The organism is Burkholderia sp. E168m22, assembly GCF_001319805.1.
Taxonomy (GTDB): domain Bacteria; phylum Pseudomonadota; class Gammaproteobacteria; order Burkholderiales; family Burkholderiaceae; genus Burkholderia; species Burkholderia orbicola.
In genome coordinates this window covers 57,672-109,036 of sequence record NZ_BBSK01000143.1, presented here as the reverse complement: position 1 = coordinate 109,036, position 51,365 = coordinate 57,672, and the positions used below count along the sequence as shown (strand labels likewise).

The 51,365-nt window shown below is 67.1% G+C and carries 50 protein-coding genes and 1 pseudogene (1 of these 51 only partly in view); 25 read left to right on the top strand and 26 right to left on the bottom strand.

Annotation, left to right across the window (positions count from 1 at the left end):
• Nucleotides 1-1,770 (bottom strand): annotated as a pseudogene (locus AP428_RS32060) (beta strand repeat-containing protein); the annotation flags it as partial.
• Nucleotides 1,771-2,506: 736 nt separating this feature from the next.
• Between AP428_RS32060 and AP428_RS32055 the strand changes: the two are divergent.
• Nucleotides 2,507-2,965: a (2Fe-2S)-binding protein gene (locus AP428_RS32055; RefSeq protein ID WP_011549039.1), complete on the top strand. Its 459-nt coding sequence runs from the start codon at nucleotides 2,507-2,509 to the stop codon at nucleotides 2,963-2,965.
• Nucleotides 2,966-2,986: 21 nt separating this feature from the next.
• Entirely contained in the window at nucleotides 2,987-5,479 is a 2,493-nt protein-coding gene (locus tag AP428_RS32050) for a xanthine dehydrogenase family protein molybdopterin-binding subunit (RefSeq protein ID WP_054928648.1), read from the top strand.
• Between the two features lie 100 nt (nucleotides 5,480-5,579).
• Here the strand turns inward: AP428_RS32050 and AP428_RS32045 are convergent, their stop codons facing one another.
• Nucleotides 5,580-6,605 carry an AraC family transcriptional regulator gene (locus AP428_RS32045; protein ID WP_041489513.1) on the bottom strand — a complete coding sequence of 342 codons (1,026 nt, stop codon included), beginning with the start codon at nucleotides 6,603-6,605 and terminating at the stop codon, nucleotides 5,580-5,582.
• A 350-nt stretch (nucleotides 6,606-6,955) separates the two neighbouring features.
• Here AP428_RS32045 and AP428_RS32040 point away from each other — a divergent pair, with 350 nt between their 5' ends.
• The 5 genes from AP428_RS32040 (at nucleotide 6,956) to AP428_RS32020 (ending at nucleotide 11,861) form a co-directional block, all read left to right on the top strand.
• Nucleotides 6,956-8,203: a dienelactone hydrolase family protein gene (locus AP428_RS32040; RefSeq protein WP_011549042.1), complete on the top strand. Its 1,248-nt coding sequence runs from the start codon at nucleotides 6,956-6,958 to the stop codon at nucleotides 8,201-8,203.
• Nucleotides 8,204-8,243: 40 nt separating this feature from the next.
• Nucleotides 8,244-9,032: an SDR family oxidoreductase gene (locus tag AP428_RS32035; RefSeq protein WP_011549043.1), complete on the top strand. Its 789-nt coding sequence runs from the start codon at nucleotides 8,244-8,246 to the stop codon at nucleotides 9,030-9,032.
• Nucleotides 9,033-9,096: 64 nt separating this feature from the next.
• Entirely contained in the window at nucleotides 9,097-10,335 is a 1,239-nt protein-coding gene (locus AP428_RS32030; RefSeq protein WP_006486286.1) for a styrene monooxygenase/indole monooxygenase family protein, read from the top strand.
• A gap of 5 nt (nucleotides 10,336-10,340) precedes the next feature.
• Nucleotides 10,341-10,868 carry a flavin reductase family protein gene (locus AP428_RS32025; RefSeq protein ID WP_011549044.1) on the top strand — a complete coding sequence of 176 codons (528 nt, stop codon included), beginning with the start codon at nucleotides 10,341-10,343 and terminating at the stop codon, nucleotides 10,866-10,868.
• A 36-nt stretch (nucleotides 10,869-10,904) separates the two neighbouring features.
• The gene (locus tag AP428_RS32020) at nucleotides 10,905-11,861 is read left to right on the top strand and encodes a transporter (RefSeq protein WP_011549045.1); all 957 of its coding nucleotides are present in this window, start codon (nucleotides 10,905-10,907) and stop codon (nucleotides 11,859-11,861) included.
• A gap of 279 nt (nucleotides 11,862-12,140) precedes the next feature.
• Here the strand turns inward: AP428_RS32020 and AP428_RS32015 are convergent, their stop codons facing one another.
• From AP428_RS32015 to AP428_RS31945, 15 genes are all read right to left on the bottom strand, one after another.
• Nucleotides 12,141-13,115: a type II secretion system F family protein gene (locus AP428_RS32015; protein ID WP_011549046.1), complete on the bottom strand. Its 975-nt coding sequence runs from the start codon at nucleotides 13,113-13,115 to the stop codon at nucleotides 12,141-12,143.
• 36 nt (nucleotides 13,116-13,151) lie between these two features.
• Nucleotides 13,152-14,129: a type II secretion system F family protein gene (locus AP428_RS32010; protein WP_011695056.1), complete on the bottom strand. Its 978-nt coding sequence runs from the start codon at nucleotides 14,127-14,129 to the stop codon at nucleotides 13,152-13,154.
• Between the two features lie 33 nt (nucleotides 14,130-14,162).
• On the bottom strand, nucleotides 14,163-15,527 hold the full coding sequence (locus tag AP428_RS32005; RefSeq protein WP_011549048.1) for a CpaF family protein: 1,365 nt from the start codon (nucleotides 15,525-15,527) through the stop codon (nucleotides 14,163-14,165).
• An 18-nt stretch (nucleotides 15,528-15,545) separates the two neighbouring features.
• The gene (locus AP428_RS32000) at nucleotides 15,546-16,754 is read right to left on the bottom strand and encodes an AAA family ATPase (RefSeq protein WP_011549049.1); all 1,209 of its coding nucleotides are present in this window, start codon (nucleotides 16,752-16,754) and stop codon (nucleotides 15,546-15,548) included.
• A gap of 22 nt (nucleotides 16,755-16,776) precedes the next feature.
• Nucleotides 16,777-17,220, bottom strand: a complete 444-nt coding sequence (locus AP428_RS31995; RefSeq protein ID WP_011549050.1) for a TadE/TadG family type IV pilus assembly protein — start codon at nucleotides 17,218-17,220, stop codon at nucleotides 16,777-16,779.
• Nucleotides 17,217-17,750 carry a TadE/TadG family type IV pilus assembly protein gene (locus AP428_RS31990; RefSeq protein ID WP_011549051.1) on the bottom strand — a complete coding sequence of 178 codons (534 nt, stop codon included), beginning with the start codon at nucleotides 17,748-17,750 and terminating at the stop codon, nucleotides 17,217-17,219. The genes AP428_RS31995 and AP428_RS31990 overlap by 4 nt, the downstream gene beginning before the upstream one ends.
• Before the next feature lie 13 nt (nucleotides 17,751-17,763).
• On the bottom strand, nucleotides 17,764-19,035 hold the full coding sequence (locus AP428_RS31985) for a pilus assembly protein TadG-related protein (RefSeq protein ID WP_011549052.1): 1,272 nt from the start codon (nucleotides 19,033-19,035) through the stop codon (nucleotides 17,764-17,766).
• A 25-nt stretch (nucleotides 19,036-19,060) separates the two neighbouring features.
• Nucleotides 19,061-19,357, bottom strand: a complete 297-nt coding sequence (locus AP428_RS31980; protein WP_041489514.1) for a hypothetical protein — start codon at nucleotides 19,355-19,357, stop codon at nucleotides 19,061-19,063.
• 20 nt (nucleotides 19,358-19,377) lie between these two features.
• Entirely contained in the window at nucleotides 19,378-21,306 is a 1,929-nt protein-coding gene (locus AP428_RS31975) for a type II and III secretion system protein family protein (RefSeq protein ID WP_011549054.1), read from the bottom strand.
• 104 nt (nucleotides 21,307-21,410) lie between these two features.
• Nucleotides 21,411-22,250, bottom strand: a complete 840-nt coding sequence (gene cpaB, locus AP428_RS31970) for a Flp pilus assembly protein CpaB (RefSeq protein WP_011549055.1) — start codon at nucleotides 22,248-22,250, stop codon at nucleotides 21,411-21,413.
• 35 nt (nucleotides 22,251-22,285) lie between these two features.
• Nucleotides 22,286-23,686 carry an ATP-binding protein gene (locus AP428_RS31965; protein WP_011549056.1) on the bottom strand — a complete coding sequence of 467 codons (1,401 nt, stop codon included), beginning with the start codon at nucleotides 23,684-23,686 and terminating at the stop codon, nucleotides 22,286-22,288.
• A 43-nt stretch (nucleotides 23,687-23,729) separates the two neighbouring features.
• Nucleotides 23,730-24,269, bottom strand: coding sequence for a prepilin peptidase (locus AP428_RS31960; RefSeq protein ID WP_011549057.1), 540 nt, complete (start codon nucleotides 24,267-24,269; stop codon nucleotides 23,730-23,732).
• Nucleotides 24,270-24,297: 28 nt separating this feature from the next.
• Complete coding sequence (locus AP428_RS31955; RefSeq protein ID WP_011549058.1) at nucleotides 24,298-24,504, bottom strand: Flp family type IVb pilin; 207 nt, start codon at nucleotides 24,502-24,504, stop codon at nucleotides 24,298-24,300.
• A gap of 82 nt (nucleotides 24,505-24,586) precedes the next feature.
• Nucleotides 24,587-24,778 (bottom strand): Flp family type IVb pilin, encoded by a 192-nt coding sequence (locus AP428_RS31950; protein ID WP_011549059.1) that lies wholly within the window; start codon nucleotides 24,776-24,778, stop codon nucleotides 24,587-24,589.
• Nucleotides 24,779-24,917: 139 nt separating this feature from the next.
• Nucleotides 24,918-25,109, bottom strand: a complete 192-nt coding sequence (locus tag AP428_RS31945; RefSeq protein WP_011549060.1) for a Flp family type IVb pilin — start codon at nucleotides 25,107-25,109, stop codon at nucleotides 24,918-24,920.
• A 171-nt stretch (nucleotides 25,110-25,280) separates the two neighbouring features.
• Between AP428_RS31945 and AP428_RS37025 the strand changes: the two genes are divergently transcribed.
• The 7 genes from AP428_RS37025 (at nucleotide 25,281) to AP428_RS31915 (ending at nucleotide 31,641) form a co-directional block, all read left to right on the top strand.
• Nucleotides 25,281-25,622, top strand: a complete 342-nt coding sequence (locus tag AP428_RS37025) for a hypothetical protein (RefSeq protein WP_125381216.1) — start codon at nucleotides 25,281-25,283, stop codon at nucleotides 25,620-25,622.
• 536 nt (nucleotides 25,623-26,158) lie between these two features.
• A complete protein-coding gene (locus AP428_RS31940) occupies nucleotides 26,159-27,397 on the top strand; it encodes a glycosyltransferase family 87 protein (RefSeq protein WP_011549062.1) in 1,239 nt (412 codons plus the stop codon).
• A complete protein-coding gene (locus AP428_RS31935; protein WP_011549063.1) occupies nucleotides 27,394-28,773 on the top strand; it encodes a glycosyltransferase family 87 protein in 1,380 nt (459 codons plus the stop codon). Before AP428_RS31940 ends, AP428_RS31935 begins: the two co-directional genes overlap by 4 nt.
• A 24-nt stretch (nucleotides 28,774-28,797) precedes the next feature.
• Complete coding sequence (locus AP428_RS31930; protein ID WP_011549064.1) at nucleotides 28,798-29,841, top strand: glycosyltransferase family 2 protein; 1,044 nt, start codon at nucleotides 28,798-28,800, stop codon at nucleotides 29,839-29,841.
• A 12-nt stretch (nucleotides 29,842-29,853) separates the two neighbouring features.
• Entirely contained in the window at nucleotides 29,854-30,237 is a 384-nt protein-coding gene (locus AP428_RS31925; RefSeq protein ID WP_011549065.1) for a GtrA family protein, read from the top strand.
• Between the two features lie 295 nt (nucleotides 30,238-30,532).
• Nucleotides 30,533-31,036: an inclusion body family protein gene (locus AP428_RS31920; RefSeq protein WP_006483191.1), complete on the top strand. Its 504-nt coding sequence runs from the start codon at nucleotides 30,533-30,535 to the stop codon at nucleotides 31,034-31,036.
• 65 nt (nucleotides 31,037-31,101) lie between these two features.
• Complete coding sequence (locus AP428_RS31915) at nucleotides 31,102-31,641, top strand: AidA/PixA family protein (RefSeq protein ID WP_011549066.1); 540 nt, start codon at nucleotides 31,102-31,104, stop codon at nucleotides 31,639-31,641.
• Between the two features lie 72 nt (nucleotides 31,642-31,713).
• Here AP428_RS31915 and AP428_RS31910 read toward each other — a convergent pair whose 3' ends face one another.
• Together AP428_RS31910 and AP428_RS31905 are read right to left on the bottom strand one after the other, a co-directional pair.
• Nucleotides 31,714-32,655: an ABC transporter substrate-binding protein gene (locus AP428_RS31910; RefSeq protein ID WP_011549067.1), complete on the bottom strand. Its 942-nt coding sequence runs from the start codon at nucleotides 32,653-32,655 to the stop codon at nucleotides 31,714-31,716.
• An 86-nt stretch (nucleotides 32,656-32,741) separates the two neighbouring features.
• Nucleotides 32,742-33,863 (bottom strand): TauD/TfdA family dioxygenase, encoded by a 1,122-nt coding sequence (locus AP428_RS31905; RefSeq protein ID WP_011549068.1) that lies wholly within the window; start codon nucleotides 33,861-33,863, stop codon nucleotides 32,742-32,744.
• Between the two features lie 394 nt (nucleotides 33,864-34,257).
• Here AP428_RS31905 and AP428_RS31900 point away from each other — a divergent pair, with 394 nt between their 5' ends.
• On the top strand, nucleotides 34,258-35,709 hold the full coding sequence (locus AP428_RS31900) for an MFS transporter (protein ID WP_011549069.1): 1,452 nt from the start codon (nucleotides 34,258-34,260) through the stop codon (nucleotides 35,707-35,709).
• Between the two features lie 52 nt (nucleotides 35,710-35,761).
• The gene (locus AP428_RS31895; RefSeq protein ID WP_054928647.1) at nucleotides 35,762-37,030 is read left to right on the top strand and encodes an ATP-grasp domain-containing protein; all 1,269 of its coding nucleotides are present in this window, start codon (nucleotides 35,762-35,764) and stop codon (nucleotides 37,028-37,030) included.
• A gap of 8 nt (nucleotides 37,031-37,038) precedes the next feature.
• On the opposite strand, the gene AP428_RS31890 is transcribed toward AP428_RS31895, so the two are convergent.
• Nucleotides 37,039-37,914, bottom strand: coding sequence for a LysR family transcriptional regulator (locus tag AP428_RS31890; protein ID WP_011549071.1), 876 nt, complete (start codon nucleotides 37,912-37,914; stop codon nucleotides 37,039-37,041).
• A 147-nt stretch (nucleotides 37,915-38,061) separates the two neighbouring features.
• On the opposite strand from AP428_RS31890, the gene AP428_RS31885 reads away from it, so the two are divergent.
• Together AP428_RS31885 and AP428_RS31880 are read left to right on the top strand one after the other, a co-directional pair.
• Complete coding sequence (locus AP428_RS31885; protein ID WP_011549072.1) at nucleotides 38,062-39,006, top strand: hypothetical protein; 945 nt, start codon at nucleotides 38,062-38,064, stop codon at nucleotides 39,004-39,006.
• Nucleotides 39,007-39,043: 37 nt separating this feature from the next.
• On the top strand, nucleotides 39,044-40,255 hold the full coding sequence (locus AP428_RS31880) for an acetyl-CoA carboxylase biotin carboxylase subunit family protein (RefSeq protein ID WP_011549073.1): 1,212 nt from the start codon (nucleotides 39,044-39,046) through the stop codon (nucleotides 40,253-40,255).
• Here the strand turns inward: AP428_RS31880 and AP428_RS31875 are convergent.
• Nucleotides 40,239-41,435, bottom strand: a complete 1,197-nt coding sequence (locus tag AP428_RS31875) for an MFS transporter (protein WP_011549074.1) — start codon at nucleotides 41,433-41,435, stop codon at nucleotides 40,239-40,241. The genes AP428_RS31880 and AP428_RS31875 overlap by 17 nt on opposite strands.
• Nucleotides 41,436-41,530: 95 nt before the next feature.
• Here AP428_RS31875 and AP428_RS31870 point away from each other — a divergent pair, with 95 nt between their 5' ends.
• Entirely contained in the window at nucleotides 41,531-42,424 is an 894-nt protein-coding gene (locus AP428_RS31870) for a LysR substrate-binding domain-containing protein (protein ID WP_054928646.1), read from the top strand.
• A gap of 66 nt (nucleotides 42,425-42,490) precedes the next feature.
• Here AP428_RS31870 and AP428_RS31865 read toward each other — a convergent pair whose 3' ends face one another.
• Nucleotides 42,491-43,105 carry an NIPSNAP family protein gene (locus tag AP428_RS31865; protein WP_011549076.1) on the bottom strand — a complete coding sequence of 205 codons (615 nt, stop codon included), beginning with the start codon at nucleotides 43,103-43,105 and terminating at the stop codon, nucleotides 42,491-42,493.
• 96 nt (nucleotides 43,106-43,201) lie between these two features.
• On the opposite strand from AP428_RS31865, the gene AP428_RS31860 reads away from it, so the two are divergent.
• Entirely contained in the window at nucleotides 43,202-44,122 is a 921-nt protein-coding gene (locus AP428_RS31860) for a LysR family transcriptional regulator (protein WP_011549077.1), read from the top strand.
• Between the two features lie 183 nt (nucleotides 44,123-44,305).
• Here the strand turns inward: AP428_RS31860 and AP428_RS31855 are convergent, their stop codons facing one another.
• The 3 genes from AP428_RS31855 to AP428_RS31845 form a co-directional block, all read right to left on the bottom strand.
• The gene (locus AP428_RS31855) at nucleotides 44,306-44,530 is read right to left on the bottom strand and encodes a hypothetical protein (protein ID WP_011549078.1); all 225 of its coding nucleotides are present in this window, start codon (nucleotides 44,528-44,530) and stop codon (nucleotides 44,306-44,308) included.
• Between the two features lie 275 nt (nucleotides 44,531-44,805).
• Complete coding sequence (locus AP428_RS31850; RefSeq protein WP_011549079.1) at nucleotides 44,806-45,009, bottom strand: cold-shock protein; 204 nt, start codon at nucleotides 45,007-45,009, stop codon at nucleotides 44,806-44,808.
• Nucleotides 45,010-45,316: 307 nt separating this feature from the next.
• Nucleotides 45,317-46,420 carry an alpha/beta fold hydrolase gene (locus AP428_RS31845; RefSeq protein WP_011549080.1) on the bottom strand — a complete coding sequence of 368 codons (1,104 nt, stop codon included), beginning with the start codon at nucleotides 46,418-46,420 and terminating at the stop codon, nucleotides 45,317-45,319.
• A 207-nt stretch (nucleotides 46,421-46,627) separates the two neighbouring features.
• On the opposite strand from AP428_RS31845, the gene AP428_RS31840 reads away from it, so the two are divergent.
• Entirely contained in the window at nucleotides 46,628-47,257 is a 630-nt protein-coding gene (locus AP428_RS31840) for a TetR/AcrR family transcriptional regulator (protein ID WP_011549081.1), read from the top strand.
• A gap of 355 nt (nucleotides 47,258-47,612) precedes the next feature.
• Here AP428_RS31840 and AP428_RS31835 read toward each other — a convergent pair whose 3' ends face one another.
• Nucleotides 47,613-48,533, bottom strand: a complete 921-nt coding sequence (locus AP428_RS31835) for a LysR family transcriptional regulator (protein WP_011549082.1) — start codon at nucleotides 48,531-48,533, stop codon at nucleotides 47,613-47,615.
• An 81-nt stretch (nucleotides 48,534-48,614) separates the two neighbouring features.
• On the opposite strand from AP428_RS31835, the gene AP428_RS31830 reads away from it, so the two are divergent.
• The 4 genes in view from AP428_RS31830 to AP428_RS31815 are tightly spaced (at most 2 nt apart) and all read left to right on the top strand, a layout consistent with a single transcriptional unit that may run on beyond the window.
• Nucleotides 48,615-49,565 carry a ketopantoate reductase family protein gene (locus tag AP428_RS31830; RefSeq protein WP_054928645.1) on the top strand — a complete coding sequence of 317 codons (951 nt, stop codon included), beginning with the start codon at nucleotides 48,615-48,617 and terminating at the stop codon, nucleotides 49,563-49,565.
• Entirely contained in the window at nucleotides 49,562-49,954 is a 393-nt protein-coding gene (locus tag AP428_RS31825; protein ID WP_011549084.1) for a VOC family protein, read from the top strand. The genes AP428_RS31830 and AP428_RS31825 overlap by 4 nt, the downstream gene beginning before the upstream one ends.
• A gap of 2 nt (nucleotides 49,955-49,956) precedes the next feature.
• Nucleotides 49,957-50,415, top strand: coding sequence for a MaoC family dehydratase (locus AP428_RS31820; protein ID WP_011549085.1), 459 nt, complete (start codon nucleotides 49,957-49,959; stop codon nucleotides 50,413-50,415).
• Nucleotides 50,415-51,365, top strand: the 5' portion of a protein-coding gene (locus tag AP428_RS31815) for a CaiB/BaiF CoA-transferase family protein (protein ID WP_011549086.1). It continues 270 nt past the right edge of the window; only the first 951 of its 1,221 coding nucleotides appear in the window; its start codon is at nucleotides 50,415-50,417; the stop codon falls past the right edge of the window. The genes AP428_RS31820 and AP428_RS31815 overlap by 1 nt, the downstream gene beginning before the upstream one ends.

Genomic DNA, 51,365 nt, shown 5'->3' with positions numbered 1-51,365 from the left:
CGAGCGCCGCGCCGTTGCCGGCGATCAACCCGCCGCCGCTCAGTGCCGTGCCGCCCGAAAACGTGTTCACGCCGAGCAGCGTCGTCGTGCCCGTGCCGCTTTGCGCGAGGCCGCCGTTACCGGCGATCGTGCCGCCGAGGCTCAGGCCGGCCGCGCCGTTCAGGCCCAGCGTGGCGCCTGCATCGAGATTCACCGCATTGCCGAGCAGCGTGCCGCCGACGTTGGTCGCCAGCGAGCCGCCCGCACCGGTCACATGCAGCGCGCCGGTGCCGAGCGCCGCGCCGGTGCCGGCGATCAGCCCGCCGCCGCTCAGCGCCGTGCCGCCCGAGAACGTGTTCGCGCCGAGCAGCGTCGTCGTCCCGCGCCGGTTTGCGCAAGACCGCCATTGCCGGCGATCGTGCCGCTCAGGCCGAGGTTGGCCGAACCGTTCAGGCCCAGCGTCACGCCGGTGTCGATATTCACGGCATTGCCGAGCAACGTGCCGCCGATGCTGGTGCCGAGCGTGCCGCCCGCGCTGCTCACGTTCAGCGCGCCCGCGCCGAGCGCCGTGCCGGTGCCGACGACGAGCCCCCCGCCGCCCGTCAGATTCGTTCCGCCCGTGAACGAATTGGCGCCGTTCAGCGTCAGCGTGCCGGTGCCGCTCGCGTTCAGCGCACCGCCGCCGCCGATCGTGCCCGACAACGCGAGCCCGTTCGCGCCGTCGACCGTCAGGCTCGTGCCGAGCGCCACGTTGTTGAGGAGGTTCACGCCGGCCGCGCCGGCCTCGAGCGTGCCGCCGCCGGCGACGATCGTGCCGGTGCCCAGGGCCCCGGCGCCGTGGACGATCGCGGTGCCGCCGGTCAGCGACGCGTTCGTCGCGGTCGATGCGCCGGTGAGGTCCCACGTGCCGCCCTGCACGCCGAGGTTGTTGAAATTGCCGTACGTATCGACTGCAATGGTGCCGTTCGCCGGGCTACCGACAGCCGTGTTCAGTTGCAGGTTGAGCGTGTTGTTGCCGCCCAGGCCGGCATCGACGCCGAGCCCGACCGACGACCCGGTCTGCGCATTGAACGTGTTCGACGTGCCGAGGGCCGCGCCCAGCGACACGTTGCCGGTGACGGTGCCGGCGTTGGTGAACGTGTTCCCCGCGCCCGGCGTCCCGCTGGGCGCGAGCACCACCGAACCGTTGATCGCGCCGCCGCTCGCGTTGGTGAAGTTGACCTGTGCGCCGCCCGACGTGGTCACGACCTGCGCGGTCGGGCCGGCGCTGAAGCCCAGCAAGCCGGTCGTACCGATCGTGCCGGCATTCGTGATGTTCGTCGTGCCGCCCGTGCCGTTGTATACCGTCAGCGCCGGCCCGTTGAGCAGCGAGCTCGTCGACCCCATCATCACGCCCGAGCTGGTGTTCGTGACGTTGACGGTGCTCGCCGACCCGACATTGCCGACCACCGTGCCGTTCGACACGAGGCTCAACCCGGACAACGCGGGGTCGATCCTGCCGTTGTTGGTCAGCGTGACGCCGCTGCCGGTCAGCGACAGCGCGGTGCCGCCGAGCAACGGCACCACGGATACGGTCGCGAGCGGCGCAACGGTCAGGTTGAGATTGTTGGTGCCGTTCGAATAGGACGTGGTGGCTCCGGTACAACTGACGATCGTCGTTCCGGTGCAGGCGGCCAGCGCGTCGACGGGGACGATCCCGGCACCGACCAGCGCGACCAGCATGCCGGTCGGGACGAGGAGTTTCGGACGTGCTTCCGCGCGCTTTTTGTTCGAGCCCATGCGCATACGCATAATCACACCTTCCCATAAGAGAATCGACGACACCGGGTATTGCCTCGACGCATTTAAAATGCCGAAGACAAATACTGGAATTCGCTATTCGATGTTTTTTAGAAAAACACCGCCCCGTCACCAATCCGAAGTGGTTGGCTGGATTAAAAACAAATAAGAATGAATCGATGAGAATTATTGAATCGGCATATTTTACTTTTAAGCCCCCTTCGTCACCCGGTAAGTTTTTCGCTAATCAGAAACAGTTGTTTTCATATAGCCGGAAGCACTGCCCGGGGGAGCACAGTCGAACCCCGTCCGTCCCTGCAGGCCAACACCGCCTCGCCGCCGAAATCCCGTATGTACGGAGCCTTCCGCCCGACAATCAAACGCCGGACCTGCCCGGTCGGACAACCGTACCGCCGTCGCCCCGCCTACCCGTTCGTCAGTACCTGCCGTCCGATTCTCATGTCTCCAGGCGTGATCGCGAGACAAATATAGGCTCGACTCGCAAACGTTTTCCATGGGCCGGATATTTTTTTGGCAAAACTCAACATTCTTTCATCCCGATTAACTCATTTACGCCCGAGATGAAAATGATTCTCTTTAAGTAAATCACGCAAATCATTAAGAAAGGCAAAAAAATCAAATTCCCGGATGCCGAATTTTTAGCGGATCTGCTTTAATTGATTCAGATCCGCCGCATTGCCTTTCCGATTCGCGGGCGATAACGAGGTGTCCAAGGGAGAACTTCACGATGGTGACGTTGAACATCAACAACCGGCCGGCCGAGATCGATGCCGATCCGTCGACGCCGGTGCTCTGGGTGCTGCGCGACAACCTCGGGCTGACCGGCACCAAGTTCGGCTGCGGCACCGGCGACTGCGGCGCCTGCACCGTTCATGTCGACGGCCGGGCGGCCCGAAGCTGCACGCTGGCGCTGTCGGCGGTCGGCAGTGCGCGCATCACGACGTCCGAACATCTCGCCGACGATGCGCTCGGCAAGGCCGTCCTCGACGCGTGGCTCCGGCACGACGTCGCGCAATGCGGCTACTGCCAGAGCGGTCAGATGATGAGCGCGGCCGCCCTGCTGCGCGGCAACAAGGCGCCGACCGACGCCGACATCGATCGCGCGATGGCCGGCAACCTGTGCCGCTGTGCGACCTACCAGCGCATCCGCGCCGCGATTCACGATGCGGCCAGCGCGCTTGCCTGAGCCTGCCGGGAGACTTTGACCATGCGTATTCGCACTGCCGGGCGCCCGGCGAGCACCGACGCCCCCCACCCCGACGCTTCGCCGGTCGCCGGAACAGGTTCTCCGTCGCTCGGCCGGCGCGGCTTCCTGAAACTCACGATGGCGGCGAGCGGCTGCCTTGCACTGGGCATCGCGCCGACCCGGGCCACGGCCGAAGCCGGCAAAGCCCTTCCGTCTTCGCCACCGCAAGCATTCCTGATCATCGCGCCGGACAACACGGTGACGATCGCCGTCAACCGGACGGAATCCGGCCAGGGCGTCAGCACCGCGCTGCCGATGGCGCTGGCCGACGAACTGGATGCCGACTGGCGCAACGTACGCACCGTGCTCGCACCGGCCGGCGAGCCGTACAAGGACCCGGTGACGGGCATCCAGATGACCGGCGGCGCGACGTCGGTCAATCACTCGTTCGCGCAATACCGCGAACTCGGCGCGTCCGCGCGCGCGATGCTCGTCGCCGCGGCCGCGCGGCGCTGGAACGTCGATCCCGCCGCGTGCCGCACCGCGAACGGTGTCGTGACGGCCGGCAACCGCAGCGCGACCTACGGCGAACTGGCGCCCGACGCGATGGAGATGCCGGTGCCGCAGCGGGTGCCGTTGAAATCGCCGGACCAGTTCCGCATCATCGGCAAGCCGACACCGCGCATCGACGCACGCGCGATGCTCGACGGCACGCTCAAGTACGGGATGGATTGGCGCCTGCCGGACATGAAGGTGGCCGTGATCGCGCGCCCGCCACGCTTCGGCGGGCAGGTCGCGAGCTACAACGCGGCCGCGGCCCGGGCGATCAAGGGCGTGGTGGAAGTCGTCGAGATCCCGGTCGACCGCGGCGGCACCGGCGTGGCCGTCATCGCCGATGGGTACTGGCCGGCCAAACTCGGGCGCGATGCGCTGCAGGTCACATGGAAGGACAGCGGGTCGAGCGTGTCGTCAGCGGAACAGATGCGCGCTTACAAGCAGCTCGCCGCCTCGCCCGGCACCGTGGTGCGGACAGCGTCGAGCGGCAGTGCGCCGCCACCGGCAACACGGATTCAGAAGGAATACGAATTTCCGTATCTCGCGCATGCGCCGATGGAGCCGCTCAGCTGTACGGTGGACGTCGGCCCGGCGAGCTGCGCGTGCGGGATCAAGATCTGGGGCGGATCGTCGCTGCAGACGGCCGATCGCGCCGCGGTCGCGAAGGCGCTCGGCGTGGCGCCGGCCAAGGTCCAGATCTTCACGTTGACGTCGGGCGGCGACTACGGCCGGCGTTCGACGCCGACGTCGGACTACGTGGTCGAAGCCGCGCGCGTATCCGCCGCCTATCTGGCGGCCGGCCACCTCGGCCCGGTCAAGACGATCTGGACGCGCGAGGACGATCTGCGCGGCGGCTATTACCGCCCGATGGTGCTGCATCGCGTCGACATCGGCGTGGACGGCAGCGGCACCGTGCGCGACTGGCAGCACGTCGTCGTCGGCCAGTCGGTGCTGAAGGGTTCGCCGCTCGAGCGCACGACGATTCGCAAGGGTGGCGTCGACCCCGCGCTGACCGAAGGCGTCGCCGACAGCCCGTACGGCTTTCCGATGCAGGTGTCGGTCCATCAGACGGACGCGGACGTGCCGGTCCAGTCGTGGCGCTCGGGCGGCCATACGCATACGGCATTCGTGATGGAGACGCTGGTCGACGAGCTCGCGCACGCGGCGCGACAGGACCCGGTCGCGTATCGGATGGCACGGCTGTCCGGTCCCGAGCACGCGCCCCATCGCCAGGCGCTCGCGCTCGCCGTCGACAAATCCGGCTACGGCACGCGCACGCTGCCTGCCGGGCACGCATGGGGCACGGCCATGCATGAATCGGCCGGGACGGTCGTGGCTTACGTGACGGAGGTCTCGATCGAAGCGCAGCAACCGCGCGTGCATCGCGTGACGGCCGGCGTGTATGCGGGCCGCATCGTCAACCCGACTGGCGCGGAAGCGCAGATCCAGGGCGGCGCGCTGTTCGGCCTCGCGACGACGAAGCCGGGCTTCGCGATCGACGTCGACCATGGCGCGGTGCGCAACGCCGGTTTCGCCGACTATCCACCCGTGCGCATGCAGGAAGCGCCGCCGGTGGATGTCTTCTTCGTTCCGTCGGACGCGCATCCGACCGGGTTGAGCGACGCCGGCGTGCCGCCGATCGCACCGGCGGTGGCCAACGGTGCGTTCGTCCTGACCGGCGAGCGGATGCATGCGTTGCCGTTCGCGCCGATGCTGGTCGCGGCAGCCGCCCCGGCGATGCCGGCGGCCCCCGCGGCAGCCGTCGACGACGATCCGTACGGCGACCTGGCGGCCGGCGGCTGCCGGATGCCGCGCAAGGCCAAGCCGGCCGCGTTGAAGCCCAGGACCGGTCAGAGCCAGGCAGGCGTCGGCCAGGCCCCGTCGATGCCGAAATTCCTGCGGCCGAAACGACGCGCCGGCATCCCGTGCATCGACGATCTGAAGAAAGGCACGGTGTGACGTAGACGATCCGGCCAGCGGCTGCGCCCGGCACGCCCGCCGGGCCAGGCGCAGCCGCATGGACCATCGCGACGGCGGGACAGCGCGCCCGCCGTCGCGTTCACCCTCGCACGCGCCGCATCCTGAGCGTCGCCGACGGCGATTCGCCGAACGCGCGCTTGTACTCGATCGCGAAGCGTCCGAGGTGCGCGAAACCCCATTTCAGCGCGATATCGGTGACCGACGCGAGCCCCGGCGTATCGTCGGCCAGCAGTTCGTCGCGCACATGTTGCAGCCGCAACTGCCGCACGAAGCCCATCGGCGTGATCCCGTGGCGATTGCGAAAGCCGGCGAACAGCGTGCTCGGGCTGACGCCGGCGAGATCGGCGAGCCGTTCGATCGTCAGCGGCTCGTCGAGATGCGCGCGAATGTATTCCTCGACGCGCCGCACGTAGAACGGCGCGAGCGCCGTCGGCAGGCGCCGCGTGCCGTCGCGTGCGCTGTTCGGGTGGCCGTGCAGCAGCAGGTTGAGCAGCGTCGATTCGAGCTGCTCGAACGCAAGCGGATGACGCAACGGATGCGCGTCCGTCGCGATCGCGCCGGCGAGCACCGGCAGCAATTGCGCGAGACAGGTGCCCTGCGGCGACGCCAGGCTGAATTCCGGTTCGAATTCGACGCTCGCACGCCGGTCGTCGCCGAAATGCCGCTGCGCGTGGCGCTCCATCACTTCACGCTCGATGCGCAGGATCACCTGCGGGCACGCATCGCCCCAGCGCATCTTCAACGGCAGCGTCGGCGAAAGCAGCGACGCGGTGCCCGGCGACGACACGAAGCGCGTCGCGCCGCATTCGATCTCGGCGTCGCCGCGCAGCGGAATCTGCAGCAGGAAGAAATGCTCGAGCGGCCCCGGCTCGATGCTGACGCCGCCACCGTAATCGAGCAGGTTCAACGACAGGTTGCCCCAGCGCGCATGGTGCATGCAGCTGTGCAGCGCACGCGATTCGCCGGTCGGCGTGAGCCGGTGCGGCTTGAACACATCGGCCACGCGTGCGCGCACCTCGTCGACGTCGTTCGACTGCAGCAGCAGCGTGTCGTGATTGAAACAGGCGGCATCGGCCAGCCAGCCGGTTTCGAAAAATTGCGCCATCGAAGTTCTCCCGTCGTGCTCGATCGCACTCGCGCCGTGCATGCATTCCCGCTATCGGGGAATCCGCCGCACGATCCGGACAGCGCCTGGAGTATCCGGACAGTCCGTCCTACGAAACACGCAAGTCCCGCGCAAGCCACGCAAGAAGCGGACCGTTCGCGCATCGTAGAAAACTGTGCGGGCCTTCCGCATCCGCACATACCCGCACTCGGCCCCGGCCCGCCGGCCTGCGGCAGCCGCTGCCGCAGGTTTCCGGAATTCGCGGATACCGGCCGAAGAAAGCGGATAGAAACGCCCATTTCGGCCGCCAATACTGGGCCGTCACCGAAACCAACCGCATGGAGGGACCCATGAACGGACGTCACATCGAGATTCCAGCGCCGGACGGCGGCGCGTTCCGCGCGTACCTGAGCACGCCGGCCGGCGGCACCGGGCCGGGCATCGTGCTCTGTCACGAGATCTTCGGCGCGAACGCGACGATGCGCGACGTGGCCGACTATTACGCCGAGGAAGGCTATACGGTGCTCGTGCCGGACCTGTTCTGGCGCCAGGCCCCGGGCATCGAGCTCGGTGATACGGCGGCCGATTTCGCGCGCGCGATGGCCCTTTATCGCGAATACGACGAAAACAAGGGCGTCGAGGACATCGGCGCCGCGCTGGCCGAGTTGCGCGAGCGGCCGGAATGCACGGGCGAGGCCGGCGTGCTCGGCTACTGCCTCGGCGGCAAGCTCGCGTATCTCGCCGCGTGCCGGCTGCCGGGCGTGGCCGCGGCGGTCAGTTACTACGGCGTGGGCATCGAGCATGCGCTGGACGAAGCCGCGCACCTGCACGGGCGGCTCGTGCTGCAGATCGCGGAGCTGGACCGCTTCTGCCCGCCCGACGCGCAGCAGCGCATCGCGGCTGCGCTGGCGGGCCGCGGCGGCGTCGAAGTCTACGTCTACCCCGGCGTCGATCATGCATTCGCCCGCGCCGGCGGCGATCATTTCGACAAGGCCGCCGCGGTCATGGCCCACCAGCGCGCGATCGCCGCGTTCCGCGCCGCGCTCGGCCCGCGCTACGACCTGTCCGCGCTGTGGGAAACGCACCTGAAGCACGAGTTCGACACGCGCAACGTCGACGCGACGATGGCCACGATGGTCGCCGAGCCGTACGTCAACCATATTCCGACACTGACGGGCGGCGTCGGCCACGACGAACTGAAGCGCTTCTACACGCATCACTTCGTGCATGCGAACCCGCCCGACACGACGATCACGCCGATCTCGCGCACGATCGCCGCGAGCCAGATCGTCGACGAGCTGCTGTTCCGCTTCACGCACACCACCGAGATCGACTGGATGCTGCCGGGCGTCGCGCCGACCGGCAAGCGTGTCGAGATTCCGCTCGTCGCGATCGTCAAGTTTCGCGGCGACAAGCTCTATCACGAACACATCTACTGGGACCAGGCGAGCGTGCTCGTGCAGATCGGCCTGCTCGATCCGGCCGGCCTGCCGGTCGCGGGCGTCGACACGGCCCGCAAGCTGCTCGACGAAACCGTCCCGTCGAACGGCCTGATGCGCCGCTGGCACGACAGCACGCCATCGACGGATGCGCACTGACGCGGCCCTTCCCTCACCCCACGATTCCCGGAGACACACCATGAATGCCCTTGCTGGCAAAGTCGCGCTCGTCACCGGCGGCGCCACGCTGATCGGCGCCGCGGTCGCGCAGGACCTGAGCCGCGCCGGTGCGTGCGTCGCGATCCTCGATCTCGATGCGGACAACGGCGCACGCGTGGCCGCGTCGCTCGGCGAACGGGCGCTGTTCATCGCGCTCGACATCACCGACGATCGTGCGATCGAGCGCGCGATCGCGACGATCGTCGAGCGGTTCGGCGCGATCGACGTGCTCGTCAATCTCGCGTGCAGCTATGTCGACGACGGCATCCATGCGACCCGGAACGACTGGCTCGCCGCGATGGACGTCAACGTCGTGTCGGCCGCGATGCTCGCGAAGGCCGTGCATCCGCACATGGCCCGGCGCGGCGGCGGCGCGATCGTGAACTTCAGCTCGATCTCCGCACAGTGCGCGCAAACCGGCCGCTGGCTGTATCCGACCTCGAAGGCCGCGATCCGCCAGCTCACGCGCAGCATGGCGATGGATCTCGCGCCCGATCGCATCCGCGTCAACTCGGTATCGCCGGGCTGGACCTGGTCGCGCGTGATGGACGAGATGACGCACGGCGACCGCGCGAAGACCGATCGCGTCGCCGCGCCGTTCCACCTGCTCGGACGCGTCGGCGATCCGTCGGAAGTCGCGCAGGTCGTCACGTTCCTGTGCAGCGACGCGGCGAGCTTCGTGACCGGCGCCGACTACGCGGTGGACGGCGGCTATGCCGCGATGGGCCCCGAACAGGCGGTGCCGGCCATTCCGCGGCTCGCGGAGTGACCGTGCCGCGTCGCCGCTTCCTCCAATCATGACGGCCGCTACGCAACCAACCAAGGACCTTCCCATGAGACGCATCGCTATCGTCGGCGCCGGCCAGTCCGGCCTGCAACTCGCCTTCGCCCTGCTCGACCAGGGCTACCACGTCACGCTCGCGACCAATCGTGACGCGGAGCAGATCCGCACGGGCAAGGTCATGTCGAGCCAGTGCATGTTCCACACGTCGTTGCAGATCGAGCGCGATCTCGGCCTGAATACGTGGGAGGAAGCGTGCCCGGCCGTCGAAGGCATCGGCATCGCGGTGCCGCACCCGGACGGCCACGGCCGCAAGGCGATCGACTGGTCGTCGCGCCTCACCCGCTACGCGCAGTCGGTCGACCAGCGCGTGAAGATGGCCGACTGGCTCGACGGCGTGCGCCGCCGCGGCGCGGACGTGCGCATCGCGGACATCGGCGTGCCCGAACTCGAGGCACTCGCGCGCAGCCACGACCTCGTGCTGCTCGCGGCCGGCAAGGGCGACATCGTCGGCCTGCTCGGCCGCGACGATGCGCGCAGCCCGTTCGACCGCCCGCAGCGCGCACTGGCTCTCACCTACGTGAAAGGGATGACGCCGAGCGAGCCGTATTCGCGCGTACGCTTCAACCTGCTGCCGGGCATCGGCGAGTATTTCGTGTTTCCCGCGCTGACCACCACGGGCCCATGCGAAATCATGGTGTTCGAAGGCATCCCCGGCGGCCCGCTCGACTGCTGGGCCGACGTGAAGACGCCCGAGCAGCATCTGGACCGCAGCCTGTCGTTCCTGCAACAGTACGTGCCATGGGAATTCGAACGCTGCCGCGACGTCGAACTCACCGATCCGAACGGCACGTTGGCCGGACGTTTCGCGCCGACCGTGCGCAAGCCGTTCTTCCGGCTGCCGTCGGGCCGCACCGTGTTCGGGATGGCCGATGCGGTGGTCGTCAACGATCCGATCACCGGCCAGGGCTCGAACAACGCCGCGAAATGCGCGAACGCGTATTTCGACGCGATCGTCGCGCGCGGCGCCGCGCCGTTCGGCGAAGACTGGATGCAGCAGACCTTCGAAGGCTATTGGGCCTATGCGCAGCATGTCGTGCGCTGGACGAACTCGCTGCTCACCCCGCCGCCACCGCACATCCTCGAACTGCTCGGCGCGGCCGGCCAGTCGCCGTCGCTCGCGAAAACGATCGTCGACGGCTTCGACGATCCGCGCCGGTTCGCGCCGTGGTGGTTCGAGCCGTCGGCGTGCGCGGCGCTGATCCGCGAACACAGTGTGCGTGCGGAGTAACCGCCATGGAAACGACCGTTACCGACCGCGCGGCCCTCGACCCGATGCAGTTGCGCGCCGCGTTCGGGCAGTTCCCGACCGGCGTCACCGTGATCACCACGTGCGCGGCCGACGGGCGCAAGGTGGGCCTCACCGCGAATTCGTTCTCGTCGCTGTCGCTCGATCCGCCGCTCGTGCTGTGGAGCCTGCGCAAGGTCGCGCCGAGCCGCCCGGATTTCGTCGCGGCCACGCACTTCGCGATCAACATCCTCGCGCACGACCAGATCGACCTGTCGCGGCGCTTCGCGACGCCCAGCGCCGACAAGTTCGACGGCGTGCCGCACGTGGCATCGGAGAGCGGCGGCGTGCCGTGTCTCGGCGGCGCGAGCGCGCGCTTCGTGTGCCGCAACGTCGGCCACTACGAAGGCGGCGACCACCTGCTCTTCATCGGCGAGATCGAACGGTTCGACGCATTCGGCAAGGCGCCGCTCGTGTTCCATGCCGGCCAGTATCGCGCGATCGCCGATCATCCCGATCTTTTACGTGCCATTTAATTAGTCATACAAACGAATAATCAGGAGGTGGTGAACATGAAACTCGGCTCTCGCCTGCTCGTCGCCGCAGGCTTCGCGATCGCCGGCCTCGCCAGCCACGCGCCGGCCCACGCGGCCGATCTGCCCGCGGTCAACCTCGGCATGACCAGTTTCCTCGACGGGATGCCGCCGGCCGGCGCCGGCTGGTACGGCACGCAGTACCTGCAGTACTACACGGCCGGCCGCGTCAACGACAATGCGGGCAACAAGGTCGGGTTGCCGAAGCAGGACATCGACCTGTTCGCCGGCTTGAGCCAGCTCGTCTATCAGTCGCCGCTGACGTTCGCGGGCATGCATCCGGGCCTCGACGTGATCCTGCCGTGGATTGCGTCCGCGCGCACCGACGACGGCATCGGCAACGTCGCGCTGAATGCGCGCGCCGGCTTCGGCGATCTGCTGATCGGCCCGTTCATCCAGTTCGACCCGGTGATGGGCACGCAGGGCCCGCGCTTCGCGCAGCGCGTCGAATTCCAGTTCATCGTGCCGACCGGCGCGTACGATCCGTCGCGCGCGATCAATCCCGGCAGCCATTTCTGGTCGTTCGATCCGTACTGGGCCGCGACGCTGTGGCTCACGCCGAAATGGACCGTGTCGTGGCGGCTGCACTATCTGTGGAACGCGACCAACCATCAGCCGGCCACGGCACTCGGCCCCGACGTGACGTCGACGCAGGCCGGTCAGGCGCTCCACGTGAACTTCGCGACCGAGTACGAAGTGCGGCCCGGCCTGCGGCTGGGGCTCAACGGCTACTGGCTGCGCCAGACCACCGACATGAAGGCCAACGGGCAGGACGTGCCGGGCGCGCGCGAAGCCGTGTTCGCGATCGGGCCGGGGGCGATGGTCAGCTTCTCGCCGCACGATCACCTGCTGTTCAACGCGTACTTCGAGACTTATGCGCGCAACCGGCCGCAGGGCACGCGGATGGTGCTGCGCTACGTGCATCACTTCCAGTGACGCGCGGCGCGCCGGCTGCCCCGCCACGGGGCACCGCCGCTTCAACGGGTTAGCAGTAGGGGGCAGCCGTGAAGGCGGTGGACTACGGCTTGTTCCATGACCGACCATGGGTCCAGGATGCACTGACGCCGCTATGGTCGACCTGTCTCGCGGCGCCGCCTGGGGAGGGAGCCTCCATGAAGCCTGTTGCCGTGCCGGCCGCCGGATGGCCACCGCGTGGCCGCGGGGCCGGCACATCCGGCCTTTATCGATGCGCGCGAAGCCGCATCCGCGCGCCGCTCACGGCGCGACGCCAACGAACGTCGGCAGCAGCACGCGATACACGTGAATCATCGCCGGGCCGAGCAGCACCATCATCAGCGCGGGAAAGATGCAGAAGATCAGCGGAAACAGCAGCTTCAGCGCGATCTTCGCCGCGCGTTCCTCCGCGCGCATCCGGCGCCGCGTGCGCAGCATGTCCGACAGCACGCGCAGCGATTCGCTGATGCTCGTGCCGAACCGGTCGGCCTGGATCAGCATCGCGCAGAACGATTCGATGTCCTCCACGCCGGTGCGCAGCGCGAGATTGCGCAGCGCCGTCTCCTTCGTGAAGCCGGAGCGCATCTCGAGCAGCAGCAGGTCGAGTTCGCTCGCGACCACCTCGCTGCGAAACCGCAGCTCCTCGCTCACCTTCATCAGCGCCGCGTCGAGCCCGAGGCCGGCTTCGACGCACACCGTCAGCAAGTCGAGCGCGTCCGGAAAATCCTCGAAGATCTTCCGCTGGCGCACCTTGACCCGCTGCGACAGCACGATGTTCGGAATGTAATAGCCGATGCCGGCGAGCGCGACGAGGATCAGCGACAGCAGCGCACGCTCGTCGCCGAGCGACGTGGTGATCAGCGCCAGCAGCGCGGCGCACGGCAGGCCGAGCGCGAGCATCGTCTTCGCGGTGAAGTACACCGCGGCCGCGCTCTGGTTGCGCCAGCCGGCATTCATCAGCCGGATGCGCAACGGCGAATTCTCCCAGCCCTCCTTCGGCACCGACAGCTTCGAGATCGGGCTGGACAGCTCGACCAGCTTCGCGACCCAGCGCGACGCCATGTCGTCGCCGTCGCCCGCGCCGGCGACGCCGCCCGCCCCGGTCCCGCCGGCCTGCTGGAGCCGGCGCTGGATGCCGCGCGGCGCGAACAGCAGCATCGCGACGAGCACGCCGCCGGCCACGAAGATGAACAAGCCGCCCAGCATCACGGCCTGGACCACGCTCAGGTTTTGCATGACAACCTCGCAACGGTTCGTTATTCGGCTCGCGCGTCAGACGCGAATGCGCACGATACGGCGAATCCAGAACAGGCCGAACAGCATCGACACCAGCATCGTGCCGACCATCCGGATCCCCGCCGGGTCCTCCCAGAGCACCGACAGGAATTCGCGGTTCAGCAGCGCCATCACCGCCGCGGTGCCGAACGGCAAGAGCCCGAGAATCCACGCCGACAGCCGCCCTTCCGCCGACAGCACGCGCACCTTGTCGAACAGCTTGAAGCGCTCGCGGATCAGCCCGGCGATGCTCTCGAGCAACTCGGCCAGGTTGCCGCCCGTCTCGCGCTGGATCAGCACCGCGATCACGAAGTAGCGCAGGTCCTGCACCGGCACGCGCGTCGCGAGGTTCGTCAGCGCGTCGTGCAGCGACACGCCGTAGTTGACCTCGTCGAACGTGACGCGGAATTCGCCGCCCATCGGCTCGGAAAACTCGTCGCCGACCATCCCGAGCGTGCTCGTGAACGAATGGCCGGAACGCAGCGCGCGCGCGATCATGTCGCAGATGTCCGGCAACTGCCGCTCGAGCTTGCGCATCCGCTTGGCGCGGCAGCGCAGCACGTACGTCATCGGCAGCCACCCGGCGACCAGCGCGACCGGCACCGCGGCGAGTTGCGGCAAGCGGGCGAAACTCGCCACGAACCACGCGAGGGCCGCGAACGTCGCGCTGAGCGTGATCAGCTTCGGCAGCGTCCAGTCGAGGCCCGACTGCTGGATCACGAGGTCGAGCGCATGCACGCGCGGCAGGCGCAGCAGCAGCCGGTCGAACGGCTTCGACTCGTCGAGCATGCGCTTCTTCAGGATCGACAGCCGCTCCTGCTGGACGTTGCCGCCGGCCGACATCGCGCGAATGCGCGACTCGATCCGGCGCGCGGCGGCGCCGTGCCGCGCGTTCCACCATTGATAGATGCCCTCGATCGACAGCACGACCGCGACGAAGGTAAGAATCACAAAACCGTAAAAGATCGCATTCATGAGGCCTCCCCGGCAGCGCACGGCGCCCTGGCGTCAGTCCGTCTCGTAATGCACGGACGGGTCGTACAGCGAATCCGGCAGGTTGATGCCGAACGCTTGCAGCCGCTCGGCGAACTTCGGCCGCACGCCGGTCGCGCAGAAGTGGCCGCGCACCGCGCCGTCGCGGTCCACGCCCGTGCGCTTGAACGTGAAGATCTCCTGCATGTTGATGATGTCGCCTTCCATCCCGGTCAGCTCCTGGATGCTGACGATCTTGCGCTTGCCATCGGTCAGGCGCGCCGCCTGCACGACCACCGAGATCGCCGACGCGATCTGCTGGCGCATCGTCTTCGGCGGCAGCGTCAGGCCGGACACGCTGACCATGTTCTCGAGGCGCGTCAGCGCGTCGCGCGGCGTATTCGCGTGGATCGTCGCGAGCGAGCCTTCGTGGCCGGTGTTCATCGCGTTGAGCATGTCGAGCGCTTCGGCGCCGCGCACTTCGCCGAGGATGATGCGGTCCGGGCGCATCCGCAGCGCGTTGCGCACCAGCGTGCGCTGCGTGATCTCGCCCTTGCCCTCGATGTTCGGCGGGCGCGTCTCGAGCCGCAGCACGTGCGGCTGCTGCAGTTGCAGCTCGGCGGCGTCCTCGATCGTCACGATCCGCTCGTTGCGCGGAATGAAGCCGGACAGGATGTTGAGCAGCGTCGTCTTGCCGCTGCCGGTGCCGCCCGACACCAGCACGTTCACCTTCGCGCGCGACAGCGCGTCGAGCAGCTCGGCCATCGGCGGCGTCAGGCTGTGGTAGCGCACCAGGTCGTCCATCTTCAGCGGGTTGACCGCGAAGCGCCGGATCGACATCAGCGGCCCGTCGATCGCGGACGGCGGGATGATCGCGTTCACGCGCGAACCGTCCGGCAGCCGGGCGTCGACCATCGGGCTCGATTCGTCGATGCGGCGCCCGACGCGCGACACGATCTTCTCGATCACCTTCATCAGGTGCGCGTCGTCGTAGAACGTCACGTCGGTCAGTTCGAGCTGGCCGCAGCGCTCGACGTAGACCTGCCGGTACGTGTTCACGAGGATGTCGGAAATGCCGGGGTCGCGCAGCAGCGCTTCGAGCGGGCCGAAGCCGAACATCTCGTCGTACACGTCGATCGCGAGCTGGCGCCGCTCGATGTCGTTCGCCGGCAGCCGCTCCTCGTCGAGGATGCGCGCGATCAGCGCGCCGATTTCCATGCGGATCTGATCCTGATGCAGCCGGGACAGGCGCTCGAGCTCGACGCGCTCGAGCACCGCCAGATGAATTTCGCGGCGCAGCTTCTGGTATGCGTCGCGCACCGACGAATGCGCCGGGCCGGCCGCGTCACTGGCCGCCAGCGGCTGGGCCCGGTGCAAGGACATCTGTTCGCGCAATGACATGATGGTTCCCCGAAAGAATTACATCGACTTGAGCTTCGGCGTGGCCTTGCGGCCGAACAGCCGGGACATCAACGGTTCGCTGTGCGTCGCGCCGCGTCCCGCGCGCACTTCGCCGTCGACGAGTTGCTTCGCACAGCCCTGCAACGCCCGTACGACCGCCGAGCCGCGCGCGAGCCGCGACACCGGATGGCCCTGGTTGATCGCTTCGAGCACGGTGTCGGCGTCGTCGGGAATCGTGCAGGCCGCGTGCAGGCCGAGCACTTCCTCGAGCGCGGCGCGGGTCCGCTCGCTCGCGCGGGTCGTGCGGTTCACGATCAGCCGCAACTGGTCGGTCGAGTAGCCGAGCGACACGAGAATTTCCAGCAGCCGGCGGCCGGCGCGCACGTGCGGCATCGCGGGCTGCAGCACGATCTGGATCTGGTCGCTGCGATCGAGCGCGACCATCGACAGCGGGTTGATGCCGACGCCGACGTCGAAGATCACGAAGTCGTAGCGCGGCGCGGCGACGCCGAGAATCCATTCGAGCGCGTCCTCGCGCATCTCGGCGGCCTTGACCGGGTCGCCGGCGCCCGCCAGCACGTGGAAGTTTTCCGTCACGTGCGCGACGCTCGCGTCGAGAAACGCGCCGTCGAGCCGCTCGATCTGCGCGCACAGCTGCGGCAGCGTCGACGGCGGCGTTTCGTCGCTGACGAGGAATGCCGCGTCGGCGAACTGCTGGTTCAGGTCGATCAGCAGCACGCGGCGCTTGAAGCCCTCCGCGATCTCGAACGCGATGTTGCCGGCCGCGAAGCTCGTGCCGACCCCGCCCTTGCACGACATGAACGACACGATCCGCGTGTCGTCGGTATCGCGCCGCGTGCTTTGCGCGGCCGCCCGCCCGAGCGCGTTGCCGAGCGCCTGCGGATCGAGCGGCCACTGCAGCACGTCGCGGGCGCCCGCGCGCATCGCGTCGAGCAGCACGTGCGGCGATGCGTCGGCCGTCACGAGGATGCAGGTCAGGCCCGCATGCGCACGGCAGATGCGCTCGATCGCCGACAGCTCGGACGGCTCCAGCGACGTGCCGTCGATCAGCAGGATGTCGAACGCATCGAGCCCGTCGGTGCGATGCTCGATCTGCGACGGGCGGCCGGTGGCGCGCGTCGTGCGATAGCGTCCGCAGTCGGCCACGAGACGCGCGATCTGCGTGAGCCGCGCGGTATCGTCGGAAGCTACGAGGATGTTGATCATGTCGTGTGCCTCGTCTTTTCGATTAGTTGCAGGCGGAACCGCCCGTCGCGGAATTCAGGCTTTCGCGCGGCAGCGTCGTCGTGAACGGCGGCATCCTGACCGTGACGTTCATGAACGGGATCATGGTCTTGACGGTGACGTTCGTGACGCTCACCGTCACGAACGAGCACGTGTTCACGTCGCAGCTCGACGGCGTGTAGTTGACCGACACGTTCGCGCTCGACAGCAGCGGCAGCAGCGATCGCACGCGTTTCACGACACCCGCGGCGTTCACGTCGCAAACCACCGCGGTGCGCGCGCCGAGGCGCACGGCCTCGCTCGCGGTGTTCCAGTAGAACAGCACGCGGCCGAACTCGAAGATGCCGATCAGCAGCATGATCAGCACCGACGCGATCAGCGCGAATTCGACGATCGCCACGCCGCGCTGCGCGCGCCGGCGTGACAGTGGAAAATGGCGCGCGTTCATGACACCTGCCTCATCACGGTGACGATGTTGCCGAAGGTGATCGACGGCAGCCACGGGTACGCGGGGATCGGCTGGTACTGGTAGCCCGAGATCTTCACTTCGACGACGTTGATCGCGCCCGTGGCCGTGCCGCTCGCCGCGTTGTTGTTCGAATCGTAGGTCGGCAGGTTCGCGAACTGCGACGGGTCGGACGCATCGCTGCAGCCGGTCGTGCGCTGTGCGTCGCAGATCGTGACCATCGACGTCGTGAGCCCGGGCACCAGCTCGGTGCCCGACGAGCCGCACGTCGTGCTGCCGTACACGACGAGACACTGCGCCTGCGACACCGGATACGCGCTGTCGGTCGGCAGCCAGACCGACAGGTAGCGTGCCGCATCGCGCGTGGCCTTGGTCAGCGTCTCGTACTGGTAGATCGCGCGACCGAACTCGGCCACGCCCGTCGCGAGCATGATCATCGGCATCAGCACGAGCGCGAACTCGACGGCGACGACGCCACGGGTGCGCGAACGACGAATCGGCGGCTTCTTCATGATCGTCTCTCCGCTATTGAACGAGCATCGGCACCTGGGTGCCCGACGCACTGCCGCTGCCGGGCAAGCCATGCGTCGCGCACGGGTTGTTGCCCGAGACCGACGAGCCGAGGTATTCGAGGTGCGCGACGACGGCGCCGCTGCCGGCGCTGAACGGGAGCGGATCGAGCATCAGCACGCAATCCCATTGCGTGACGTGCACCTTGCCGCTGCTGCCCTTCAGCGTCGAACAGTCGCCTTCCGGCGCGAGCGCGAGGCGCCGGTCGCTGCCGTACGTCGAGTAGTTGCTCGCCGTCGCCGTGCCGTTGGTGGCGATGCCACTGCCCGACGGCGGCGCGCCGTCGCCCTGGTAAGGCTTGAAGCTCGCACGGTCGGCCACGAACTGCGTGTATGCGTCACCCTTGATGCCCGCCGTTCCGGGCGGCCCGTAGTTCGGCCCGACGTATGCGTAGCCGGTGAAGTCGGGCTGGCCGCTCGAACCGTTCGCGCCGTTCGTATAGATGCCGAAGCGCGTATTCCACGCACGCTGCGACGCCGACTTCATGCCCGTGGTGGCCAGATCGGGCGGACTCGTGATGTTGCAGGTATTGCCCGACAGCTCGCTCGCGAGCGTCGTCTCGTTCGTCGAGCCGTCGAGCGCCGCCCAGCCGAAGTTGCCGGGCCCGTAGGTCGACGACGACCCGGACGGCGACGAGATCCAGTCGCCGACCTTGTAGGCCGGATCGGACGGGCCACGGCACACGAACACGGGAATCGCGCAGGTGGTCTGCCCGCCGCCGACGGTCGCGATCGCGCTCGCCGACACTTCCGCCGCATTCGCGAGCTTCGTGCCCGGCAGCACGTTCAGCACCTCGATGAACCAGTGCGCGATGTTGCTCAGCGTCGCGGTGCACTGCACGTACTTGATGTTCGCCGGCGTCGTGACCGCGTTCTTGGTCAGGAACGGGTTGGTCAGCGAATCGCTGAACGTGACGTTCGCGTTGGTCGACATCTGTACCGACGTCTTCTGGAAAAACACGAAATTCAGATGGCCGGCGGCGATGCCGTCGGCTTCGGCGACCGACAAGCTGATCGCCGACGTCAGGTCGCGCGCGGCGGACAGCGCGCAGGCATCGGCGCTGTTCTGCAGTTCGCTGCGCGTGACGTACAGCTTGCCGAGATCCAGCGCGAGCCCGACGAACCCGATCATCACCGCCAGTGCGAGACCGACGATGATCGCGACGGCACCGCGCTGGCGGTGCAGGCTGCGACGCGTGACTTTCGGATAGCGGGCTGCGCGGTTCATGGCGTTCTCCCTGAGCGTGCCGTCGTTACTGGGTCGACTTGCCGATGCCGATCACGAACGCATTGGTGGGCGGCTGGACCTGCTTGAACGACTTGTCGTAGTTGTCGAGCGCAGACGCGGCGGCGCCGCCGTCGACCCCCGGTGCCGATACCGGACGTTCGCCGGCATGCGGATCGATGATCTGGGCGTGCATCACGGTGCGGACCGAGTCGCCGAAGCGGCTGTCCCACACCGGGGTCGACGACATGCAGCCGGCAAGCGCGAACGCGAGCGGGGCGGCGAGCGCCGCGCGGCGCACGAATACGAGGTAGGCGGATTTCATGAGCTTCCCCTTGGACGGTTTCAACGATCGGTGGACTGGGGTTCCGCGCCGGCGCGCGCAATCTGCGCTTTCGGCGCCGCCGCGCTCCGGTGCTTCGGTCGCGCCGCCGGCTGGGCCGACGGTTCGGGGCCGGCGGCCGCGAGGCGCGCGGCGGCGGCTTCGATGCGCGCGACACGCGCCGCGGTGGCCGCGTCGGACTGCGGGGCGGCGGCCGCGACCGGCGCCGGCGCCTTCGGCGGCTCGGCCGGCACGGGCGGCTGCACGTCGGCGTCTTGCGGCGTGCGCGGTGCGGGCAGCGCGGCCGGCGCGACCGGTGCTTCCGACTTCGGCGCCGGAGCAGGTGCGGGCGCCTGGGCCGGCGTCTGCGGAGCGGCTGCGCCGTTCGCGGGTTGCATCGGCTGCGCGCCTGCCTTGCGCACGCCGCCACGGCCTTCCATGTTGCCGGTCGCAAAGACGTCGACTTCGTTCGGCTTCGAGAAGCTGTCGGTCGGCAGCGCGACGTCCGCGGTCTGCAGCGGCTTCACCAGGTGCGGCGTGATCAGGAAGATCAGCTCGGTGCGATCCTGCTGGAACGACGTGCTGCGGAACAGCGCGCCGAGCACCGGCACTTCGCCGACGCCGGGGATCGCCTTCAGCGCACCGCTCGCGTTGTCCTTGATCAGCCCGCCGATCGCGAACGATTCGCCGTCGCTCATCTGCACCGTCGTCGACGCGCGCCGCGTCGTGATCAGCGGCAGGATCGACGTGCCGCCGATGTTGGACGCGCTCAGCGTGACGCCCGTCTGCGACAGTTCCGACACTTCCGGCGCGACCTTCAGGCTGATCCGGCCGTTGGCCAGCACCGTCGGCGTGAACTTCAGCGCGACGCCGAATTCCTCTTCCTGCAGCGTGATCGACGAGACGCCGTTGCTGCCGCTCTGCGGGATCGGGATGAAGATCTTGCCGCCCGCGAGGAACGTCGCTTCCTGACCGCTGATCGTCACGAGGTTCGGCTCCGCGAGGATCTTGACGAGGTTGTCGGTGTTCTGCGCGTCGGCCGCGATGCTGAACGGCTTGTTGTTCGCCTTGTTGAACACGGCGCCGCTCGCGACGCCCGCGAGCAGGTTGCTGACCAGCGCGCCGCTCCACGAACCGAACCCGCCCTGGATGTTGAACGCGCTGCCCATCTGGTTGATCAGCGTCTTCGACACCTCGGCCACCTTCACCTCGAGCATCACCTGCTGCGGCGACGTGACGTTCAGCATGTTGAGCACGCCGCCGCCCTGCTTGCCGCCTGCCGCATCGCCCGCGCTGTCGCCGTACGCATGGGCGATCTGCACGGCCTGCTGCGCGGCCTGCGAGCTCGACACGGTGCCGGCCAGCACGATCGTGCCGGCCGCGGTCGACACATGGATGTCGCGCTCGTTCGGCATCAGTTGCAACAGCGACGCCTGCAGGCCGCCGGCGTCCGCGCCGACCGCGACGTCGATCACGCGGCATGCGCCGCTCCTGCCCTGCACGATCATGTTGGTCGTGCCGACCGCAAGCCCGAGGATGTACAGCGTCTGCGGCGACACCATCGTCGCCTGCGCGACGGCCGGGTTGCCGATCGTCCGATTGCGGACCGGCTCCGGCATCGGCACCAGCAGCGACTTGCCGAGCGGCACGGCGACGCTGGTCGATTCGCGCACGGCGCCGACGCAGTTCGGCCCGCGCAGCGGCCCCGCCGACGCGGCGGGCGCGGCGGCCGGCACCGGCGCCATGCTGATCGTCATCTGCATCGGCCCCTTGCCGACCGCGGCCGGCGCGCTGGCGCCGCCCTTCGTCAGCACCGCCGACTCGATGCCTTCCTGCGCGAGCGCGCCATACACGGTCAGCCATCCCGAACAGAGGATCGCGGCCATCATCGTGCCCCGTGCGACGCGTGTGCGCAGCGGGCCGGTACCTGTGCGTTGCGGTTTGATCTTCATTTCGTCTGATCCCCCGAGAGACCGGCGCCGTGCCGGTTATCGACTTCCAAGGCCGCCGCGCGATGACGGCGGCCGGTTTGTTGGTCTGGCTGTATGCATTCGTTTCAGAAACATTCGACGCTGCCCTTCACGCCCGTCAGCACGCCGACGCAGTCGCGCCGGACTTCCGGCGCCGCGTGCGACGCGACGTGCACGCGGACCGGCCGCACGTGGACGGGCGCCGGTGCCGCTTCCGGCACGGGTTCCTTGCCGAGCAGCGTCAGCTTGGTCGCGCCGCCGGTGGTCAGCGTCTTCTGGTCGACCTGGTTGCGCAGCACGAGCGACAGCGTGCCGACGCTGCGTGCGAGGTCGAGCCGTTCGGCCTGGTCGGGCGTGACTTCCAGCGTCACCGCGTTGACCACCTTCGGCGCCGTGTCGTCGCGGCTGACCTGCTGCGCGACGGCCAGCACGAGGATGTGCTCGAGCACGATCTTCGAGATGCTCTGCCCGTCGGTCTTGCCCTGCTGTTCCTGCGTGTTGACGATCACGTCGACGTAGTTGCCCGGCAGCGCGAAGCCCGCGACGCCGACCACGTCGTTCACGCGCACCGTGATCGCGCGGCTGCCGTCGGCGATCACCGCGGACAGCCCGCCCTTCGTCCCGACCGGCGCGAGCTTCGACTCGATCACCGGCTCGCCGCGCGCGAGGCTGGTGCGCACGACGCGCCCTTCGAGCGTTTTCGTATCGGTGAAGGCGCCGGTCGGCACGCTGCCGGCCGGCCAGCTGACCATGTGGATCTGGTTCGGCCCGAGCGGCTCGCCCAGGTTCAGGTCGGTGGTGGCCACCGCGACGGACGTGACCGAGCTCGTGGACGTCTGTACCAGCCAGCGGGACGCGAACACGACCGCGGCGAGACCCGCGACCATCGCGACGACCAGCATCATGAGCGCTCGACTGTTTTTCATGGCAATGCTCCTCGACGAATCGTGAAAGAAACGGCTCAACCGGTGATGAACGTGCGGCCTCCGCGCTCGACGGGCGGCGGATGACTGCCGTCCCGTTCAGGCGCCGCGCCGAAATAACTCGCCCACGCGTCGTACAGCGCGTCGTGCGTCACCTCGGGCGGATCGCCGCGGTAACGCGCGCCGGCGGCCACGAGGCGCAGCAGGTCCGCCGGAAAGCACGCGAGAAACGCCTTGCCGGTCGGCAGGTGCAGCCGATGCAGCAGGAAGTCGAAGGCATCGCTCGCCGACACGAGCCCGAGCGACGCGCAGGCCGCGTCGTACACCGCGCGGTAGTCGTCGATCGACATCGCGCCGACGTGCAGCTTCGAGCCGAGGCGGCGCATGAACGCGTCGTCGCAGAACTGCTCCGGCGCCAGGTTGCTCGAGAACACCGGCCACACGTCGAACGGCATCACGAAGCGGTTGCCGGACTCGAGCGTCATGAAATCGACGCCGCGATCGAGCGGCCGCAACCAGCGGTTGAGCAGGTCGCGCGGCTCGACGCGCTGGCGGCCGAGATCGTCGACGACGTACATGCCCATGTTCGCCTTCATGTGCGGCGGTGCCTGGTAGAAGCCGGCCGCTGCGTCGCGACGCAGGTCGAGCTCGTCGAGCGTCAGCTCGCCGCCCGACATCACGACCGGCCGTTCGCACAGCCGCCAGCGGCGATCGACCGACTGGCCGCCGGCCTGCGACCCGACGTCGACGTGCACGAGCGGGTCGTAGACCTCGATCACTTCGCCGGCCGCGCAGATCGCGTACGGGATCGGCACGCGGCCGTGCATCAGCGCGCCGAGCCGCTCGGCGAGAAAGGTCTTGCCGCTGCCGGCCGGGCCGTAGATCAGCAGCGGCCGGCCCGCGTTCAGCGCGGCGGCCGCCGCATCGAGCACCGCCGTGTCGATCACGATGCCTTCGAACGCCGCCCACACGTCGCTCTGGCCGATGTGCAGCTTGCGCACCGAATGCGCGGCCACGCTCGCGAGATACGCGTCGAGCGTCACCGGCGCGGGCCCGCTGTAGCCGCTGCGTTCCCGTTCCTCGAGCGCGAGCACGCGGCCCGCATCGGTCAGGCGGAACGTCACGTCGAGATCCGTCGCGCCGCGATGGGTCAGCTCGACGAGATGCTCGCGCACCAGGAACGCAAACACTTCGTCGAGTACCGCGAGCGGCAGGCAGTGCCGTTCGACCAGATCGCCGTACGACGGGCGGCCGAGCACCAGCGTCGACTTCAGCACGAGGCCGCCGACGAACGCCATGCTCAGGCCGGTTTCCGCGAGCGAGCGCGGCGCCGGCGGCAGCTGCGCGCCCGGCTTCGTATGGGCCTCCCGCGACGGCGGCGGATCGGGCAGGCGTGCCACCTGCGCATCGCGTCTCGGTTCGGTGTGGTTCGTGTTCATGATCGTTGCGTCCTCGTTGCGTTCTCGTTGCGGGTCCGCCGCGCTATGCGCACGACGCGAACAGCGTGCCCAGCGTGCCGACCGCGATCGCCACGCCGTACGGCAGCGTGCCGACCGATGCGATCTCGACGGGGCCGTCGTCGGCCTCGGCGCGCGCCGCCTGCGAGCGCCGCACGATCAGCGTGCGCACGTTCGTCCACATCTGGCGCATCCGCCCGCGCAGCAGCGCGTAGGCGATGGCGCCGATCCCGCCGGCCAGGAACGTGGCCAGCACGATGTAAAACGTCATTTCCGCGCCGACCCATGCGCCGATCGCGAGCATCAGCTTCACGTCACCCGCCGCCATGCCGCGCAACAGGTAGAACGGCAGCAGCAGGCCGAAGCCGGTCGCCGCGCCGGCGAGCCATCCGAGCACGCCCGCCGGCACGCCCTGCAGCAGGCACTGCGCGACCAGCGCGCCGGCCAGGCCGAGCAAGACGAGACGGTTCGGAATGCGACGGGTCGCGATGTCCGTGCTGGCCGCGGCGACCGCGAGCAGCGTCACGCACAACGGAACCGGGTAAGGCGGCGCAACGGGAAGCATGGCGAACCTCGCGTATCGAATCGGTGGATCAGGAAACCATGGACAACGCGGTGCTCACGGCGGCCGTCACGGCCGCGGCGATCATCTCGTACGCATCGCCGAGCGAGCCCTTCAGCGTGACGACGCTGCCCAGCACCGCGACGGCGAACATCGACGCGAGCAACGCATACTCGATCGACGTCACACCCTGTTCGTCGGCGATCCAGCCACGTGCGACACGCATGATGGTTTGCATGACGGTCTCCGGTTTCCGGTTGACGGAATCGCCGGGGACGGCTCGAACGCTGCACCAGCCGAGCCGTCCGCGGCACGGTCCATCAGATGGCTGCGACCGCCGAATCGAGGTCGTCCGCGATCGTGGTGAACACGGTCTTGAGGTCCTTGCCGACCGTCGACAGCGCGGCAATGATGCCGATGGCGATCAGCGCGGCGATCAGGCCGTATTCGATGGCCGTCACACCGTCTTCATCGCGGACGAAACGGCCGACTTGTTGAATGAACTTGGACATGATGATCTCCTTGCGTAGTCACTTTCGAAGCCTGGCGCGCCGGCTGGATCGGATGATCCGGCATCGATACGTCGAGGCAGGTTGTTGATGCCGTGTGGTGCCGACGAACAATCCGGAGGGTCGTTCGTCGTACCGTTCGTCAAATGGCTGCTACGACCGAATCCAGATCGTCGGCGACCGTGTTGAAGACGGTCTTCAGATCCGTACCGACCGTCGTCAGCGCACCGACGATGCCGATCGCGATCAGCGCGGCGATCAGGCCGTATTCGATGGCCGTCACACCGTCCTGATCCTCGACGAACCAGGCGATCTTTTCGATGATTCTCGACATGAGCACTCTCCTTTCGGACTGCTATGAAATACCCTTCGTCGGTCAGGACGTCGGGGGCTGGCACCACCGGCACTACTCTGGAAATCGGCAACCGACGATCAGTCGCGGAAACGGGGTGGACCACCCCGGTCCGTGCGAACGGATATCGGCGAGACGGAGCATGAGAGACGCGTGTACGGTTCGACCGGCCGGATGAACCGGGCGAGTCGAGCGACCGGAACGGCACGACTGCCGTTCGACGCATGGAATTCGGTTGAACGAGAGATGAACTCCCGGCAAAGCTGCAATGTGTCTTTAACGCGGCTTGCGATCCGCGATGTGCTGTGGTCGTTCATTTTTATTCCCCATGTACCGCCATGCCGATTTCTTATTGCCCGGAAGCTATCGGGTCTCGTTGGTCGTTCGACGACGGTTGCCGCGGTTGATCGACCTGGAGCGGCGTATTCCCCGACGCGCTCCGGCCCGTCTTTTCCGCAGGTGATTCGCGAGCCGGTTCCTCTGCTGTTTGCCTGAACCGCCCGGTCGTCACGTCGTCGACTGCCGTGCCAACGCTTACGCAAAGAGCGGACCATCCCGGGCGGAATCGAGGCGCACCAAGGGTTCCGGCGATCCACACGGCCGCCCGTCAAACGCCCGGCAGCCGAAATGTTTCAACTTTGATATATGCGGTGCCGGCGAATGCAGCCGGCATGAAACGCCGTCGCCGCGCTGCACAAAGGGCCTAAAAAATTTTCTCGGGATTTTCCCGAACCCCGCGAGCCGCTCGGGCGTCGCGGGTCCGGCGGCACGCACAGCCGGTAAAAATCGCGGAATGTTTCAGGCCAGAAACACGAATCCCGGTAATGGCGTTTTCTCATACCAGAAATGGCGGTTTTCACCCGAATCGCTGAACACATTCAATGTCGGCCGACCGTGCGCGGTTTGCATCACGCGATTTTTTCTTCAACAATGAATTCACGGACAACGCCATTTCAGAGCGATCGATCCGCAGGCACGACAACATCAAACGGCTGCGACAGACCACGCGGCCACACGACAGACGGGGCATCATGTACACAGCCAATCGTGGAACGCGCGATCGCGCAATACGCTGTGCTCAATGGCTAACGGCGGACCGGATCATTCCGTACAGCTGCATCATGCTGATGCTCTTCGCTGCGCTGGTGATCGTCTGGGGCGTCGTCACCAACGGCTTCACGTCGAACGCCACGGCCCGCCCCGGCACCGACTTCTCGGTCTTCTGGACCGCATCGCATCTCGTGTTGCAAGGCCATGCCGCATCGGCCTACGACGCTTCGTCATTCGTGCAGGCCGAGTTCGCGCACTTCGGTGCGTTTCTCCAACACCGGCCGCTTCCCTGGCTCTATCCGCCGACGATGCTGCTGTTCATCGCGCCGGTTGCCCTCGTGCCTTTCCTGCCCGCTTACTTCCTCTTTTTCGCGGGCAGTCTTTTATGCTACGCGCTCGCCGTCTCGCGGTTGTCGGGACTGCGTGCGCATCTTCCCGTGCCGCGCGCCGCGATGGTGGTCGTCATCGCGTATTCGGCGGTGTGCATGTCCGCGCTGTTCGGTCAGAACAGCATCCTGACCGCCGGCCTCGCGGCACTCGCGCTGCATCTGCTCGGCAAGCGTCCGGTGCTCGCGGGCGTGCTGATCGGGCTGCTCGCGATCAAGCCTCAGCTCGCGGTCGTGTTCCCGTTCGTGCTGATCGCGACGCGTGCGTGGCGCACCTTCGCGGCCGCGGCGATCAGCGCGACACTGTTCGCCGCGGCCGGCGTCGCCCTGGCCGGCCCGGCCGCGCTGCACGGGCTGGCTCGTGCGATGTCGACGGTACGCGAGCAGCATTTCATGCTCGCGTCGTACTGGCTCGCGTCGCCGACGCCGTTCGCGGCGCTGCGGCTCGCGGGCGCACCGGTCGCCGCCGCGCTTGCCGCCCAGGCCGCGGTCGCGCTGCTCGCGATCGCCGCGGCCGTCAGCGTGTGGCGCCGTACGCACGACATGCGCCTGCGCGGCGCGGTGCTGGCGGTCGCCACGCTTCTGACGACGCCGTATCTGTGGCACTACGAACTGACGTGGCTCGGCATCGCCATCTTCTGTCTGATCGCGCACGGTCTCGACGAAGGCTGGCTCCCCGGCGACCAGGGCATCCTCGTGATCGCATGGCTGCTGCCGATCTTCGAGATGTTCAATCGGTTGATGAAGCTGCCGCAGATCGGGCCCGTCGTGCTGCTCGCGGTGCTGTTCGTCGTCGTGCGTCGTACGGCACTGGCGTCGCGAGGCAAGCAATGAAAGCGCCTTCGTTCGCCCGCCACGCGCATTCCGCCATCGACGTGCATCCTGAACTCCCGATCGCGGGCCCGCGCCGCCATCCGCACTGGCTCAATCGCGACCGCGTGCGCGTCTATGCGGCCGCCGTGCTACTGACGGAACTGCTGTTCATCGGCCTCTACCTGATCCGCGTGATCCTGTCGAAGCACGGCGTACTCGAACCGCTGTCTCCCGATTTCTCGCCGATCTGGAGCGCCGCGTGGCTCGCCGCGCACGGGCACGGCGCCGACGCGTGGCATTACGCCACGCTGTTCGCGATCGAAAAATCGGCGGTTCCGACGATCACGCTCGCAAACGGCACGCAGCCGTGGCTCTATCCGCCGACGATGCTGCTGCTCGTGCTGCCGCTCGGCTGGCTGCCGTACACGCTGGCGCTGGTGCTGTGGCTCGGCATCACGTATGCGCTGTTCGCTGCAACGATTCACGCGACCGTGCAACGCGATGCCGCGTGGCTGTGCGCGCTGGCGTTCCCCGGCGCATTCCTCACGGTGATCGTCGGACAGACCAGCCTCTTCACCGCGACGCTCGCCGCCGTCGGCCTGCTCGCGCTGAACCGCCGCCCCGTCTGCGCCGGGATCTGCTTCGGGTTGCTGACGATGAAGCCGCAGCTTGCGGTACTGTTCCCGCTCGCGCTGCTGTGTGCAGGCCAATGGCGCGCGCTGGCCGCATGGGCCGCGACGATCGCGGTCAGCGCCCTGCTCGCGACACTCGCGTTCGGCGTCGGCCCGTGGGTCGCGTTCGCGCACGTGATCGCCGACGTCTACGCCATCGTCGGCACCGGCCGTGCACAGCTCGCGCGCATGCCGACCCTGTTCGCGCTCGCGACGATGGCCGGCTGGCCCGCGCTCGTCGCGCGCGGCCTTCAACTACTGTCGGCGGCGGTTGCCGCGATCGCGGTCGTCTACGCGTGGCGCGGCGCGTGCTCGTACGCACTGCGCGCCGCGACTCTCGCGTGCGCATGCCTGCTCGTCAGCCCCTATCTGTACGACTACGACCTGACCTGGTACGGCATCGTGATCGCGTGGTACGCGCGCTATGCGTTGACGCGCGGCTGGCGCCGCTTCGACCGCGAATGGCTGATGCTGCTGTGGCCGATGCCGCTCGCGGGCCTCGCGGTCGTGCCGCACCTGTCGTTCCAGTTCATGCCGCTCGTGACGCTCGCGTCGCTCGCGCTGCTCGTCAGCCGGATCGCGCAGGAACGACGCGACGTGCCGTCGATGCCCGACGCGCGCGATACCTCGACCGAGACCGGGTTCGCCCATCCGTCCCGAGCACACCACCGCCCGGCGCACGGCATGCGCCGCACCGGCCGCCCGACGCTCGGCGCCGGCCGGTAAGACGACATCACAAGGGGAATCATCATGCGGGAATCCATCTACACGCCGCTCGTCTCGCTGGTCGTGCCGTTCTACAACGAAGGCGAAGCCGTCGAGCGCTTCTTCGACGTCGTGATTCCGTTGCTGAGCGCGATCGATGCGATCCGCTTCGAGATCGTCTGCGTGAACGACGGCAGCCGCGACGATACGCTGGAACGCCTGGTCCGGATCGGCGCCGCCGAGCGGCGCGTGCGCGTGATCGACCTGACCCGCAACTTCGGCAAGGAGGCCGCGCTGACGGCCGGCCTCGACGAAGCCGCCGGCGACGCGGTGATCCCGCTCGACGCCGACCTGCAGGACCCGCCGAGCCTGATCCCGGTGATGATCGAGCACTGGCGCGACGGCGCGGAGGTCGTCGCGGCGAAACGCAGCAACCGCGCGTGCGATTCGTTCGCGAAGCGCACCGCCGCCGCGCTCTACTATCGCGTGCACAACCTGCTGTCGGACGTGAAGCTGCCGGAGAACGTCGGCGATTTCCGGTTGATGGACCGCAAGGTCGTGAACGCGCTGCGCAACCTGCCCGAGCGGCACCGCTTCATGAAAGGGCTGTTCGCGTGGGTCGGCTACAAGACCGTGATCGTCGAATACCAGCGCGATCCGCGCAGCGCCGGACACTCGAAATTCTCCGGCTGGAAGCTGTGGAATTTCGCGCTGGAAGGCATCACCAGCTTCAGCACCGTGCCGCTGCGCAGCTGGACCTACATCGGCGTCGGCATCGCGGCGCTCGCGTTCGTGTACGGCGCGTTCATCATCCTGCGCACGCTGCTGTTCGGCAACCCGGTGCTCGGCTACGCGTCGCTGATCTCGGTCACGCTGTTCATCGGCGGCATCGAGCTGATCGGAATCGGCGTCGTCGGCGAATACGTCGGGCGGATCTACGACGAATCGAAGCAACGGCCCGTCTACCTGATCCGCCGCCGCTACCAGGCGCACGGCAAGGTGATCGAACTGCCGGTCGCGCGCGACGCACGCCGGCAGCCGGCTCGCCGGCGCGCGCAGCCGGTCCGGGCGCGCATCGGCGCGCGCTGACCCGCGCTCGCCATGAGCACACTGCTCCAGGCCGAGCGCACGCGGCTCGTGCGCTTCGGCGTGTCCGGGCTCTGCTCGACCGCGATCCATGTGCTGGTCGCGACGGCGCTGTTCGCGCGCCTCGATGCGGCGCCGGTGACCGCGAACGCGATCGCATTCCTCTGCGCCACCGCATTCTCGTACCTGGCGAATACGCTGTGGAGCTTCTCGTCGACGGTGCGCACCCGCAACGCGATACGCTTTCTCGCGGTCATGCTCGCCGGGTTCGTCGAAACGATGCTCATCGCGCGCGCCGCCGAGGCGCTGGATGCACCGCGGGCAATGGGCGTCGTCGCGATCGCGCTGCTGATCCCGCCGACGACGTTCGTGCTGCACCGGCTCTGGACCTACCGGTAAGCGCCCCTTCTTCCGTCCCCGCACATCATCGGCCAATCAATTAACAGATTCAATTTCGTGATATTCATGTCACGCATCGAATCGATTGATTCCGATTTTAAAATTAACTCGATAAATCATTTTATCGACCTGTTTACCTTTACAGCTTCCACGTTTAACCAAACGGGATAATCTGCATTCGCCGTCGCTTCTGCATATGTCGATACCGGCGAAAAGCCTTGCAGCACAAGGCGATGGCCGCCGCACGAAGCAATTCGCGCAACGATAAGTCCCATTACTTCAAACGGGAGCTTCTATGTCACGCGTTACCGATGTGCTCGTTTCGTTCGATACCGAAACCATTCTCAAAAAATATCCGAATCCCAGCAAGAATCCGGCGGCGCCGACGCTGATCGACTGGCGCTACGTCTACATGGTGACCAACCAGGACAACGTCATTTCCGGGCAGGCGGGCGGCGAGCTCGACCTGAAGGCGCAGGTCGGCGACCTGATCCGCTGGCGCGAAACGAGCCTGTCGCTGGGCTTCGAAAACCAGGTGGTGTTCTACAAGTTCATCGGCAACGTCGGCAACGACCTGATCTCGACGCCGACGCCGCGGGTCGCGGAAGCGTCGATCCCGGTGCCGAACACCAGCAAGCCGGAAGTGCCGACGTGTCAGAAGGTCGCGAACTACTACTGGTCGTCGGAATGCCTGAAGGTCGGCCGCGTGACCTACCACTTCCAGTTCCAGATCATCGATCGCAATTGCCAGAGCCAGGGTTGCTTCTCGTGGGACCCGTTCATCTCGATCCATAACTGATCGCGGCATGCGGGCGGCCGCCCGACGGCTGCCCGCGCCGCTCCCTTGTTGCGGAGGAGGTGCTCATGTCTGGTGTTCGTTGCGATGCGCTCGCGATCGTCGACGCCGTCACGCTGCTGTCGGCCTACCCCGATGCGAGCCGGGACGCCGACGTGCCGACCGTGATCGACGGCCGGCACATCTACGTGTTGAGCCCCGGCGACGCCGGGCAGGTCAGCCACAACGACAACCGGCTCTTCGCCGGCCTGTCGCCGGGCGACCAGCTTCGTCTGCGCGAAACCGCGCTGGCGCTGCGTGCGGAGGTCACCGTGCTGTTCGTCCGGTTCGCGCTGAAGGACGCGGGCATCGTCACGCCGCTCGAAGCGGAAATCCGTGACGCCGCCACGCCGGTGCCGGACGGCGATGACCTGCTGCATCCGTCGTGCCGGCCGATGAAGGACCATTTCTGGCACAGCGAGGTGCTGGCCCCGGGCACCACCACGTGCACGGCCGATTTCGCCGTGCTCGATCGCGACGGCGCCGTATCGGGCTACTTCCGCTGGGAAACGACGATCGAGATCGCCGGTAGCCGGCCGGACACGAAACGGCCCGACGTCAAACCGTAGCCGGATCGCAACCGCCGTTTCACGTTGCAGTGAAACAGTGGCCGTTCGCCCGAACCTCGCCATGTGCCGTCGTCAGGTGCGCGGCAGCCCCGGCGGATTGGTCTGCGAGCGCTCGATCGCCTCGGCATCCAGTTGCCAGTGATCCAGCGCCTTCCGGTAGCTGCCGTTCGCGATCAGCGCATTGATCGCGAGCGTCAGCGGATCGGCGAGGCCGCTGCCCTTGCGGGTCGTGATCGCGATATCCGCGGTGCGCGGCCAGCCGCCGCTGACGGTACCGATCAGTTTCGCATCGCCGCGCAGCGACGCCTGGTACGCGAGCATCGAATTCACGCTGAAGATCGTGTCGACCCGGCCCGACTGCAGCGCGACCCAGCGCTCGGCCGCATCCGCGTAATACTGGATCTCGACCGGCGCGAGGCCGCGCGCGACGTTCTGCCGGTTCCATTCGAGCAGGATCTTTTCCTGGTTCGTGCCCGAATCGGTCACGACGCGCAGCCCCGCGACGTCCTTCGGCTCGCGGATCGCGGCCAGCTTGCTGCCGGTCTTCACGTAGAAGCCGAGCTGGTCCTTCCGGTAAGTCGAGAAATCGAACTTCTCCTTGCGCTGCTCGGTCACCGTCACGTTCGAAATCACCGCATCGACCTTGCCGGACTGCAGCGCAAGCGGCCAGTCGGCCCACGCGAGCGGCACGATCTTCAGCTTGCGGCCGACGCTGTCCGCGATCAGTTGCGCGAGATCGGGATCGAAGCCGACCACCGTGCGTGCGTCGGTCGCATAGGTGCTGAGCGGCGGCAGGTTCGGCGCGATGCCGATCGTCAGCGTGTTCGCTTCGGCGAACCGGAAGCCGGCCGGCAGCGCCTGCTCGACGGCCGGGTTTACGGCGCCGCGCTGCCGGGCCGGCTGCTCGGGGCTCAGGTCGAACGATGCAGCGTGCGCGGCGACGGCGCTCCCGGCGATCAGCGCGGCGGCCAGCACACGGGCGATGCGTGTAACGGCAAAGGCGGGTCTGCTCATGTCTTGTGGAATCCTGTTTTTATTCGAGGATGCTTGGAGTGAGTGCGGGCAGCAGGCCAGCGCCGGCCGCTGCCCCACCGGGTCGATCACGCAGGCGTCGCTTCGAGTTCGACCGCGGCCGCACGTTGCGGCGCCGGTTGCACGACGGGCGACGGCTGCCTCGCCTGCACCGACTCGCCCGCATACAGCGCCTTCGGGTCGAACACACGCGCCTGCAGCGGCGTGAACGCGCGGAAATTCCACAGGCTGCGCGCGACGAACACGCGCTGCACCCAGCGAAACGCGCGGTCGTTCTCGTCGTACTGAGGATCGAAGCGGTCGCGCGAATGCAGCGTGAAGTGATTGTTGATCAGCACCAGCTTGCCCGGCGACACCTGCACGCCGAACGACACCTCGCGCACCGCGCGATACAGGTTGGCCAGCGCTTCCTGCGCGCGCGTGTTGACCGCCAGCACCATGTCCGGATAGAACGCGACCGTCACGCGCGGCGCATCGAGCGGCCCCGACAGCACGGCGCTCAGGTCGGTGTTGTCGCGCGGCGTGGGCGCCGCGCCGCGCCACCGGTACGGCACGCGGATGATGTAGTGCTCGCCGTAGAGTTGCGCGATGTCGTCCGGCGACAGCAGTTGCAGCGCACGGCGCGCATCGGCGAGCCGCGTGTACGGGCCGCCGCCGGCCTCGCTGCGTACGCCGAGCAGCAGCAGCGCGAACGGCGACGTGTCGCCTTCCGGCATGTGCGCCTGCGCGGCGTTCTCGATATGAAAGTCGAGCTCGACCTCCGAGCCGAGGCCCGTGTAGTCGCGCGCGGTCGCCTTGTGCGGCGTCAGGTTGTTCACCAGCTCGCGGCCCTCGTGTGCGATCGAATAGGGTTCGCCGGCCAGCGTGCTCAACGCGACCAGCACGTTCTCGCTCAGCACGCCGGCCTTGAACGAGCGGCCGGTTTCCTCGAACCGCGGGCTGCCCTTCACGTCGTCGTCGATCGGCAGGTTGTCGATCTCGATCGAGCCGTGCGCGTCCGCGGTCGGTGCCTTGGCACGATCGAATGCGTCGACGATCCGGTCGGGAAACGCGTTGTAGGCCAGCTTGCGGACTGCGCTGATATAGCCTGCGCCGCCGGCCGGGTCGTAGGCCAGCGCGCCGAGCGTCTGGCGAATGTGAGCGGATTCCGCTGCCGTCAAAGCGATGCGTGCATCTGCGAGATAGGTCATAGGTCTCTCGTATAAAGATCCGGTTCGAAGAGCGGCGTGGCACACCGCCGCGCTCCGCCGTCCTCGGGGCGAAGCGCTCGACAAGACTAGGAGACCGTCATTGCATTGCGAAATGATATTAATTCGATTGCAAACAAAAATTATCGATATAAGTTCAGCAATCCGCGCGGAACCGGTTCACGTCCCTGGCGTCATCCCTTAACACGAATACTTGTTAAAAAATCGCTGCTTATTATTTGTACTCGCCAACGGGTCGATGCTAGTTTTCTGTCGGATTCGACGATGCGGCCAGCGCCCGACGGGCAGCCGGCTTCCTTCATCCGCCATACGGAAACCGCCCGATGAATCGATACCGCCTGCCGCCGCATACCTGCCGCACGCCCCGGGAGCCACGATGAGCGACCGTGCCCCGACGCTCGACCGCATCGACCGCGGCGACCACATGCCGACCGCCGCCGCTGATTCACGCCGCACGTCGCTGCGCGCGATCTTCCCGACCGTCGCGGCCGCGAGCCTCGGCTTCGCGATCGTCCAGCTCGACGTGACCGTCGTCAACGTCGCGATTCCGAGCCTCGGCCACGCGTTCGGATCGAGCATCCACGGGCTGCAGTGGATCGTCGATGCGTACACGCTGTCGTTCGCCGCGCTGCTGCTGACCTCCGGCACGCTGGCCGACCGCTTCGGCAGCCGCCGGCTGTTCGCGTACGGCCTTGCGCTGTTCCTGCTCGCGTCGCTCGGTTGCGCGCTCGCGCCGTCGCTGGTCACGCTGGTCGCCGCGCGGGTCGCGCAGGGCGTCGGCGCCGCGATGATCCTGCCCACGTCGCTCGCGCTCATCACCCATGCCTGCGCCAACGATGCCGCCGCCCGCGTGCGAGCCGTCGCGTGGTGGAGCGCGACGGGCGGCGCGATCAGCGCGGCCGGGCCGACGCTCGGCGGCCTGCTGATCGATTCGCTCGGCTGGCGCGCGATCTTCTTCATCAACCTGCCGATCTGCGCGCTCGGACTGTGGCTCACGCTGCGCCACGTGCGGGATTCGGCCGCCGCGCGCACGCGGCTGTTCGATCCGGCCGGCCAGTTCGTCGCGGTGCTCGTGCTCGGGCTGCTGACGGGCGGGATCATCCGGGCCGGCGCGCATGGGTTGGGTGACCCGTATGCGGCCGGCGCGCTGATCGCGTCAGCCGTACTCGGCGTGTTGTTCGTCGCGATCGAACGGCGCGTGGCCGCGCCGATGCTGCAGCTCGCGTTGTTCCGGCTCCCGCGCGTGCCGGGCGTGCTCGCGATCGGCGCGGTCACGAATGCGGCGTTCTACGGGCTGATCTTCTCGCTCAGCGTCTATTTCCAGAACGCGTGCGGCTTCACGGCGACCGAATCGGGGCTCGCGCTCGCGCCGCTCACGATCATCATGCTCGCCAACATCGCAAGCGCGCGGCTCGCGGTCCGCTACGGCTTCCGCGCGACCGTCATCATCGGCCTCGCCGTCTCGCTCGCCGGCTACGTGTGGCTGTGGCAAACGCTCGCCGCGCACACACCGTACCTGCTGTTGGCGCCCGGGCTCGCGGCGATGGCGATCGGCGGCGGCATCGCGATTCCCGCGCTGACGTCGACGATGCTCGGCAGCGTCGAGGCCGGCCGTTCGGGCACCGCGTCCGCGATCCTCAATACCGCGCGCCAGGTGGGCGCCGCGATCGGCGTCGCGGCACTCGGCGCGCTGGTCGCCGGCCAGGGCGCGGCAATCGTGGCCGGTGCGGCACGTGCGTTTGTCATCGCGGCCGTGCTCGTCGCGATCTGTGTCGTGCTGGCGGTACGCTGGCCCCGCGACGCATCCGCTACCGGCACGCGGGCCTGAGCGCGCCGTCGCCCGACCTCCTTCAACCGATCCCCATCCGAGCGAGGAATCCATGCAGCATCGCTTCATCGATACCGTCCTGATCGTCGACGGCGCGTCGACCGCCGCCTACCTGGCCCCCGCGTTTCGTGCATACGGCATTCGTTGCGCGCATGTGATCAGCGACCCCGATCTGCCGGAAATCTACCGGAACCAGTTCGTGCCATCCGACTACATCCGCCAGGTCCAGCATCGCGGCGACATCGACGCGACACTCGCGCAACTGAGCGATCTGCGGATCGGCGCCGTGCTGCACGGCCTCGATGCGGCGCTGGAGCTGGCCGACACGCTGGCCGAGCGGCTCGACGTGCCGTCACGCAACCCGCTCGCGACCTCCGCCGCGCGGCGCGACAAGTTCGCGATGAACGAACGCATTCGCCAGGCCGGGCTGCGCGCGCCGGCGCACTTTCACAGCACGTCGGTCGATGAGGCGCTCGATTGGGCACGCGCGCACGGCACGCTGCCGCTCGTCGTGAAGCCGGCGCGCAGCGCGGGCGTGGCCGGCGTGAAGATCTGCCGGACGCTCGCGCAGGTCGAGGCCGCCGCGCGCGACGTGCTGGCCACCCGTTCGCTGTACAACCAGCCGAACGACGACATCGTGATCCAGAGCTATTCCGAGGGGCAGGAATACATCGTCGACTCGGTATCGTTCGAAGGCCGGCACCGCGTGGTCAGCCTGTGGGAAGTGCATCGCGACCGCACGCACGCGCCGCGGCTCGACAAGATGCTGGTGCTGAACCACGCCGACCCGCGCTACGCCCCGCTGCTCGACTACGCGGCCGACGTGCTCGACGCGCTCGACGTGCGTTTCGGGCCGACCCACCTGGAGCTGTTCGATACGGCCGACGGCCCGACGATCGTCGAGCTGAACGCCCGGCTGCACGGCAGCCTCGATCCGCGGCTGACGAGTGCGGTCAGCGGCGAGAATCACGTGTCGGCCGCCGTCGAAGCGGTGCTGCATCCGGAGCGGCTGTTCGGCGACGTCACCGCGCCGACGGATTTTCGCGGGTACTGCGGGCACGTGCTGCTGCTGTCGTCGCGCAACGGCGTGCTGCGGCAGGATTTCACGTGGCAGGCGATCCAGGCGCTGCCGTCGTTCGTCGGGCTCAAGCAGTGGATCAAGGTCGGCGACACGCTGCGCGTGACCACCGACCTGCAGACCGCGCTCGGCACGGTCGGCCTGTACAGCCCGACCTTCGAGCGGCTGCTCGAGGATTGCCGGCGGATTCGCGAGATCGAGGCCGATTTCTTCGCGGACGAAGGCGCGGTTGCGCCGGCCTAGGGCGTGTATCAGCGCGCGAGCAGCGCCCCCGCCTGCCGGCCGAGCACCGCGCGCAACGCGTCGAGCTCGGGCAAGGCAGGCGCTTCGTCGGGCGTGACGAGGTAGGTGGTCACGCTGTCGAGATCGTCGAACGCATGCGTGCGCACTTCCTTGCGCGCCACATGTTCGGTCGTGATCCGCTTCGGCAGGATCGCGACGCCCATCCCGGCCGCCACGCAGCCGAGGATCGCGCCGAACGTGCCGAACGACGACACCGATTCGATCGCGATGCCGCGCGCCTTCAGCCAGTGCTCCGCGACCGCGCGATACGGGCAGCCATCGTGAAACGCGAGCAAGCGCACCGTGTTGTCGGCCAGCAGTTGCCGGCGCGTGACGGTCGCCGCGCTCACCAGCACCATGTCTTCCGCGAACGCGGGCTCGTAACGCAACCCGGGCCGGACCACCGCCCGTGCGGTCAGCGCCGCGTCGATCCGGCCGCGCAGCAGCGCCTCGGCCAGATCCGGCTCGCTGCCGATCTGCACCGCGAGGCCGAGCGCCGGATCGCGTTCCTTCAGCGCGGCGGCCAGCGCCGGCAGCCGCGTGGCGGCCGTGCTTTCCATCGAACCGAGCCGGAAGCTGCGGGCAACCGGCGTTTCGCGCACCACCTGCGTCGCCTCGTCGACGAGGCGCAGGATGCGATCGCAATACGGAATCAGCCGGCGCCCGGCATCGTTCAGCACCAGCCGCTTGCCGTGCCGGTCGAACAGCGGCGCGTCCAGCGACTCCTCGAGCTGACGCAGCCGCGCGGTGACGTTCGATTGCGTGCAGCCGAGCCGTTCGGCCGCACGCAACGCGCTGCCTTCCTGCACGACGGCCCGGAAAGTTTCGAGCAGAGGGATGTTCATATCGATTTCTCTTGTTACTGATTCAGTTTATATCATTTTACTTCGCCCATCATCCGGATTAGCCTAGGGCATGTTCCGAGGAATCCGCATGCCATCTGCTGCCTGCTCCGGCTTTACGTCCGTTCGCCGCCCGCCCGAGGTTCGTCCGTGCGTGCACTGATCGCCGCGCTGGTGCGGCGCGGTCCGACCGTGCTCGCGTGCGGCGTCGGCCTCGGGCTGCTGGTGCCGCCACTCGCGGCGCTCGCGCGGCCGCTGATGCCCGTTACCGTGTTCGTGTTCGTGCTCGGCACGCTGCTGCGCGTCGAACCGAGCGCCGTGCGCGCGGTCGCGCGACGGCCCGCGGTGTCGCTGCTGCTGCCCGCGATGACGATGATCGCGTGCCCGGTCGCGCTCGGCATCGCCGCGCGGCTCGCCGGCCTGCCGTACGACTGGGTCGTGGCACTGGTGATCGCCTACTGCGCGCCGCCGTCGAGCGGCACGTCGACGATCGCGCGGATGCTGTCGCTCGACGCCAGTGTCGCGCTCGTCGCGACCCTCGCGTCGATGGTGTTCGTGCCGCTGACCGCGCCGCTGCTGACCGCCTGGTTCAGCCACGACGCGGCGGTGTCGATCTCGCCGTCGAGCCTCGCGCTGCGGCTCGCGCTGCTGATCGGCAGCGCCGAGGGCGTCGCGCTGCTCGTGCGGCGCTTTGCGGGCGCACGGCTCGCGCGCCATGCGACACCGATCGACGCCGTCGTCGTCGTCGCGCTGCTCATATTCGCGCTCGGCACGATGGCCGGCATGCAGCAGTCGATCATCGATGCCCCGCACCGCGCGTTGACCGCGATCGCCCTCGCGTTCGTCGTCAACGCGGGTTTTCAGCTCGTCGCGTACGGGCTCACGCCCGGCGACGTCCGCACGCGCCTGAACGTCGCGCTGATCGTCGCCAATCGCAACGTCGGGCTGATGTGGGCCGCGCTCGGACTGGCCGCGACACCGACCATGACGCTCGTGTTCGCGTGCGCGCAGTTGCCGATCTATACGCTGCCGCGCGTCGTCCAGCATCTGCTGCCGCGCCTCGAGGCGCAGCGCCTGCGCCGGCGCGCACGCTAGCCGGCTTCCCCCTTCCGCCCTCGATCAAGGATTCCTCATGAAGCGACTCATCGTGATCGGCGCACGCGCCACCGGCAGCAGCGTCGCGCTGGTGCGCGCCGCCGTCGCACGCCGGGTGGCCGTGACCGTCATCACCACGCCCGGCCATCGTCTCGACGGCGTGTTTCCCGACGACGTCGAGACGGTCAACCTCACGCCCGACGCCGGGCAGCTTGCCGGCTGGCTGCGCGCGCGCTTTCCGGACGAACTCGACACGCTGCGCGTGACAACCGCGCACGATACCTATGCGCGCACCGCGGCATGGGTCGCCGATGCGCTCGGGTTGCCCGGTCCCGATGCGCGGCACGTCGCGTATGCGGTGTCGAAGTCGAACCAGAAAGCGCTGCTCGCCGAGCACGGCATCCCGGCCGCGCAGTTCGTCGCGGGTACGCTGGCCGCGCCGGCGGCGCTCGCGGCGGCGGCTGCTCCGTTGCGCTTCCCGGTCGTCGTCAAGCCGTCGGAAGGCTCCGCGAGCGACGGCGTGCGCCGCTGCGAGGACATCGCCGCCGTGCGCGCACAGCTCGACACGCTCGCCGCCGCCGCGCAGGCCGACGCACCCGAGCTTGCGACCGAACGCGTCGTCATCGAGGAATTCCTGGCGGGCAGCGAATATTGCGTCGAGTATTTCGACGGCCGCTACGTCGGCGCGCTGCGCAAGCTGAAGCGGCATGGTGCCGGTTTTCTCGAGCGCGGGTATACGTCGGAACTCGATCTCGACGCCGACACGCTGCGCGCGCTGATCGACGTCGGCACGCGCGCGACGGCCGCCGCCGGGCTCACGTGGGGGCCCGTGCATCTCGACTGCATCGTGCATGATGGCGTGCCGCACGTGATCGAACTGAATCCGCGCATCGCGGGCAGCTTCATCTGCGACATCGTGCGCGACGGCTACGGTTTCAACGTGGTCGAAGCGTTGCTCGACAAGCTCGACGGAAAGGCGGTGACGATCCCCGAGCTGTTCGAGCCGCATGCGTATGCGCGCGCCGAATTCCTGCTCGACAGCGATCCCGGCGCGTGGCGTTTCGCGCGGGGCGGGGAGATCGACGACGGGGCGGTCAGGATCAGCTACGGGCCGCAAGTGCTGCCCGATCGCGAGCGGCGTGCATTTCTTTATGTGCGAGTTGCGTTGCCGGCAGCGCACGGTGCGGCGGACGACGCGGGGCCGGCGGCTGAGCGCCGCGAATTGAAGTCGACTACCGAGTCAGCCTGACTTCAGGTGAGCGTGGTTTGCTTGCGCCGGCGGGAGGCGTCCCGCGCCAGAAGAAAAACACGAGCGCGCCTGCGATCGCCTGCGCTACGACGACGAATGCGACGCAGCCCACCCAGCCCCACCGATTCCATGCGGGAACGGGCAGGATCGAGCCGAGACTGCCGCCAAAGTAATAGAAGGACAGGTAGACGCCGATCGCCGTCGATCTTGCACCCGGTGCCGCGCGCGAGATGAACGCATTGGCCGACGCCTGCTCGACGAACACCGCGGTCGAACTGAGCGCGAGACCGGTCAGGATCGCTGCGACACTGCCCGACAAGGTCAGCAATGCACCGACCATCGCGAGCCCGGTCGCCGCGAGCGCGAGATCGCGCGGGCCGCGTTTCGCCGCGACGCGGCCCGCGAGCGGCGTGACGACGACCGCGACGAGAAACACCGCATAGATCGCGCCGATCTCGACCGTATTGAAGCCAAATGGCGCGCGGGCCAGCCGCAGTCCGACGAAGGTGAACGTCGCGACCTGCGAGGCGAGCACGCATGCGCCGACCAGAAACGAGGCCAGCAGCGGGCCGCGCGTCAGGAGCTTCCAGCGCGGTATCGACGCTCCCTCGCCTTCCGGACGCGCGGCGCCGGACGACGGCAGGCACGCGTGGATCGCGAGGCCCGTTGCGAGACACAGGAACGCGATGAAATCGAGCGCGTGACGCCAGCCGAACCCGGACGTCAGCACGTTGGTCACGAAGCGTCCGGCGAAGCCGCCGAGTGTCGTGCCGGCGACGAAGAGTGCGCTGACCTCCGTCGCCGCGTCGTGGCTGAAGATCTCGCCGATGCAGGCGATCGAGATCGCGAAGATGAACGGCATCAGCATGCCCGCCGCAAAGCGGGCGGCGAGGAACGATGAGAAGCTCGCCGCGTGTGCCGACCACACGACGGGAAGCACACACGCCACGGCAGCCCACGAAATCACCGTTCGGCGATCGAAGCGGGCAGCCAGCGCACCGACGAACGGCGCGATAATGGCAACCGCCAACGTGGTGGCGCTGATGCCCTGGCCTGCTCGTTCCGCGCTCACGTTGAAGGCCGCGGCGAGTTCGTGCAGGATGCCCTGCGTCGAATAGAGATTGAGAAAAGCCGCGAAGCCGCACAGGAAAAATGCGAATCGGATGGTTCTGTTGCCCACTGGTGACGCCCTCTCTGATGTGGGTGACAGTCTGACGAGTGGACGACACGCGTGCCAATACTGATTTCGTGGCCATTGATACCGAAACGACAAGAATGCTCGACCTACGCCGCCTCCGCTATTTCGTGACCGTCGCCGAAGAATTGCACTTCGGACGCGCGGCGTTGCGTTTGCGTATCGCCCAGCCGCCGTTGACGCGCCATATCGCCGCGCTGGAAGCCGACCTCGGTATCCGGCTGTTCGAACGATCGACACGTGCGGTGCAGCTCACGCCGGCAGGCGCGCTGTTCCTCGAACACGCGAGGAGCGTCATTCATGCAGTCGACGAGGCGGAGGCAACGGCGCGCAAGATGGCGCAAGGTGTGGTCGGTCGCGTCGTGATCGGCTATGCGAGTTCCATTCCGATGTCCGACGCGTTTTCGGACATCATCCGCAATGCGAGCCGCAGCATGCCGGAAGTCGAGCTGGCGTTTCGGGAAGTATCGACCGCCACTCAGCGCCAGCAGATCGCCGACGGCACGATGGACGTCGGATTCGGCTGGTCAGCGGCGAAGGCACCCGGGGAGCGCATCCGGTCCCTCGTCGTGTCGCGGGAGTCGCTCGCCGCCGCGGTTCCCGCCCGGAGCAAATACGCGGACAAGGCGACGATCGAGTTCCGTGAACTGGTCAAGGAGAACTTCGTCACGTTTCCCGCGGGTTACGGTTCCGCGCTGAACGCCGCGCTCGAGGATCTGTGCGCGCAAGAGGGCGTTACGCCGCGGACAGGGCCGACCGCATCGCAGATCACGACGCTGGTGTCGCTGGTGGCCGCGGAACGCGGCGTCGCCATCGTGCCCGGCTTCACGTCGACGTTGCAACGCTCGGGCGTCGCTTACGTGCCGCTGGCGAGGCCGCACGTTCTCGAATTGGTCGTTACGTGGTCCGAACCGTTCTCGTCGAGCTGCGTCGAGCAGTTCATCGAGTTTGCCAGGTCGATCACGCGCGGCTAGGTCCTGTTGACACAAGCCCCGATCACCCGAGCGGAAAATACGTGACATCCGGCGCGAACGGCGCATTCAACGCAATGGCGACCACGTCTCCGGCAAGCCGATCGTCGACGTCGCCCTTTCGATCTGTTCCGGACCGCCGGCCGGAGGCCACAGGCCCTCCGCGTAGTGCCGCTTTCGCAACGCCATGCGTTCTTCCAGGCTTGAGAATCCCCAAATGTGCGTGATGCGCGGCGGTCCATCGAGCGCGTACAGATTGCAAACGAGATGCGACGTATAGGCTTTGGCCGGGCCCACCGCGCGTTCCCACGCGGAAATGGTCGGCGCAATACCGCCGGCTTTCAGCCAGTAGCGGCGAATTTCATAGAAATCGCCCAATGCCGCCGGTTCGATGTCGGGTAGAAAAGGAAAAAGTGCATAGCTTTCCATCGTCAATCGAACGGACGCGCTTTCAATGCCGAAAGGTCGCTCGGCGCGCAATGCCCGATCGCGTTCATGCTGCAATGCATCCATCGTCTCGAAGCCACGCAGCACGACGACCCGCGATAGCTCACCGATTTCCGTGCGCCATGCGCCGAGCAGCCTCCCGTGCGCGTCGGCATCCGACACCCAGTGATGCGCACGGCGGGACACCCTGTCCTGGTCCAGCAGCGGACACGACAACGTCGTGAGTTCATACGGCATATCTGCTCTCCTTTCGCTCGTCTATCGCACTGTATTTCCAAACCGGTGGCCGATAAACGCGCCGCACCTTGAAACAGAATCCAGTAGCATTGCGTAATGGATCTCCTCAAGGCGATGGCCGTATTCGTCCGTATCGTGGAAACGGGTAGCCTGACGGCGGCCGCGCAAGCGTCCGATCTGTCGCCGACCATGGTCGGCAACTACCTTCAGACTCTGGAAAGCCGGCTGGGCGCGGTTCTCGTGCACCGCACGACCCGCAAGCAGAAAGTCAGCGCGTTCGGCCACGCTTACTACGAGCGATGCGTCGAAATTCTCGGTCTGGTCGACGACACGGAACAGCTTGCGCTCGCTCACCTCAAGCAGCCACGAGGGCGTTTGCGCGTGACCGCGCCTGTCGTGTTTACGAACGAGTGCCTGATTCCCGCGCTCGCGGACTATTACCGGCGCTACCCCGAGATCAAGCTCGATATCGTCGCAACCGATTCGCTCGCCGATCTGTTCGACGAAGGCTTCGAGGCGGCCATTCGCATCGGCACGCTCGCCAACCCGGATGTGGTGGCGCGTCCGCTGGCGCCATATCGGCTGGTGCTGTGTGCGTCGCCCGCTTACGTTCACGAGCATGGCGCGCCGGCTACGCCGCACGCGCTAGGCGAGCATCATTGCCTGACCTATGCGTATCCGCCCCGAGCGGAATGGCACGCGGCGCAAACCCAATGGACGCTGGAAGGCCCGGATGGGCCGATGAGCCTGTCCGTGGACGGCAGACTGAAAATTGACAATGCGGACGCGTTGCGCCGGGCGGCGTTGAGAGGGCTGGGTATCGCGATGCTTCCTTCCATCTTGATACGCGACGACATTCGAGAGAAGCGCCTCATCGAGATCATGCCGGACTTCGCCGGCCCCGAACGGACGATGAACCTGCTTTATCTTCAGGAGAGGCAGCAATCACCGAAGCTTCGCAGCTTCACTGAATTCGTGGTCGACCGGTTCGGCGCCGAAACGGCCTGTCGGACGTGAGGCGATTGCCGCCGGTCGCGAAAGGCGTCGTACTTCATCGACACCTCGCGATTTCGACCCGATGTACGTTTCCGTCCTCACCCGCCGTGGTCGCTCATCTGCACCGACCCGCGACGGAATGGCGCCGAAGCGACGATGCTCAAGTCGGATCGCGCCACCTCCGCCGCCTGCAGGGCGTGGCCGTTAGCCGCGCGAATCGACCCAGTTGCGTGCCCAGCGTGCCGAGTGCGCGAGCGCCTGTGCCTCGCTCGTGAAGTAATCGAGCGAATAGAACTGATAGCGGCCTTCGTCGTGCGTGCTATCGGCGCGTTCGAGCAGGAGGTTGGATGAAAAACTACCGTCGGGCAAGCGATGCGCCGAGGGTTGGACGGCATAGCCGTTGTACTGTTGAATTCGTTTGTTGTGCATTTTAATTTTAATGATGTTCGAATGCGCGCGTGCCGTGCGAAATGCGCACGGGTAAGCCGATTCAAAGCCATTGCGGACTGAATCTGACGCAGTCGGAAAGCGAAAATAAGGCGTTGCGGCCGGAGGGGGAATGAAGTGCAACGAGACGTGTGACGCTCGGCCAGCTGAATCACTCGATACAGCTCAAGGCGATCGCGCCAACTTGGGGAGGCGAAGCTCCGTTGGGATGTCGCTGCGACCCGGCGTCCGTCGTGGGAGGCCGGGCCCTTCAAACTTTACAGCGGCTTGATGTTCGCCGCTTGCAGACCCTTCGGGCCTTGCTTCGTTTCGAAGCTCACTTTTTGATTTTCAGCCAGCGTCTTGAAGCCGTCGGCACGAATTTCGGAGAAGTGAGCGAACAGGTCGTCGCCGCCCTTGTCCGGAGTAATGAAGCCAAAGCCTTTGCTGTCGTTGAACCACTTGACGATACCGGTATCCATGAAGATTCCTTGAGAAAAAAAGGGAAATTTGCTCTGTTGAAAGAGCGCGTGAAGCGTCAAGGAGGGAGAGGACAACGAATACCGCTGGGGAGGAGCGAGCAATTGATGAACAGCAATCGGACTTCTTGGACTTCGGTACATACACTAACGGCAGGTGCCGGCCGCGTCAACGACTATCTTGTAACTGTGTGACATCCAGCTCGACGCGCCGACATCGAGACGCCCTTCCGCATCGCAGACGTGACTCCCCGACCGCGGGCAGCGAAGCCGAAGGCTGTCGTCACGACTGGACCCACACCGCCCCGCTTCACGCCTTCGCGAAGGCGAGCAGCAGCTCGCCGAGTTTGCCCGGTTGCTCCTGCTGGATCCAGTGACCTGCGCCGTCGATCAGCTCGATGCCGCGCATGCTCGTCGCCGCCTTCGTTCTCATCAGATCGAGCGCGCCAGGCGCCGAATAGGTGCCCCAATCGCGCTTGCCGCCAATGAAGAGCGACGGGACGTCGATCGTCCTGCCCGAAAACAGGCGCAACTCGGCGTTCAGGTCGGGATCGGACAAGACACGATAAGCCTGAAGCGCGCCTTGAAACCCGGTACGGCCATACTCCGCCGTGTATACGCCCAGTTCCGCGTCGGTGAGCCATTTGCAGGCAAGGATTTCGGCGGCGGACGGCTGGAATGGCGCGACGGTCTCGGGCATCGTCTTGCCGAGATCCATCACGTAGTACGTGGGCATTTGCGCCAGTTCCGAGGCCGTGAGCGCCTTCAGCGGATGCGGCTTGTTGCCCGGCCAGTCGGCGCTCTTCACGTGGAAAAATGCCCGCAGAAACGCTGATAGACCTTGGGGCGGGTGCCACATGTCCCGGTTGGCGTTCCGTGTGCACAGGTATTGCTGGTAATACGCTCTCGGCGGATCGAGCGCGGCAAGCGCCGCCGCCAACTTCCGGCCTTCGCTGTTCGGTTGAGCCGACGATGTCTCGCTTCGCGCCGTGTCGAATGGGAGCGCCGGCGGACCAGGGAACGGCGCACTCATCAGCACCACTGACGGAAAGACGTCCGGTCGCGCCAGCGCGCAATACGCCGCCACAGGCGAGCCGAGGTCGTGCCCGACCAGCATCGACGTATGCCGATACCCCAACGCCGATACCAGTCCGAGGGCGTCGCGCGTCATATTCAGGAGGCTGAAGGGCCCGAGCGGAGCGTCATAGTCGTTCGCCCAACCGGTCGTGCGTCCATAACCGCGCTGGTCGGGCGCCACGACGTGGTATCCCGCGTCGGCCAGGATGGGCATGAGATGCCGCCAGCCGTAGGCCAGATCCGGAAAACCGTGCAAAAGCAACGCGAGCGGCCGGCCGGCGCTTTCATGACCGGCTTCGAGAATGTGAACATCGAGGCCGTTCACCCCATGGATCATGCGCGAGCGCACTCCTTTCGGAAGCGTTCCTGCACCGTATGTCGGCGTGGCCAAATCACTCTCTCCTGTCGGGGTTGCGCGGGCAGGACGAAGCAAGGCAGCAACCAGGCCGGCCGCGCCCATCGCCAGAACGGTTCGTCGCGGCGCCGATGGCTTGCTCTTGTCGACGGGCATCGTCGAACTCCGAAATATGGTGATCACCATAGTATGGCGATCGCCATAGACCGGTCAAGCGGAACGTGGTACTTTTCCCGCATGACACGCAAGACTGACGCGCGCGCTCGCGCGATTGCCACGGCCGAACGGCTGTTTCGCATCCAGGGCTACACGGCGACCGGGCTGACCCAGATTCTCGAGGAAAGCGGCGCGCCCAAAGGGTCGTTCTACTTTCACTTTCCTCGCGGCAAGGCCCAACTCGCCGAGGAAGCAATCGATAACTACGTCACCCATCGAATTGCCGTCTTGCGGAACATCTCGGCTGATACGACCGGTCATGCGCTGAATTTTGTTCGCCAGATCTTCAGCACGTTTGCGGCCGAAATGGTCGCCACCGATTTCCAGTACGGGTGTCTCATGCAAAACCTGGCAAACGAACTGCCCGCGCTCGACGCCGAGCTGACCCAGCGGGTGGCGCGGGGGTTTGCCGATTCGACCGAGGTGATTGCGGCGCATTTCAGGGGGTGCGGGTTCGCTGCCGCGCGCGCATCCTCGGCCGCGGCCGCATTGGTCGCCGCGCTCGAAGGCGCCCGCACGGTCGCGCGCCTGGAACGCTCGCCGGCCGTGTTCGACGCACTGGCAGATGTCAGCAGCCAGGGATGGGGCGCTTCCGAGGGGTGATCCGGCCCAATGTTCTCGTCATGCGTCGTGCCTTGCGCACATCACGGGGAAATTGCCCGTTGCCGTGATGCCGCACCGGTTCGGTATCCGTGAACGCACGACGTGCCGCGAATTCAATTCTCTCGACCGCGTTAGCTCGAACTGCGCAGCGGTAGCCTGGCAACGTGAACGCGTGGAAAACTGGCAGGCGGCCGGACGAGTACCCCGAATTCCGAAGCATGGCCAGGTCGATCAAGCACGACCTCGCCGCGCAGATCGTCTATCGGTGACCAGATTGCAAGCTCGGCCAGACCGGAAGTCGACGTACCGCAACCGCGAACGCTCCGGCCGCCATCGCGAACACCCAAACCGCAGGTCAATGCGAAGCACCGAACAGTCGAATCACGACGCCGCGCAACCACCGGTTGCCGGCCTCGTGGTGATAGCGCGCATGCCAATGCTGCCGCACCGCGAAGCCTTCGACCGGGATCGGGCATGCATGAACCGCCAGATCGTTGGCTTGGGCCAGCGTCTCGCCGATATGACGCGGTAGCGTCGTGATCAGGTCGGTCGTCTGAACGATCGCCCCCAGCCCCAGAAAGCCCGGCAATTCCAGCACCACGTCTCGCTCGATGCGCGCCTGCCGCAGCGCCTGTTCGAGGAGTTGCGCCCCCGTTCCCGCCGTAATGGCGACATGCCCTTCCGAACGATACTGCCTGGCCCCGAGCCGACCGCGAATCCTCGGGTGATGCCGATTCACCAGACAAATCCAGTCCTGGTCATACAGCTTCTGCTGATAAATGCCGCCGCCCAGCCACGGCACGTAGCCAATCGCGAGATCGGCTTCGCCGGATTCGAGCGCCCGCTCCGTATTGCCGTCGATCCGTGCGGCTTCCAGCCGGACGCCCGGCGCCTGCGCCCGGACATGGGCCAGCAGCCGCGGCAGCAGCGTGACGTGGCTCGCGTCGGTCATGCAGATGCGAAAGCGTCGCTGGGCGGTCGCGGGATCGAACGCGATCTCCCACGCCGTGAAGCGCCGCAGCGATTCGAGAATTTCCCGGCAGGGCCCGATCAGCGCGTCGGCTTGCGGTGTCGGCGCCATGCCGCCGGGCGTGCGGATGAACAGCGGATCGTGCAGGTGTTCCCGCAAATGCCCGAGCCAGATGCTGACGGTCGGCTGGCTCTGGCCGAGCTGCTCGGCGACGCGCGTGACGCTGCGCACGTCGTACAGGAGATCGAATAGCTGAAGCAGCTTCAGGTCCGGCAGATCAGCGGGCATCGTCGCATTATTGTCCATGGCAATGACGTCATTGTACTCATTGCATTGTCGGCATGAGCGGCGGCTCCTATCGTGAGGCCATACGTCAAGGAGACACCATTGAAAATCGCGATTCTAGGAGCCGGCGCACTGGGTTGTGCGATCGGCGCCACCCTCACCGAAGGCGGTCACGAGACCTGGTTGATCGACCGCTCGCCCGCACACGTCGATGCGATGCGTCGCGACGGCCTGCGGGTCGACGACGCCCGCGGCACCCGGCAGGTACGCGTGCACGCGACGACACAGGCGGCCGAAGTCGGCGCGGCCGACGTGGTCGTGGTGCTGGTCAAGTCGTTCCACACTGACGCGGCGATCCGCGGCGCCCTGTCGCTGGTCGGGCCCGATACCGTCGTGCTGTCGCTGCAGAACGGCCTCGGGCACGAGGACATCCTGAGCGACGCCGTCGGCCGCGAGCGCGTCCTCGCGGGCAAGACCTACGTCGGCGGCGTGCTGCGCGGGCCGGGTCATATCGAATCCGGCGTGATCGGCAAAAACACCTACATCGGCGAACTCGACGGCCGCATCACGCCGCGCGTGCAGGCGATCGCCGCCGCGTTCGATACCGCCGGCCTCGCGACGACGATCAGCGACAACATCGTCGGCACGATGTGGGACAAGCTGCTGGTGAATGTCGCGACGGGCGCGCTGACCGGCCTCACCGACCTCACCTACGGGCAGCTCTACGACGAGCCGCTGCTGAAGGCGACGTCGCTCGCGGCGGTCGCCGAAGCGATCGCGGCGGCGCAGGCAGCCGGCGTCAAGCTGTCGATGACCGATCCCGAACAGGCCTGGACCCTCGCCGCCGAGGGGCTGCCCGCCGCCTTCAAGACCTCGATGCTGCAAAGCCTGGAGAAAGGCTCGATCACCGAGATCGACTTCATCAACGGTTCGGTCGTGCGCGCCGGGCAGCGCCATGGCGTGCCGACCCCGGTCAATGCCACGCTCGTCGCCTGCATCAAGGGGCTGGAGCGCGCGATGGCCGATCGCCAACGTGAGGAGGCCGCCGCATGAGCGCCACGAAAGCCTATCTCGAACACGTCGCGATCTGGGTGAAGGACATCCACTGGCACATCCGTTTCTTCGAGGACGTGCTCGGCATGACGCTGCGCGAAGTGGACGGCCCGCTCGACGCACCGCGACAGTACTGGACGCTCGGCGGCATGCAATTCATCCACGCGCCCGACCACAATGGCCCGGAAGGCCGGCTCGCCCATCTCGGCGTGATGTGCGAGGACCTGGAGGCCGCGCTGGCCGCCGCGCGGCGATTCGACGTGACGGAGATGCCGCAGGGGCGCAACTGGATTCGCCTACCCGACGGGCTTGCCGTCGAACTGATTCAGGCCAGGCCGGCTTCATGCGTCGCGCAAGCACTGGCGATCAACCCGCGCGCGGAGGCATGACCATGACGATCGTCGAGAAATACTGGGACGACGCCCGCGAGGGCGACACGTGCACGAGCCCGACCTACCTCGTGACCAAGGAACGCATTCTCGCGTACGCCGACCTCACCGGCGACCATACGCCCGTTCACGTGGACGAGGAATACGCGAACGCCAGCCATTTCGGCTGCCTCGTCGCGCACGGGCTGTTCGGCCTGTCCATTGCCGACGGCCTGAAGACGCAGAGCGACTATCGCTTCCTGCCGGGCATGTCGCTCGGCTGGACCTGGGATTTCCTGCTGCCGATCAAGGTCGGCGACGTGCTGCACGTGACGTTCCGCGTCGGTTCGATGCGGGCCAGCAAGAGCCGCCCGGACTGGGGCATCGTCGTGCTGCCGTCGGAACTGATCAATCAGGACGGACAGGTCGTTCAACGCGGCGAACATCGCCTGATGGTGCCGCGCCGTCCGGAGGCACTGTAATGCAGGCACGTCCCCTCGAAGGCATTCGCGTCGTCGACTACAGCCATTTCCTCGCCGGCCCGTATGTCGGACGCTGTCTCGCGGCGCTCGGCGCCGAAGTGATCAAGGTCGAGCGCCCGGGCGCCGGCGACGCCGGACGCCAGCACGCGACCGTGCTCGACGACCAGCAAAGCGGCTACTTCCTGCAGCTCAACATGGGCAAGCGCGGCGTGAGCGTGAACATGAAGGACGCGCGCGGCAAGGCGTTCATGCAGCGGCTGTGCGACTCCGCCGACGTCTTCATCGAGAACTATCGGCCGGGCGCGCTGGACAAGCTCGGGCTCGGCTATGAAGAACTGTCGGCGCGCAATCCGGGCCTCGTCTACTGCTCGATTTCGGCGTACGGTCACACTGGTCCCGACGCACATCGTGCCGGCTTCGGGCTGATCGCCGAAGCGAAGAGCGGGATCATGCAGATGGTCGGCACGCCCGGCGAGCGGCCGCCGCTGCTCCGCATATCGCTCGGCGACATGTACACCGGCATTCATGCGGTCGCGGCGATCAACGCCGCGCTGCTGGGGCGCGTGAAGAGCGGCCGCGGGCAACACGTCGACATGGCGCTGTACGACACGCTGGTGTCGATGCACGAATATGCGGTGCAGTGCTACACGCTGAAGGGCGTGCTGCCCGAGCAGACCGGTCACGACATGCCGACCTCGACACTCTATGGCGTGTTCCGTGCCGCCGATGGCGATCTCGTGATCGCCGCGCAAGTCGACGACGCGTGGAAGCGCTTTGCACAACTGATCGAAGCGCACGGCGGCCCGGCTGGCTTCGGTGCGGACTCCCGGTTTCACGACAGCACCGGGCGCAATGCGCATCGCGCGGCGATCCTGTCGGTGGTCGAACCGTGGGTGGCCGCGCGTTCCGTCGCGTCGGTACTGGACCTGCTGGACGGCATCGACGTTCCG

Coding starts and splice junctions, on each gene's coding strand:
- AP428_RS32055 (WP_011549039.1), top strand. CDS start 2,507: ATGGTGACGTTGAACATCAACAACCGGCCGGCCGAGATCGATGCCGAT.
- AP428_RS32050 (WP_054928648.1), top strand. CDS start 2,987: ATGCGTATTCGCACTGCCGGGCGCCCGGCGAGCACCGACGCCCCCCAC.
- AP428_RS32045 (WP_041489513.1), bottom strand. CDS start 6,605: ATGGCGCAATTTTTCGAAACCGGCTGGCTGGCCGATGCCGCCTGTTTC.
- AP428_RS32040 (WP_011549042.1), top strand. CDS start 6,956: ATGAACGGACGTCACATCGAGATTCCAGCGCCGGACGGCGGCGCGTTC.
- AP428_RS32035 (WP_011549043.1), top strand. CDS start 8,244: ATGAATGCCCTTGCTGGCAAAGTCGCGCTCGTCACCGGCGGCGCCACG.
- AP428_RS32030 (WP_006486286.1), top strand. CDS start 9,097: ATGAGACGCATCGCTATCGTCGGCGCCGGCCAGTCCGGCCTGCAACTC.
- AP428_RS32025 (WP_011549044.1), top strand. CDS start 10,341: ATGGAAACGACCGTTACCGACCGCGCGGCCCTCGACCCGATGCAGTTG.
- AP428_RS32020 (WP_011549045.1), top strand. CDS start 10,905: ATGAAACTCGGCTCTCGCCTGCTCGTCGCCGCAGGCTTCGCGATCGCC.
- AP428_RS32015 (WP_011549046.1), bottom strand. CDS start 13,115: ATGCAAAACCTGAGCGTGGTCCAGGCCGTGATGCTGGGCGGCTTGTTC.
- AP428_RS32010 (WP_011695056.1), bottom strand. CDS start 14,129: ATGAATGCGATCTTTTACGGTTTTGTGATTCTTACCTTCGTCGCGGTC.
- AP428_RS32005 (WP_011549048.1), bottom strand. CDS start 15,527: ATGTCATTGCGCGAACAGATGTCCTTGCACCGGGCCCAGCCGCTGGCG.
- AP428_RS32000 (WP_011549049.1), bottom strand. CDS start 16,754: ATGATCAACATCCTCGTAGCTTCCGACGATACCGCGCGGCTCACGCAG.
- AP428_RS31995 (WP_011549050.1), bottom strand. CDS start 17,220: ATGAACGCGCGCCATTTTCCACTGTCACGCCGGCGCGCGCAGCGCGGC.
- AP428_RS31990 (WP_011549051.1), bottom strand. CDS start 17,750: ATGAAGAAGCCGCCGATTCGTCGTTCGCGCACCCGTGGCGTCGTCGCC.
- AP428_RS31985 (WP_011549052.1), bottom strand. CDS start 19,035: ATGAACCGCGCAGCCCGCTATCCGAAAGTCACGCGTCGCAGCCTGCAC.
- AP428_RS31980 (WP_041489514.1), bottom strand. CDS start 19,357: ATGAAATCCGCCTACCTCGTATTCGTGCGCCGCGCGGCGCTCGCCGCC.
- AP428_RS31975 (WP_011549054.1), bottom strand. CDS start 21,306: ATGAAGATCAAACCGCAACGCACAGGTACCGGCCCGCTGCGCACACGC.
- cpaB (WP_011549055.1), bottom strand. CDS start 22,250: ATGAAAAACAGTCGAGCGCTCATGATGCTGGTCGTCGCGATGGTCGCG.
- AP428_RS31965 (WP_011549056.1), bottom strand. CDS start 23,686: ATGAACACGAACCACACCGAACCGAGACGCGATGCGCAGGTGGCACGC.
- AP428_RS31960 (WP_011549057.1), bottom strand. CDS start 24,269: ATGCTTCCCGTTGCGCCGCCTTACCCGGTTCCGTTGTGCGTGACGCTG.
- AP428_RS31955 (WP_011549058.1), bottom strand. CDS start 24,504: ATGCAAACCATCATGCGTGTCGCACGTGGCTGGATCGCCGACGAACAG.
- AP428_RS31950 (WP_011549059.1), bottom strand. CDS start 24,778: ATGTCCAAGTTCATTCAACAAGTCGGCCGTTTCGTCCGCGATGAAGAC.
- AP428_RS31945 (WP_011549060.1), bottom strand. CDS start 25,109: ATGTCGAGAATCATCGAAAAGATCGCCTGGTTCGTCGAGGATCAGGAC.
- AP428_RS31940 (WP_011549062.1), top strand. CDS start 26,159: ATGTACACAGCCAATCGTGGAACGCGCGATCGCGCAATACGCTGTGCT.
- AP428_RS31935 (WP_011549063.1), top strand. CDS start 27,394: ATGAAAGCGCCTTCGTTCGCCCGCCACGCGCATTCCGCCATCGACGTG.
- AP428_RS31930 (WP_011549064.1), top strand. CDS start 28,798: ATGCGGGAATCCATCTACACGCCGCTCGTCTCGCTGGTCGTGCCGTTC.
- AP428_RS31925 (WP_011549065.1), top strand. CDS start 29,854: ATGAGCACACTGCTCCAGGCCGAGCGCACGCGGCTCGTGCGCTTCGGC.
- AP428_RS31920 (WP_006483191.1), top strand. CDS start 30,533: ATGTCACGCGTTACCGATGTGCTCGTTTCGTTCGATACCGAAACCATT.
- AP428_RS31915 (WP_011549066.1), top strand. CDS start 31,102: ATGTCTGGTGTTCGTTGCGATGCGCTCGCGATCGTCGACGCCGTCACG.
- AP428_RS31910 (WP_011549067.1), bottom strand. CDS start 32,655: ATGAGCAGACCCGCCTTTGCCGTTACACGCATCGCCCGTGTGCTGGCC.
- AP428_RS31905 (WP_011549068.1), bottom strand. CDS start 33,863: ATGACCTATCTCGCAGATGCACGCATCGCTTTGACGGCAGCGGAATCC.
- AP428_RS31900 (WP_011549069.1), top strand. CDS start 34,258: ATGAGCGACCGTGCCCCGACGCTCGACCGCATCGACCGCGGCGACCAC.
- AP428_RS31895 (WP_054928647.1), top strand. CDS start 35,762: ATGCAGCATCGCTTCATCGATACCGTCCTGATCGTCGACGGCGCGTCG.
- AP428_RS31890 (WP_011549071.1), bottom strand. CDS start 37,914: ATGAACATCCCTCTGCTCGAAACTTTCCGGGCCGTCGTGCAGGAAGGC.
- AP428_RS31880 (WP_011549073.1), top strand. CDS start 39,044: ATGAAGCGACTCATCGTGATCGGCGCACGCGCCACCGGCAGCAGCGTC.
- AP428_RS31870 (WP_054928646.1), top strand. CDS start 41,531: ATGCTCGACCTACGCCGCCTCCGCTATTTCGTGACCGTCGCCGAAGAA.
- AP428_RS31865 (WP_011549076.1), bottom strand. CDS start 43,105: ATGCCGTATGAACTCACGACGTTGTCGTGTCCGCTGCTGGACCAGGAC.
- AP428_RS31860 (WP_011549077.1), top strand. CDS start 43,202: ATGGATCTCCTCAAGGCGATGGCCGTATTCGTCCGTATCGTGGAAACG.
- AP428_RS31855 (WP_011549078.1), bottom strand. CDS start 44,530: ATGCACAACAAACGAATTCAACAGTACAACGGCTATGCCGTCCAACCC.
- AP428_RS31850 (WP_011549079.1), bottom strand. CDS start 45,009: ATGGATACCGGTATCGTCAAGTGGTTCAACGACAGCAAAGGCTTTGGC.
- AP428_RS31845 (WP_011549080.1), bottom strand. CDS start 46,420: ATGATCCATGGGGTGAACGGCCTCGATGTTCACATTCTCGAAGCCGGT.
- AP428_RS31840 (WP_011549081.1), top strand. CDS start 46,628: ATGGCGATCGCCATAGACCGGTCAAGCGGAACGTGGTACTTTTCCCGC.
- AP428_RS31835 (WP_011549082.1), bottom strand. CDS start 48,533: ATGGACAATAATGCGACGATGCCCGCTGATCTGCCGGACCTGAAGCTG.
- AP428_RS31825 (WP_011549084.1), top strand. CDS start 49,562: ATGAGCGCCACGAAAGCCTATCTCGAACACGTCGCGATCTGGGTGAAG.
- AP428_RS31820 (WP_011549085.1), top strand. CDS start 49,957: ATGACGATCGTCGAGAAATACTGGGACGACGCCCGCGAGGGCGACACG.